This is a genomic window from Aliivibrio sp. S3MY1 (assembly GCF_028765575.1).
Lineage (GTDB): Bacteria > Pseudomonadota > Gammaproteobacteria > Enterobacterales > Vibrionaceae > Aliivibrio.
In genome coordinates, this window is the sequence record NZ_JARACO010000019.1 from 1 (window position 1) to 57,671 (window position 57,671).

Annotated in this window: 55 protein-coding genes (1 of these 55 running past the window's edge); 44 read left to right on the forward strand and 11 right to left on the reverse strand. The window is 37.3% G+C overall.

The genetic code is table 11. The annotated features are described in order from the left end of the window. The coding region (locus PVK62_RS12650; protein ID WP_274444549.1) for an LTA synthase family protein at nucleotides 1-848 on the forward strand (848 nt) is incomplete at its 5' end. Between the two features lie 43 nt (nucleotides 849-891). On the opposite strand, the gene coaD is transcribed toward PVK62_RS12650, so the two are convergent. Genes coaD through PVK62_RS12670 form a run of 4 tightly spaced genes read right to left on the reverse strand, consistent with a single transcriptional unit; the run spans nucleotide 892 to nucleotide 3,999 of the window. Beyond that, nucleotides 892-1,380 carry a pantetheine-phosphate adenylyltransferase gene (gene coaD, locus PVK62_RS12655; RefSeq protein ID WP_274444546.1) on the reverse strand — a complete coding sequence of 163 codons (489 nt, stop codon included), beginning with the start codon at nucleotides 1,378-1,380 and terminating at the stop codon, nucleotides 892-894. After that, on the reverse strand, nucleotides 1,373-2,170 hold the full coding sequence (locus PVK62_RS12660; protein WP_274444544.1) for a glycosyltransferase family 2 protein: 798 nt from the start codon (nucleotides 2,168-2,170) through the stop codon (nucleotides 1,373-1,375). Before PVK62_RS12660 ends, coaD begins: the two co-directional genes overlap by 8 nt. Continuing rightward, complete coding sequence (locus tag PVK62_RS12665) at nucleotides 2,167-2,937, reverse strand: glycosyltransferase family 2 protein (RefSeq protein WP_274444554.1); 771 nt, start codon at nucleotides 2,935-2,937, stop codon at nucleotides 2,167-2,169. The genes PVK62_RS12660 and PVK62_RS12665 overlap by 4 nt, the downstream gene beginning before the upstream one ends. Nucleotides 2,938-2,955: 18 nt before the next feature. Further along, nucleotides 2,956-3,999 (reverse strand): glycosyltransferase family 9 protein, encoded by a 1,044-nt coding sequence (locus PVK62_RS12670; protein WP_274444543.1) that lies wholly within the window; start codon nucleotides 3,997-3,999, stop codon nucleotides 2,956-2,958. Between the two features lie 412 nt (nucleotides 4,000-4,411). On the opposite strand from PVK62_RS12670, the gene PVK62_RS12675 reads away from it, so the two are divergent. Together PVK62_RS12675 and PVK62_RS12680 are read left to right on the forward strand one after the other, a co-directional pair. Next, nucleotides 4,412-5,116, forward strand: a complete 705-nt coding sequence (locus PVK62_RS12675; protein ID WP_274444542.1) for a 3-deoxy-D-manno-octulosonic acid kinase — start codon at nucleotides 4,412-4,414, stop codon at nucleotides 5,114-5,116. Between the two features lie 26 nt (nucleotides 5,117-5,142). Then, nucleotides 5,143-6,996, forward strand: coding sequence for a DUF3413 domain-containing protein (locus PVK62_RS12680; protein WP_274444553.1), 1,854 nt, complete (start codon nucleotides 5,143-5,145; stop codon nucleotides 6,994-6,996). Between the two features lie 87 nt (nucleotides 6,997-7,083). Here the strand turns inward: PVK62_RS12680 and waaA are convergent, their stop codons facing one another. Continuing rightward, nucleotides 7,084-8,340, reverse strand: coding sequence for a lipid IV(A) 3-deoxy-D-manno-octulosonic acid transferase (gene waaA / locus PVK62_RS12685; protein WP_274444541.1), 1,257 nt, complete (start codon nucleotides 8,338-8,340; stop codon nucleotides 7,084-7,086). After that, a complete protein-coding gene (locus PVK62_RS12690; protein WP_274444539.1) occupies nucleotides 8,324-9,661 on the reverse strand; it encodes an O-antigen ligase family protein in 1,338 nt (445 codons plus the stop codon). The genes waaA and PVK62_RS12690 overlap by 17 nt, the downstream gene beginning before the upstream one ends. Nucleotides 9,662-9,805: 144 nt before the next feature. Between PVK62_RS12690 and PVK62_RS12695 the strand changes: the two genes are divergently transcribed. From PVK62_RS12695 to PVK62_RS12710, 4 genes are read left to right on the forward strand one after another with little or no spacing between them, the layout of a single operon-like run. After that, on the forward strand, nucleotides 9,806-10,186 hold the full coding sequence (locus tag PVK62_RS12695) for a capsular biosynthesis protein (protein WP_274444537.1): 381 nt from the start codon (nucleotides 9,806-9,808) through the stop codon (nucleotides 10,184-10,186). Then, complete coding sequence (locus tag PVK62_RS12700) at nucleotides 10,177-11,754, forward strand: capsular biosynthesis protein (protein ID WP_274444535.1); 1,578 nt, start codon at nucleotides 10,177-10,179, stop codon at nucleotides 11,752-11,754. The genes PVK62_RS12695 and PVK62_RS12700 overlap by 10 nt, the downstream gene beginning before the upstream one ends. A gap of 5 nt (nucleotides 11,755-11,759) precedes the next feature. Continuing rightward, the gene (locus PVK62_RS12705; protein WP_274444534.1) at nucleotides 11,760-12,494 is read left to right on the forward strand and encodes a glycosyltransferase family 2 protein; all 735 of its coding nucleotides are present in this window, start codon (nucleotides 11,760-11,762) and stop codon (nucleotides 12,492-12,494) included. Next, entirely contained in the window at nucleotides 12,487-13,425 is a 939-nt protein-coding gene (locus tag PVK62_RS12710) for a WavE lipopolysaccharide synthesis family protein (protein ID WP_274444533.1), read from the forward strand. Before PVK62_RS12705 ends, PVK62_RS12710 begins: the two co-directional genes overlap by 8 nt. Before the next feature lie 28 nt (nucleotides 13,426-13,453). On the opposite strand, the gene waaF is transcribed toward PVK62_RS12710, so the two are convergent. From waaF to rfaD, 3 genes are all read right to left on the reverse strand, one after another. After that, nucleotides 13,454-14,485, reverse strand: coding sequence for a lipopolysaccharide heptosyltransferase II (gene waaF / locus PVK62_RS12715; protein ID WP_274444551.1), 1,032 nt, complete (start codon nucleotides 14,483-14,485; stop codon nucleotides 13,454-13,456). Nucleotides 14,486-14,500: 15 nt separating this feature from the next. After that, on the reverse strand, nucleotides 14,501-15,220 hold the full coding sequence (locus tag PVK62_RS12720) for a glycosyltransferase family 25 protein (protein WP_274444531.1): 720 nt from the start codon (nucleotides 15,218-15,220) through the stop codon (nucleotides 14,501-14,503). Between the two features lie 157 nt (nucleotides 15,221-15,377). Next, nucleotides 15,378-16,319 carry an ADP-glyceromanno-heptose 6-epimerase gene (gene rfaD / locus PVK62_RS12725; RefSeq protein ID WP_274444530.1) on the reverse strand — a complete coding sequence of 314 codons (942 nt, stop codon included), beginning with the start codon at nucleotides 16,317-16,319 and terminating at the stop codon, nucleotides 15,378-15,380. 371 nt (nucleotides 16,320-16,690) lie between these two features. Here rfaD and PVK62_RS12730 point away from each other — a divergent pair, with 371 nt between their 5' ends. From PVK62_RS12730 to PVK62_RS12745, 4 genes are all read left to right on the forward strand, one after another. Continuing rightward, entirely contained in the window at nucleotides 16,691-18,133 is a 1,443-nt protein-coding gene (locus tag PVK62_RS12730; RefSeq protein WP_274444529.1) for an MBL fold metallo-hydrolase RNA specificity domain-containing protein, read from the forward strand. A 150-nt stretch (nucleotides 18,134-18,283) separates the two neighbouring features. Further along, nucleotides 18,284-18,631, forward strand: coding sequence for a four helix bundle protein (locus PVK62_RS12735; protein WP_274444528.1), 348 nt, complete (start codon nucleotides 18,284-18,286; stop codon nucleotides 18,629-18,631). Nucleotides 18,632-18,746: 115 nt separating this feature from the next. Continuing rightward, nucleotides 18,747-19,391: a TetR/AcrR family transcriptional regulator gene (locus tag PVK62_RS12740; RefSeq protein ID WP_274444527.1), complete on the forward strand. Its 645-nt coding sequence runs from the start codon at nucleotides 18,747-18,749 to the stop codon at nucleotides 19,389-19,391. Nucleotides 19,392-19,524: 133 nt separating this feature from the next. After that, the gene (locus tag PVK62_RS12745) at nucleotides 19,525-20,313 is read left to right on the forward strand and encodes a Wzz/FepE/Etk N-terminal domain-containing protein (RefSeq protein WP_274444525.1); all 789 of its coding nucleotides are present in this window, start codon (nucleotides 19,525-19,527) and stop codon (nucleotides 20,311-20,313) included. A gap of 91 nt (nucleotides 20,314-20,404) precedes the next feature. Here the strand turns inward: PVK62_RS12745 and PVK62_RS12750 are convergent, their stop codons facing one another. Together PVK62_RS12750 and PVK62_RS12755 are read right to left on the reverse strand one after the other, a co-directional pair. Continuing rightward, nucleotides 20,405-20,665 carry an N-acetylmuramoyl-L-alanine amidase gene (locus tag PVK62_RS12750; protein WP_274444524.1) on the reverse strand — a complete coding sequence of 87 codons (261 nt, stop codon included), beginning with the start codon at nucleotides 20,663-20,665 and terminating at the stop codon, nucleotides 20,405-20,407. Beyond that, nucleotides 20,655-21,221 carry a hypothetical protein gene (locus PVK62_RS12755; protein WP_274444523.1) on the reverse strand — a complete coding sequence of 189 codons (567 nt, stop codon included), beginning with the start codon at nucleotides 21,219-21,221 and terminating at the stop codon, nucleotides 20,655-20,657. The genes PVK62_RS12750 and PVK62_RS12755 overlap by 11 nt, the downstream gene beginning before the upstream one ends. A gap of 334 nt (nucleotides 21,222-21,555) precedes the next feature. On the opposite strand from PVK62_RS12755, the gene PVK62_RS12760 reads away from it, so the two are divergent. From PVK62_RS12760 to PVK62_RS12920, 33 genes are all read left to right on the forward strand, one after another. Next, nucleotides 21,556-22,356 carry a helix-turn-helix domain-containing protein gene (locus tag PVK62_RS12760; protein WP_274444522.1) on the forward strand — a complete coding sequence of 267 codons (801 nt, stop codon included), beginning with the start codon at nucleotides 21,556-21,558 and terminating at the stop codon, nucleotides 22,354-22,356. Nucleotides 22,357-22,396: 40 nt separating this feature from the next. After that, nucleotides 22,397-22,705: a hypothetical protein gene (locus tag PVK62_RS12765; RefSeq protein WP_274444521.1), complete on the forward strand. Its 309-nt coding sequence runs from the start codon at nucleotides 22,397-22,399 to the stop codon at nucleotides 22,703-22,705. Between the two features lie 297 nt (nucleotides 22,706-23,002). After that, complete coding sequence (locus tag PVK62_RS12770) at nucleotides 23,003-23,494, forward strand: GDP-mannose mannosyl hydrolase (RefSeq protein WP_274444520.1); 492 nt, start codon at nucleotides 23,003-23,005, stop codon at nucleotides 23,492-23,494. A gap of 16 nt (nucleotides 23,495-23,510) precedes the next feature. Further along, a complete protein-coding gene (locus PVK62_RS12775) occupies nucleotides 23,511-24,923 on the forward strand; it encodes a mannose-1-phosphate guanylyltransferase/mannose-6-phosphate isomerase (RefSeq protein ID WP_274444519.1) in 1,413 nt (470 codons plus the stop codon). An 8-nt stretch (nucleotides 24,924-24,931) separates the two neighbouring features. Then, nucleotides 24,932-26,359, forward strand: coding sequence for a phosphomannomutase (locus PVK62_RS12780; RefSeq protein WP_274444518.1), 1,428 nt, complete (start codon nucleotides 24,932-24,934; stop codon nucleotides 26,357-26,359). A 39-nt stretch (nucleotides 26,360-26,398) separates the two neighbouring features. Next, nucleotides 26,399-27,526 carry a GDP-mannose 4,6-dehydratase gene (gene gmd, locus PVK62_RS12785; RefSeq protein ID WP_274444516.1) on the forward strand — a complete coding sequence of 376 codons (1,128 nt, stop codon included), beginning with the start codon at nucleotides 26,399-26,401 and terminating at the stop codon, nucleotides 27,524-27,526. 184 nt (nucleotides 27,527-27,710) lie between these two features. Beyond that, nucleotides 27,711-28,679: a GDP-L-fucose synthase gene (gene fcl, locus PVK62_RS12790; protein ID WP_274444515.1), complete on the forward strand. Its 969-nt coding sequence runs from the start codon at nucleotides 27,711-27,713 to the stop codon at nucleotides 28,677-28,679. A 5-nt stretch (nucleotides 28,680-28,684) separates the two neighbouring features. Next, on the forward strand, nucleotides 28,685-29,980 hold the full coding sequence (locus PVK62_RS12795; RefSeq protein ID WP_274444514.1) for a flippase: 1,296 nt from the start codon (nucleotides 28,685-28,687) through the stop codon (nucleotides 29,978-29,980). Further along, nucleotides 29,973-30,989 (forward strand): polysaccharide biosynthesis protein, encoded by a 1,017-nt coding sequence (locus tag PVK62_RS12800; protein ID WP_274444513.1) that lies wholly within the window; start codon nucleotides 29,973-29,975, stop codon nucleotides 30,987-30,989. Before PVK62_RS12795 ends, PVK62_RS12800 begins: the two co-directional genes overlap by 8 nt. 44 nt (nucleotides 30,990-31,033) lie before the next feature. Beyond that, nucleotides 31,034-32,077 (forward strand): DegT/DnrJ/EryC1/StrS family aminotransferase, encoded by a 1,044-nt coding sequence (locus PVK62_RS12805; protein ID WP_274444512.1) that lies wholly within the window; start codon nucleotides 31,034-31,036, stop codon nucleotides 32,075-32,077. Between the two features lie 4 nt (nucleotides 32,078-32,081). Beyond that, the gene (locus PVK62_RS12810; RefSeq protein WP_274444510.1) at nucleotides 32,082-33,155 is read left to right on the forward strand and encodes a DegT/DnrJ/EryC1/StrS family aminotransferase; all 1,074 of its coding nucleotides are present in this window, start codon (nucleotides 32,082-32,084) and stop codon (nucleotides 33,153-33,155) included. Continuing rightward, complete coding sequence (locus tag PVK62_RS12815; protein ID WP_274444507.1) at nucleotides 33,145-34,050, forward strand: UDP-3-O-(3-hydroxymyristoyl)glucosamine N-acyltransferase; 906 nt, start codon at nucleotides 33,145-33,147, stop codon at nucleotides 34,048-34,050. Before PVK62_RS12810 ends, PVK62_RS12815 begins: the two co-directional genes overlap by 11 nt. Nucleotides 34,051-34,090: 40 nt before the next feature. Continuing rightward, a complete protein-coding gene (locus PVK62_RS12820; RefSeq protein ID WP_274444506.1) occupies nucleotides 34,091-35,272 on the forward strand; it encodes a glycosyltransferase family 2 protein in 1,182 nt (393 codons plus the stop codon). 3 nt (nucleotides 35,273-35,275) lie between these two features. Next, nucleotides 35,276-36,664, forward strand: a complete 1,389-nt coding sequence (locus PVK62_RS12825; protein ID WP_274444504.1) for a hypothetical protein — start codon at nucleotides 35,276-35,278, stop codon at nucleotides 36,662-36,664. Nucleotides 36,665-36,819: 155 nt separating this feature from the next. Beyond that, a complete protein-coding gene (locus PVK62_RS12830) occupies nucleotides 36,820-37,734 on the forward strand; it encodes a glycosyltransferase (protein ID WP_274444502.1) in 915 nt (304 codons plus the stop codon). Further along, nucleotides 37,731-38,972, forward strand: a complete 1,242-nt coding sequence (locus PVK62_RS12835; protein ID WP_274444500.1) for a glycosyltransferase family 4 protein — start codon at nucleotides 37,731-37,733, stop codon at nucleotides 38,970-38,972. Before PVK62_RS12830 ends, PVK62_RS12835 begins: the two co-directional genes overlap by 4 nt. 108 nt (nucleotides 38,973-39,080) lie before the next feature. After that, nucleotides 39,081-40,202 (forward strand): EpsG family protein, encoded by a 1,122-nt coding sequence (locus PVK62_RS12840; RefSeq protein ID WP_274444498.1) that lies wholly within the window; start codon nucleotides 39,081-39,083, stop codon nucleotides 40,200-40,202. Nucleotides 40,203-40,216: 14 nt separating this feature from the next. Continuing rightward, nucleotides 40,217-40,954: a glycosyltransferase family 2 protein gene (locus PVK62_RS12845; protein WP_274444496.1), complete on the forward strand. Its 738-nt coding sequence runs from the start codon at nucleotides 40,217-40,219 to the stop codon at nucleotides 40,952-40,954. Between the two features lie 306 nt (nucleotides 40,955-41,260). Continuing rightward, nucleotides 41,261-41,950: a glycosyltransferase family 2 protein gene (locus PVK62_RS12850; protein WP_274444495.1), complete on the forward strand. Its 690-nt coding sequence runs from the start codon at nucleotides 41,261-41,263 to the stop codon at nucleotides 41,948-41,950. 25 nt (nucleotides 41,951-41,975) lie between these two features. Further along, entirely contained in the window at nucleotides 41,976-43,052 is a 1,077-nt protein-coding gene (gene rfbB, locus PVK62_RS12855) for a dTDP-glucose 4,6-dehydratase (protein WP_274444493.1), read from the forward strand. Between the two features lie 6 nt (nucleotides 43,053-43,058). After that, nucleotides 43,059-43,955 carry a glucose-1-phosphate thymidylyltransferase RfbA gene (gene rfbA / locus PVK62_RS12860; RefSeq protein WP_274444491.1) on the forward strand — a complete coding sequence of 299 codons (897 nt, stop codon included), beginning with the start codon at nucleotides 43,059-43,061 and terminating at the stop codon, nucleotides 43,953-43,955. Beyond that, nucleotides 43,955-44,503, forward strand: a complete 549-nt coding sequence (gene rfbC, locus PVK62_RS12865; RefSeq protein ID WP_274444490.1) for a dTDP-4-dehydrorhamnose 3,5-epimerase — start codon at nucleotides 43,955-43,957, stop codon at nucleotides 44,501-44,503. Before rfbA ends, rfbC begins: the two co-directional genes overlap by 1 nt. Before the next feature lie 15 nt (nucleotides 44,504-44,518). Continuing rightward, nucleotides 44,519-45,394: a dTDP-4-dehydrorhamnose reductase gene (gene rfbD / locus PVK62_RS12870; RefSeq protein ID WP_274444488.1), complete on the forward strand. Its 876-nt coding sequence runs from the start codon at nucleotides 44,519-44,521 to the stop codon at nucleotides 45,392-45,394. Between the two features lie 4 nt (nucleotides 45,395-45,398). Continuing rightward, entirely contained in the window at nucleotides 45,399-46,142 is a 744-nt protein-coding gene (locus PVK62_RS12875; protein WP_274444486.1) for a glycosyltransferase family 2 protein, read from the forward strand. Beyond that, nucleotides 46,139-47,092, forward strand: a complete 954-nt coding sequence (locus PVK62_RS12880; protein ID WP_274444484.1) for a UDP-glucose 4-epimerase family protein — start codon at nucleotides 46,139-46,141, stop codon at nucleotides 47,090-47,092. Before PVK62_RS12875 ends, PVK62_RS12880 begins: the two co-directional genes overlap by 4 nt. Then, entirely contained in the window at nucleotides 47,089-47,637 is a 549-nt protein-coding gene (locus PVK62_RS12885) for a sugar transferase (RefSeq protein ID WP_274444482.1), read from the forward strand. Before PVK62_RS12880 ends, PVK62_RS12885 begins: the two co-directional genes overlap by 4 nt. Before the next feature lie 124 nt (nucleotides 47,638-47,761). Next, the gene (locus PVK62_RS12890) at nucleotides 47,762-49,684 is read left to right on the forward strand and encodes a nucleoside-diphosphate sugar epimerase/dehydratase (protein WP_274444480.1); all 1,923 of its coding nucleotides are present in this window, start codon (nucleotides 47,762-47,764) and stop codon (nucleotides 49,682-49,684) included. Nucleotides 49,685-50,035: 351 nt separating this feature from the next. After that, a complete protein-coding gene (locus PVK62_RS12895) occupies nucleotides 50,036-51,202 on the forward strand; it encodes a nucleotide sugar dehydrogenase (protein ID WP_274444479.1) in 1,167 nt (388 codons plus the stop codon). Nucleotides 51,203-51,543: 341 nt separating this feature from the next. Further along, nucleotides 51,544-51,819 (forward strand): helix-turn-helix domain-containing protein, encoded by a 276-nt coding sequence (locus PVK62_RS12900; RefSeq protein WP_274444477.1) that lies wholly within the window; start codon nucleotides 51,544-51,546, stop codon nucleotides 51,817-51,819. After that, nucleotides 51,812-53,056, forward strand: a complete 1,245-nt coding sequence (locus PVK62_RS12905) for a type II toxin-antitoxin system HipA family toxin (protein ID WP_274444476.1) — start codon at nucleotides 51,812-51,814, stop codon at nucleotides 53,054-53,056. Before PVK62_RS12900 ends, PVK62_RS12905 begins: the two co-directional genes overlap by 8 nt. A gap of 135 nt (nucleotides 53,057-53,191) precedes the next feature. After that, nucleotides 53,192-54,145 (forward strand): DHH family phosphoesterase, encoded by a 954-nt coding sequence (locus PVK62_RS12910; RefSeq protein WP_274444475.1) that lies wholly within the window; start codon nucleotides 53,192-53,194, stop codon nucleotides 54,143-54,145. A gap of 176 nt (nucleotides 54,146-54,321) precedes the next feature. Next, nucleotides 54,322-55,329 carry a UDP-glucose 4-epimerase GalE gene (galE, locus tag PVK62_RS12915; RefSeq protein ID WP_274444474.1) on the forward strand — a complete coding sequence of 336 codons (1,008 nt, stop codon included), beginning with the start codon at nucleotides 54,322-54,324 and terminating at the stop codon, nucleotides 55,327-55,329. Nucleotides 55,330-55,694: 365 nt separating this feature from the next. Then, nucleotides 55,695-57,671: the 5' portion of a DEAD/DEAH box helicase gene (locus PVK62_RS12920; RefSeq protein WP_274444473.1), read on the forward strand. 1,416 nt of this gene lie beyond the right edge of the window; the window shows 1,977 of its 3,393 coding nt (coding positions 1-1,977); it begins with the start codon at nucleotides 55,695-55,697; its stop codon lies beyond the right edge, outside the window.

Consider the following 57,671-nt stretch of genomic DNA (forward strand, 5'->3'; position numbering starts at 1 on the left):
ATGGTATGTGGCGTAATGTGGCGAATTATTTGCCTGCACAAGGGTTTGATGAGATCTTAGATGAAAATGCGATTTTAAAAGCATTCCCAGAAGCTGAAGCGTTTCGTGGTGAATGGGGGCTTTCAGACGAATACGCCTTCAAACTAGCAGAAAAAGAGCTAAAAGAAGCGACTCAGCCTCTTATGATCTATATCTTAACCATTACCAATCACACGCCTTATGAAGTACCAAAAAATTACGAACTAAAACCACTTAAGGTGAGTGAACGGTTATTAAAGCGCATGCAAAAGGGTGAAGAAGAAGCAATGCGACTGCTTGAAACTTATCAATACGCTAATAATGCACTGGGTGAGTTTGTCGCAGATATTAAGCAATCTTCATTAGGTGATTCAACATTGGTAGCAGCGACTGGAGATCACCGTTTAAGAGGATTTACCATGTCTTATCCTAACGATCTTCCTATTATTCATGCGGTGCCATTTTACTTATATATACCAACGAAAATTCAACAGCAAGTATCACATAAATTTGATTCAAAAAGAGTTGGTTCACATAAAGATATTTTCCCAACGTTGTATGCCTTTAGTTTGTCAAAAGCAAACTACTATAGCTTAGGTGGGGGAAATATACTGAATACAACAGAATCAACACGATTTGGTTATAACCCAGAAATGACAGTAGTAGAGCAAGGTATGTATTTAAATAGCCAGCCAGAAAAACTATATAAATGGGTATCAGAATCTACAGTCAATCTAAAGTCGACATCAAATGAAACCCCTAATGTAGGTAATGATTACCACACATTGCAAACCTTATACATTAATAGCCAAGTAAAAGGCGTTCATTAATTGTAATCATAGGCCACTTATTTGAGTGGCCTTTTTATTGCCATTAAACAGGTGACTTTACTTTATGTCTTAATGCTTGATTTACCACAGAAGGAACGAAAGCTTCCACATTCCCCCCGTGCAACGCGACTTCTCTCACAATGGTTGAAGATAGAAAAGCATACTCTTCAGAAGGCGTCAGAAATACACTCTCTAATTCAGGCATTAACTTACGATACATACTGGTTAAGCCGAATTCATACTCAAAATCCATGGTGGTTCTTAAGCCACGAACCAATAGATTCGCTTGTTTCTGTTTAGCAAAATCAACCATCAATCCAGAGAAGCCCTCAACAGAAACGTTTGTGAGTTCCTTAGTCACTTCTTGCGCTAATTGAACGCGCTCTTCCAGAGTAAATAAGGTCTTTTTACTTGGGCTTGCAGCTACTGCTACAATAATATGATTAAACATTGACGAAGAGCGTTTAATTAAATCCAAATGTCCATTGGTGATAGGGTCAAAAGTACCGGGATAGAGGGTTAATTTAGTCATTTTTTGCCCTTAAATACTGATCAATACCTTGCTTACAACGAGTCAGTTTGTTTTGAATAGTTATTTCTAAAATAGCATCATTTTCAGCTAAAGATGCACGGGAGTTTTCGTTATGGAAAAGGTGGTAGCCCACGCCTGAAAATTTTAGATATAGGCGTGATAACCCAGAATTTAATAATCTAAGAACAAATTCACTGTCTTCTCTACCCCAGCCAATAAATTCATTATTAAAACCATTTGTTTTTATTATATCTTCCATCCAAAAAGACATATTACAACTTCGAGTTGACTTGTCACTATTGGATATTTTAGAAAAAATAGAAGATAACAATTTATTATTAATAATATTTTTTCTATTTTTTAAACCAGCACTGAAAAAGGTCGGTAGCTTAGCTGTATTCATAACAAGTTTTGAGCATTCTTGGTTTAGTAAAACCCTACCACCTTGAATAAACTGTCCTTTTTCTGCATGTTGTTTATGATCTAGAACAAAGCTTGGAGGTAAAACGATATCTCCATCTATAATAATAATATATTCAAAATGTGCTTGTGCGATTGCTTTATTTCGGCTTTGTGCAGCTCGGAAACCATCATCTTTTTGCCAACTATGGTATAGAGGAATAGGAAATGAAAGTTGGTATTCTTGTATTAATTGAGCTGTATCCTCTTTCGAGCCATCATCAGCAATAATAACTTCATCTGGCAATTCTAATTGGTGTTTTACGCTATCGAGAACACTACCTAGAGCTTCTTTCCAGTTATAAGTAGTGATGATTAATGTCGTTTTCATTTTTTTTTCACCTCTTCACGAAGGTAAAGATCAATATATTTAATAAAAGTAGTGTGCATCGTTAGCCAAGCCAAAATAAAGCCATGTTTGCCATCTAAGAATCCGCGTTTAAATACATACATTCTTAAAAATGCACCCAGCGCATGAATTAATGCAGTGCTTAGTCCCGCTTTTTTCTTTCCTTCACGTTCATCCGTCCATGCTTTTAAGTAGCCGGTTGTTTTATTAATGTAATGGTGCAAATTATCGTAAGTAAAATGCAGTAAACGACCTTTTAATTTTTCAATACGAACAGAGTCGGAAGTCACCACTTTTTCATGAACCAAAGCATCGTTATATTGAGCTTCATTAGTGCGATATAAACGTACCACCCAATCTGGCGACCAACCAGAATGCTTAATAAACTTACCAAACGCAGAGCTAAGACGGTTTATCTTATAAGCCACATTGGGTTTGTTGGCTTTTATTGCCGTTAAGATCTCTTCTTTTAACTCTGGAGTTACACGCTCATCAGCATCTAACCAAAGGACATACTCGGCAGTGACATACTGTTGTGCCAACTGACGTTGTTTACCAAACCCCGGCCACTCGCTGTTAACAAAAAAACGGTCAGTAAATTGACGAGCAATGATCTCGGTTTCATCAGTACTGCCTGAGTCGAGAATGACGATCTCATCAACCCAGCCTTGTACTGTTTCTAAGCAGGCTTGCAAGTGTTTTGCTTCATTTTTAACGATAAGCGCGACAGCTAACGTTGGCGTAGACAAGTGGCTCATGAATTATCCTTATTGATGGCGTAAGCGTAGAAAGGTTTCAGTAACCATATCAAGCGTAATATCTTGCATTATATGATCCCCTTTAACACGCGTGCTCCATTTTAAATCGTCAATGGGTTTATTTTGTTGTTGGGTAACATGTTGTTCATACATACTCACCACATAAGGTAGGCTATTGTATGGACCCGTACGTTTAGGGTTGCTGTGACCATACAGCCCAATCACAGGGGTTCCTTGTGTCGTAGCTATATGTGCAGGGCCAGAGTCAGGAGCAATTACGACTGCGGATTTTTTTAATACCGCGGTTAACTGTTTTAATGACGTTTTACCAATTAAATTAATAAGTGGAGAGTTGGCAAGTGATTCAATACTGTCACCAAGTTGCTTTTCACGATCACTTGGTGATCCACACAGTACCACTTGGTAACCTTGTGCGGTTAACCAGTCAGATAATTGAGCGTAGCGCTCAGTCAACCAATTACGTTCGTCTTTGCTTGCAGCAGGAGAGATCACCACATACGGCTTTTCTGCTGGAATATGTGAATTTACAAATGAAAAGTCATCATCAGATAATGGGATATTCCATGTCGGTTCACTTTTAGGCACACCAAGATATTCAACAAAAGAGTAGAAGCTATCTAGAACATGCGCTGAGGCCGTATCTTCAATTTTACGATTGGTAAATAGCCATTGGCCTTCTTTCGCACGTTTGCGATTAAAGCCTACTTTGTATTTTGCTTTTATACCAAGCGTTAGAACACTTGCCCGTAATGCCAATTGCATGTGAACAAGAGCATCAAAACGTTGATCTTTTAATTGGTGCCAAATGGCTCTCATTCCAGCAAGGCCTAATTTCTTATCAAATGGGATCACTGTAATAGCGGGCAAATCATGAATCAGTTGCGCCTCCACTTTCCCTACAATCCAAGTAATTTTGGTGCTTGGCCACTTTTTTTGAATCGCTTGAACTGCAGCAATAGCATGGCACACATCACCAATAGCGGATAAGCGCAATATACATAAAGAGTCAGGGGGCGAAGTGAATAAAGCCATAGAGATGTTTACCCAGAAAGAATGAGGTAGAATTATGCTATTAACGCTCATAAATGTAAAATGGCAAAGAGTGAGAAAGAGACTAGAAACTATACGCTGTGCTAACTAGAGGCGATAAGAACTGAGTTCAGATCGCAGCGCTTGCAGAATTCAGGGGGAGCTTGCTTTTAGCTCCTCCCCTTTATCGGCATAGCTACTTGGCTATAAATGTTGATATAAGGGGGAGGCTGGGAGGGGTTGCTAGCTAGAAACTATACGCTGCGCTAACTAGAGATGATAAGATCAGAATTTAGATCGCTGTGCTTGCAGAGTTTAGAGGCATTTAGCTTTTGCTCTTATAGTTTCTAGAAGTGAAGCGGTCTAGTTAGCGCAGCGTACAGTCTCTAATGTTTAATATTGGAGTACCTGTAACATGCAAAAAATCCAAACAACAAAGCAAACCATTTGGTATGACGACTCAACTTTAACTGAACCACCAGAACAATGCTGTGATCCTGATTATTGGCAACAACAAAACAAAGTGATTGGTTCCGCGCAAGGTCGTGGTACAACGTGGTTTGTTACTTTAGATAAAATGGACGCCGCTTTGCGTCATTATCGTCGTGGTGGACTGTTTGGAAAACTAGTTAAAGACCATTATATCTTTACAAGTTGGGAAAAAACACGCAGTTATCAAGAGTTTCAATTGTTAAAAGCATTAAGAGGTGCAGGCGTTAGTGTGCCTAAACCGATAGCAGCTAGAGCGATTAAGCGAACCTTTTGCTATCAAGCCGATTTACTCAGTGAAAAGATCCCAAACGCCCGAGATCTTGTGTCTATCTTGCAAAAAAATCCATTATCAAAAGAAATGTACCAAAAGATTGGTAATGAAATACGTAAAATGCATGCAGTGCAAGTGAATCATACTGATCTAAATATTCACAATATATTGATTGATAATAATGATAAGGTTTGGATCATTGATTTTGATAAATGTTATCAACAAAAAGGTGATGATTGGAAGCAAAGCAACTGGGATAGATTACAGCGCTCATTTAGAAAAGAAGTAAATAAAAGGCAAATACATTGGTCAGAAAATGAGTGGTCTCATTTACTTTCTGATCATCACACCATTTAATATTATATACACTCACCGTTGGATTTATTATTTTGAATACGTTAATACGAAAACAGAAATTGCATAGCCATGGTTGGCTTATTTTAATCAACAGTTTGATAGCAATGGCAATCGCAAGTCGCTACTTTGCATTTTTGCCTGAAATTCCAACGGATGCATTAGGATTAACTTTTCTAATCTCTAGTACATTTAGTCAAATGGTACTATTGGCTGGGGTCATTGGTCTTATTGCCTTACCTGCTATTTTTATACATAACGCCAAACTACGTAATGCTATCCAAGCCTTAATTGCCTCATTAGGTATCGCAATCTTATTTATTGATACCTTGGTGTTTGCTCAATACCGATTCCATATCAATGCAGTGGTTCTTGAGTTGGTGTTTTCAGGGCAAGTTGTCAGTTTCCCGTTAATTACTTGGGTCTCAGTGATTGGTGGGGTACTCGCTTTGGTTATCGGCCAATATTTATTGATTTCTTGGTTAGAAAAACCAGCCGCAATAACTCAGCACAAATTAGGTCGTAAATTTGCCGTAATCACTTTCTTTGCGTTATTGGCAACACACGGCATTCATATTTGGGCGGCTGCTAACGCTTATCAACCGGTAACAACGGTAAAACGCTATTTACCTGCTTTCTATCCTGCAACATCAACCAGCATGATGAAAAAATACGGCTGGGTGAATGAAGAGGCCATTGCGCAGCAACAAGCCATGAAAATGAATCGCAAAAGTGATTTAAATTACCCGTTAGCACCACTACAAAAAGAAGCGGTTGAAAAGCCAATTAACATCATGATTTTAGCGGTCGATTCATGGCGTGCAGATACCTTTAATGCTGAAAACACACCTAATATGTGGAAATACGCACAAGAAGGCATTATTTTTAATAATCATATTGCTACTGGTAACGCGACACGTACCGGTGTTTTTGGGCTTTTTTATGGCATTCCAGGCACTTATTGGCACGGATTCTTAGCCAATCAAAAAACACCATTATTGATTGATCGACTGCAAGAGCTGAATTATGACATGGGGATTTTCACTGCGGCTCAACTAGAGAAGCCGGAGTTTAATCAAACGGTATTCAAAAATATTTCTAATTTACGCATTCAATCAGAAGGTAACTCACCTTCAGAACTAGATAAAGACTTAACGAAAGATTGGTTAGAATGGTACGGCAAGCGTGACACCTCAAAACCAGCGTTCTCGTTTTTATTTTACGATGCACCACATGGGTATGACTTCCCTAAAGACTATGCACATCGTTATGAACCAATGCTCGATAACATCAATTATCTAGATCTTAATAACGACAGTGATCCAACCTTATTTTTCAATCGCTATAAGACCAGTGTTCACTTTGTAGATAGCGTAGCAAAACAGGTACTCGATAAGCTAAAAGAGACGGGTGATTTAGAAAATACCTTAGTGATTATTACTGGGGATCACGGACAAGAAATGAATGATAATCGTCTTAATTTCTGGGGACACAATGGTAACTTTACCAATGCACAAGTGAATGTACCTTTTGCTATTTTTGGGCCGAAGATCAGTAACGAAACAGTAGAATGGGGTTCAGACGAGTTAACCAGTCATCAAGATGTAGTTCCAACATTAATGAAGCATTACCTTGGCGTGACGAATGACATTAAAGATTACTCTGTTGGGGAAGATTTATTGGGTAAATCAGTGAATCGAGAGTGGATCATGTCATCGAACTACAGTGGTTATGCGATTATTGATAATGACTCGATCTTAGAGGTGCATGCAACGGGTCAATACCAACTATTAGATAAAACTAACCGTCCACTAAAAGACGGTGAATTAAATTATCAACACCTTCAAGAGGCCTTAGAGCAGATCAGTCGATTTAATAAATAGCCTAACTAAGACAGAATTTACACTGAGCTACTTATGTTTTTAATGTAAGTGGCTTGTTTATTATTTATGTTTAGCTCTCTGTTGGATTTAAATCATAATAATCATTATTGTTCTATCTATAGCACCTTGTTGCTTGTGTAGGAAACGGGAAGCATTGGAAGTAAGCTCATTAGAGATACTTGGATTATTTAGCAAAGTTGAAATGTGTGTACAGAGCTTGTTGCTAGTCGAAGTAATACAAGCATTGTATACTAGTAGTGTATTAACTATTTCTAAAAAATTAAAATAACTTGGACCTATAATTGTTGGTATACTTAACGCAACAGGCTCTAATATATTATGCCCACCAACCTTATCGCCAATTAGACTCCCCCCCATAAAACAGATATCAGAGGCGCCAATTAGGGTTAGCATCTCTCCCATAGTGTCACCAAGATAAACCTGAATATCTGACGTTACAGATTGTTTTGATGTGCGTTTAGTGGTGTTAAAATCAAATGTTTCACATAAATCAAAAACAGAGTTAAAACGCTCAGGGTGACGTGGAACTAAAATTAATAACGCATCAGGTATCTTATGCAATAAAGAACGATGAGCAGCTAATACTTGTTCATCTTCACCTTTATGCGTGCTGGCTGCAATCCAAATTGGACGCTCAATGCCTAATTGATGGCGAAGTTGTTTTCCTGATTCAATAACCTCATCGGTGATTTCAATATCAAACTTCACTGAGCCAGTTACATGCACCCGCTCTTTATCAATACCAAGTGCAATAAAGCGATCGGCATCATCTTTGTATTGACAACAAACATGAGTCAGATGCTTACCAAGCAGATTAAATATCGGCTGTACTTTTTTATATCCTAAGTAGGATTTTTCAGAAAGACGAGCATTTAACACTGAAATTGGAATACCAAATTTGGCCACAGTATGCAGGGTATTTGGCCACAGTTCGGTTTCCATAATTAGCATTTTTTCAGGTTTAGTTGCTTTTAAAAAACCACGAACCGCAAAGCAAAAATCAATCGGCATGTATCTGTGCTCAACTAAGTCACCTAATTTTTCAATTTGCTCCGCACCAGTACTTGTCGTCGTTGTCACTAATATTGATTGTTCAGGATTCTGTTTTTTTAATGCCTTAATGATAGGTGTAGCAGCAATTGCCTCACCAACAGAAACGGCATGAATCCATATCGGAGCCTGCGTTGTATCGAGCGATGGAGTACAACCAAAATGCTCTCTCCATCGACGACCAAAAGTAGGCTTTCCTTCTTTTTTCTTATAAAGAGAATAGAGAAGCAAAGGAGAGATAAAGGTTAAAAGTAAGCTATATAGCAGTCTCATTCTTATTATTCTTTAGTTGTTCTGTAAGGTAAAAAGTATAAATAGAACCAAACATTATATTGTGAACTAACAAACCTGTTGTAGAAAATAAATACGATTCAAAGTTATTTACTACAAACCAATATACCAGAAAGAGTAAAGCGATTAGTCTGGCTTCGTTAAATGTACCTAAGGGTGCAAGCTTTGCAGTGGAATGTAATAGCCAGTAAAACATGAATAGAATAATGGCTAATCCTAGGATGCCGTAAGATAAGGTGACCTCAACAAAAGAGTTATGAAGATGGTTAATTGTGTTGCGAACGTGCTTAGGTATACGTGTAGAAAGATATATGACATCATCTCTTACATCTTGGTCACTACCTAAAATAGGACGTTCTTTAATCCAACCTAATGCTTCATACCAAATATGAATACGAATGCCTGAACTGTTGTAAGGGACTTTGTTTATATCGCCAGAAAGAACCGCTTCATACGTATTTTCTTCATTCACTGTTCTTTTTTCTAAACTTGGGATATTACTGACAGAGAACAACGCAATAAGAGAAACTAAAATTAATGGCAATATCAATTTCAAAGAAGGTTTATTTTTTTGTATTAAAACATATGAAATAGTCCCAATGATAGAAGCAATGATAAGGCCTAAGAATACTTGTCTTGTTTGAGTAGAAAAAAGGATAAAAACAAAAAATAGGTTTAGAGCGGTTAACCCTGATACGATTAAAAGGTGTTTCTTTTTTTTGTTAGTGGTGAAAGCTAAATAGCTGTGCTTGATAGAAAAGTAGCTAAGCAGAATAAAAGCAATACCAGACCAAAGAGCAGGGTGTTGAGCATTATTTACGTTAAAATCAATGCGTTGACCATGGCTACCATTTAATAAGTCTTGAGTGAAGTTATTAGAGTGAATGTAGAAACTCAGTATGAAGCCAATTATCATCATTACCCACAACAGATAAACAGATTTGCTTTGTCCTTTTAGCCAGTATGCAATAAAAATAAAGAAAAACATATTAGCTAGAGTACCAAAATCAGGTGTTGCTTGTGCTAATTGAGGGATTTGAATTGTTGCATTTATCCAACTAAGGATTTGTAAAATTAGTGCTAAGAAGAGACTAATTAACATTTTATCTTTAAATATATGCTTACGTTCTACATAAAGAGCCAATAAGGTTCCGAAAACGAAGAAGCTTTGAAATACATCGCCATTAACTCGAGATGCGCTTTTAAGTAGAGCGTAGCCAAATAGGCATAGAAGCATAAATGCCGAGAATTTCGTTGAGTTAACAAGATACGATAATTTACTATCTATGGCATTTAAGGTCATGAAACTAAGCCTAGTGGTTCTAAGGAAGAGGGGGAATGGAAATTTTAACATATGGGTTGCAATAAAAGTAGCGTTGTATGTACAGTTCTCAATTCATACATTAGAATTAAATATCAAATTATATTACGCGTGTTTAGGGGTAAAATGAAAAAGCTAGTTGTGGATTTAGACAGTACAATTACATTAGGTGACACCTCTGATTATCGTAATGTATCTCCTAATCTAGAAGTAATTAGACAGCTTGTTGCTTATAAAGAACAAGGCTTTACCATTACTATTTTTACAGCAAGAAACATGCGGACTTATGAAGGCAACGTTGGGTTAATCAATGTACATACTTTGCCCGTGATTACTGAGTGGCTAGCTAAGCATTGCGTACCTTACGATGAAATTATTGTAGGTAAGCCATGGTGTGGCAAAGAAGGTTTCTATATTGACGACCGTGCGGTACGCCCGTCAGAGTTTGCATCAATGTCATTTGAAGAGATTACTGCGTTACTTGATAAGGAAAAATCATGTTTCTAATCATGTCATCTGCGTATGTGGATCAAGCACTGAAATCAGAATTTGGTGCCTTGCCTCCAAGTATGTTGCCACTAGGAAATCGTCGCTTGTTTCAACATCAAGTTACTAGTGCACCAAGTGGGACCGATATATTCTTAACTTTACCGGAAGAGTATGAAGTTACAGAACCTGATAATTACTGGCTTGACCAACATGCAATAACAGTAGTTCGTACGCCAGCTAATATATCACTAGGTGCAGCTGTGGTTGCAGCATTAAATTTGATTGACCAAAAATCCAATAGTGATTTGCACATATTATTTGGTGACACATTAATTACACCATTACCAGAGGGTAACGATATTATTGCGGTTGCAGAAACCAGTGATAATTACGACTGGGCAAGAGTAAGTTCAAACTGTTCGAGTTCTTTAATTGAAGAGTCGCTAGGTGATAGTTCAACTCAACAAATAGTGAGTGGTTATTTTCGTTTTAGTCAACCTAAAGAGTTGGTGCGCTCGTTAACACGAAACCACTGGAGCTTTATTCAAGGACTTAATGATTATCATGAGCGCATAATACTAACACCCATATTAATCAATAATTGGCTAGACTTTGGTCATATTAATACCTATTACCATTCTAAAGTAAACTTCACCACACAGCGCGCATTTAACTCTTTAACGATAACACCTGAGTGGATAGAAAAGAGCAGCCACAAACAAGAAAAAATTAAAGCTGAAGCAAATTGGTTTAAAGCCATTCCTTATTCGATGCGTGGGTATATTCCACAATATTTAGGTGACTTTTTAACCCAAGACCGGCATTTCAGTTACCGCCTAGAATATCTGCATTATACTGCATTAAATGAGTTATTTGTGTTTGGTGAACTGCCAGACAATACATGGTATAAAATTCTAAATAGCTGTTTAAATTTTATTGATTTAGAAAAGGTTGAATTATCAGGACAAGACCAAAATGTATTTGGTGAGTTGTTTGGTGATAAAACCGAGCAAAGAATTCAAGAGTATTGTCAAGCTCAAGGTATTCGAAGCGATGAGGTTTGGATTTATAATCAGCAGTTTAGCGCGTCAATATCTGATTTAATTCAAACCAGTCAGACATATTTACCGTCATGTAAACAAGCAAATACCGTGATGCATGGTGATTTTTGTTTTAGTAATATTTTATATGATTTTAGAACATCTCGAGTAAAAACTATTGATCCTCGTGGAATATCACCATCAGGAGATGTCACAATTTATGGTGATTACCGTTATGATATAGCAAAGCTGAGTCATTCTATTTTAGGTATGTATGATTGGATCATTGCTGGGAATTATCGGGTTGAATTCATTCAACGTGAAATACAATTTGAAGTAGATGGTTTGAAAAAACATTACACTATTCAAGAAACCTTTATTTCACTTATTGCTCAGCGTTATGATATCAGTGCAAAGCAATTGTACGCGATGCAAATTCAACTTTTCTTATCTATGTTACCTCTTCATGCGGATGATGAGATGAGACAAAAAGCTTTATTTGCGAATGCCTTTCGTATCTACCAATTAATGATAAAAGAAGAATAATAATTATGATCGTAATTCCAATGGCAGGACTCAGTTCACGTTTTTTTAAAGCGGGCTATACACAACCAAAATATATGTTAGAAGCTCATGGGAAAACATTATTTGCTCATTCGGTACTGAGTTTTAGCGCTTATTTCAAGTCAGCACCCTTTCTTTTTATTGTTAGGGATGTGTATGGAACGCCAGAGTTTGTAGAGAAAGAGTGTAAAGCGTTAGGTATTAGTGATTATCAAGTTATTACGTTAAATCAAGAAACAAGAGGTCAAGCAGAAACTGTTGCATTAGGTTTATTTAAAGCGGAACAAGAGCAAGACGAAGATTTAACCATTTTTAATATTGATACATTTAGACCTAACTTTATTTTTCCTGAGCTTGATAAATTAGGTGATGGTTATTTAGAGGTGTTTCGTGGAACTGGCGATAATTGGTCATTTGCTAAACCAGAATCAGCAATAAGTACAAAGGTGGCTCTCACGACAGAAAAAGATCCTGTTTCAGATTTATGTAGTACAGGGTTATATTACTTTAAAACGGTTAATGATTTCTTTTTTGCATATAACTCTTATCTTGAAAAACCAGTTACAGCGTGGGCGAAAGGCGAGTTATATATCGCACCACTATATAATGAGTTGATTACAGAAAATAGAGAAATCCATTATCATTTAATCGAAAGAAATGAAGTGATTTTTTGTGGTGTACCAAGTGAGTATGATGATTTCAAAAAGAGCGACAATGAATAGTAAAATTGACAGTAAAGATATTTCGATTATTGTTCAAGGGCAGTTATTTAAATCAGAGAAAAGCTCAACGTTAGATGTATTGCTGTCAATACGAAAGAACTACCCTAATGCAGAAGTGATTTTATCGACATGGAATGGAAGTTGTATTCCAGCTGAATATTTATCTTTATGTGACCAAATTGTATTAAGTGATGATCCTGGCGATGGTACTTATGGAAAAACACCATTAAATATTAACCGTCAAATTATTAGTTCAAGAGCGGGATTAGAAAAAGCAACTCGTTCATATGCCATTAAAACAAGAACTGATCTGATTTTTACGTCGAATACTCTTGCTCAATTTATGGGATTAAACTTAGAGCGATCTCCTGAATTTAGCGTTGGTAATGGACATATCTGTGTCGCTGATTTTTCTACGCGATCTCATGTTTCTGGACTGAAAGTACCATTTTGGGTGTGTGATTTTGTTTATGCGGGTAGAAGAGAAGATGTAACCACAGTTTTTGATGTAAAGTTATATTTGAAACATGACTTTGAATATTATCTAAACAATCCAAAACCAGAGTACATGTATCGTCAGAGCGATGTATTCCAATACACCCCTGAAACATATTTTGCATATTATTACCTGAAGCAAGGGAGAGATATCCCATTTGAAAATAGTTATGACAGTAATTCTGTTGCAATGGGGTTGTATTGCAATCTATTAGTTAATAATTTTATTGTTTTGGGTGAGAAACAGCTTGGTGTTACCTCACTGAAATATCATCTTCCTATTCATCCCCCAAGAAAAATAATGACTTATCCTGTGTGGGCTATGTTGTATTCAAAGCAATATAGAAGTCGATTACCACGACCTAATTATCTTCAAAATTTAGTTGAATATGTAAAATACAAATGCAACAAGAGAAGAAAAAGTCCGTTTAAGTGATTTTCGATGAGTAGAATATTTATTCGTGCTAAGAGTGAGTTATTTTTGTTAATACGGTAGATGGCTCTAACTCTTTTAAGCACTTTAAATGACCTAGAGGGCATTCACGCTTAAAACAAGGACGACACTCAATATCAGTGCTTACAATATCGACTTTCTCTGCCAATGGAGGAGTGTATTTTGGTGATGTTGAGCCATAAACGCCAACCACATGACACCCCACAGCAGCAGCAACGTGCATTAAGCCTGAATCATTACTGACAACCGTTTTACAAGCAGCAAGTAGATCAACCGCTTCAATTAAACTGGTATCACCAGCTAGGTTAAATACCGCTGTTTGGTTATCTGCATCCACTAAAGCTTTGATACTCTCAGTTGTTTCCTTATCTTTGGCAGAGCCAAATAGCCATACTTGATGGCCTTGGTTAATCATTTCATTAGCAACAGCCGCATAGTGTTCAACAGGCCACTGTTTTGCTGGGCCAAATTCAGCCCCTGGGCATAAGCCAAGAACAGATTTTTTGGTCGATAAAGAGAACTTTGTAAGAGTTGCTTGCTGAACAACAGTATCAATCGCAAGTTTAGGGCGTGGCAAGTTTTCCAGACCACCTAACGAACTTGAATCAATCATTTCAGATTTAGGATGAGCTAATGCTACATAGCGCTCAACCATGTATTGGAATGCTTTTTTATTTGGACGTAAGTCGTTTAATAGCCCATAACGCATTTCACCTTTCCAACCAGTACGAACTGGGATCCCTGCAAACCAAGGAATAAGTGCCGATTTTGCAGAATTCGGGCAAATGTAAGCGTGTGTATAGTTATTATTTTTTAACTCTTTACCAAGAGCTCTACGACCTAACAGATTGAAATTACCATGACCAAGAGGCATTTCAATCGCTTGGTTAACCTCAGGCATTCTTTCTAAAATCGGTTTACACCAAGCTGGAGCCATCACATCAATAACGGCTTCAGAGTGTTGTTTTTTTAGCGTGATATACAGTGATTGAGACATCACCATATCGCCAACCCATGATGGGCCAATAATTAGGATTTTCATCATATTACTCGTTTGTTAATAAGGAGCTTTAACCAGTAAATCTTTAAATTGTTCATAAAGGCGAAAGGATTCAATGTAGCATTTATCTAATAAAGTTATGCCTGTTTTATCTTTTCGTTTAGTTCCAATAGTTGATTGAATTTTGGCTCTAAATATTAAATCGGGGTAAGTGCAATAAGTTGTTATCCCGTGTAAATAGGGTTTTTCCATGTAATCATCAACGGGCTCTATAAACTGACTTGCTTTAGATATAAATGCATTTGCAGCTTTTGGAGTTATGATATAGCCCATAATACCGCAGGTCCGTTTTAAATAACGAATGATTTTATAGCTATCATCGATAGGTTCTATATTTTTAAATGTTTTAGGCTTTGTTGCACATAATTTTAAAAAATCGAATTTTGGAGAAATAAATTCAAGCTTTTGAATATAATCTTTCAGTTGCTCTGAGATATTACAATTATCTTCTAGTATTAACACTGCTTCATTTTCTAAAAGACAGCGTTCCCATGCGATATGGTGACTTGAGAAGCATGCAATTTCAGAGTCTAGTAATTTATAACCAAAACGTTTACGTGTTAATGCTTCATTACGACGTTCGCTATAGGTAAAGTTTGGTATTGAAGCATCAACCGCATCAATAAACTCAAATTCAATACTAGCATCATCCAATTGTTTCTTAATACGCTCACGGCGATCAACCGAACGTTTTAAACTGATAACAAATACTTTCATATCACCCATATACCAAAATAATTCTAGAAACTAGAAACTAGAAGTTCAAGAGCGGTAGCGCTCTTGAACTTAATTTTCTTTCTGAAATCTGAAATCTGAAACCTAGCTCTTATAGAAGCAAAGCGGTCTAGTCTCTAGTTAGCAAAGCGTATAGTTTCTACTTATTCACAATCGCCATATACTCAGCAACACCATCAGCCACTGACTTAAACTCAACATCACAGCCTGCAGCACGCAGCTTAGTTAAATCGGCTTGCGTAAATTCTTGGTAAGCGCCTTTTAGATGCTCAGGGAAAGGAATGCTTTGAACTTCGCCTTTACCATGATGTTTAATCACCGCATCAGCAACAGCGCGGAACGGTTCAGCACGGCCAGTACCACAGTTGAAAATTCCAGATACACCGTTTTCTAAGAACCAAAGATTAACCGCAGCAACATCACCAACATAAACGAAATCACGCTTAAACTCATCGCTACGTTCAAATAACTTAGGATCTTCACCCGCATTCATTTGGTTATTTAAATGAAAAGCAACCGAAGCCATCGAGCCTTTATGCTGTTCACGAGGACCATAGACATTGAAGTAACGGAAACCCGTAATTTGAGAAACCGTTTCACCGTGCGCTTCAGCATCAGCCCATAGGCGACGAACGTAGTTATCAAACTGTTGTTTAGAATAACCGTAGACGTTTAATGCGCCTTCATGCTCACGTTCTTCAACAAACGTATCAGTATCGCCATAAGTTGCAGCAGATGATGCATATAAGAATGGGATCTCACGCTCGATACAAAAATGAAGGACTTCTTTAGAGTATTCATAGTTGTTCATCATCATGTATTTGCCATCCCACTCAGTGGTAGCAGAGCACGCACCTTCATGGAAAATAGCATCAATGGTACCAAAGTCATCACCCGCCATAATTTGCGTAATGAAGTCTTCTTTATCCATGTAATCAGTGATATCAAGATCAACTAGATTCTTGAATTTCTTGCCATCTTTTAGGTTATCGACCACTAAGATATCGTTAAAGCCGTTGTCGTTTAAAGACTTAACAATGTTGCTGCCAATCATGCCAGCGCCGCCAGTTACAATGATCATTTTGATACCACGATTTATTTAGATAATTGGTGCGATTGTAGCAAAGAAAGGAGTAAAAGGCAGCGGTAATTTTGCGACAAAGTATTAGTTAGTGGTCGTTACTAGAGACTATACGCATCGCTAACTAGAAACGATAAGATCTTACTGTTGTGAGTGATTCATGAGATATGAACCGAAAAGCAAGTTGTAAGTACAATGAATGAAGCGGATTGATTGAGTATCGAATGCTTAATGAATACAAATTGAGTTATAAAAGTTAAGGAAAGGAATGTACTAGTTAGTAATGTGTTTAATTCATCAGTAATACTGGCTTTTATAGTATCTAGTCACGTAGTTAGCGAAGCGTATAGTTTATTTAAAAAGGACCACCAATGCCAACACAATCACAAAACTCAAACTTGGAAATAAACCTCAAACATTATGGTGGAAAACTCGGCGTCACTGGATCTTGTCACGAGCTCAACATTAATAACAACAGCAACCATTATGGAATACTCATCGACTGCGGCTTATTTCAAGGTAAAGATGCAAAAGATAAACACGGCAATGACAAAAAACTCGATATCGAATTTTCCATCTCCCACCTAAAAGCATTAATTCTCACCCATACCCACATCGATCACATTGGCCGTTTACCTTGGTTATTAGCAAAAGGCTTCAAGCAACCCATATACTGCACACCAGCAACCGCCGAGTTAGTCCCATTAATGCTAGATGATGGTTTAAAACTGCAACTCGGCCTAAACAAAGGCCAAAGAGAAAGAGTATTAGAATTAATAAGAAAACAGATAAAACCTATCCCCTACAACCAATGGCATCAAATTAAGCTCACCTCTAAAGCTAAACCTTCTCGCTCTAAAAGTTCTTGCTCTTCCCTGAAAGCGAAGCGTCCTGAATCCTTAAACCTGCTCTTAAGATTCCAACCCGCCGGCCATATTCTCGGCTCTGCTTACGTTGAAATCAAACTTCCCAACAATGAAATCGTCGTATTCTCAGGCGATTTAGGGCCATCAAATACGCCATTATTGCCCGATCCAATTCCACCAAAACGTGCTGATTTATTAGTAATAGAAAGCACTTATGGCAACAAACTTCACGACAGCGTAGAAACCAGAGCAAAACGCTTACAGCAAATAATAGATCGTTCATTACAAGATGGTGGCGCAATCATTATTCCTGCTTTTTCTGTAGGTAGAACCCAAGAGCTACTGTTTGATATTGAGCACCTAATCCACCATCAAAAAATTGACTCAAAAATTCCTATCATTCTAGATTCCCCATTAGCCAACAAAGTTACCAAGCAATACCGCCGCTTCAAAAAACTCTGGAGCAAAGAAGCCAAAACCAAGCTAAATAACCAACGTCATCCACTTAACTTCGAACAATGCATCACCATCGAAAGTCACACGGAACATATGCAAATCGTCAACCGCCTAAAAAGCACCGCTGAGCCCTGCATAATAGTCGCTGCCAGCGGTATGTGCGCCGGAGGCCGAGTAATGAACTACTTAGAAGCCTTACTCCCAGATAAACGCACCGATATTATTCTTGCAGGTTACCAAGCCCATGGCACCCTAGGCCGAGATCTGCAAAACCAAAAACCAAGAGTATGGATTGATAACCAACCAGTAGAAGTCAATGCACAAATCCACACCATGTCAGGCTATTCAGCCCACGCCGATCAAGCAGATTTAATAAAGTTTGTTGAAGGGATTGAAGAGGGGAGGAAAGAGATTGTTGTGGTACATGGGGAGGACAGCGTGCGCGAGGAGTTTGAGAGGGTTTTGGAGGCTAGAAACTATACGCTGCGCTAGCTAGAGGCTATAAGTGCGGGGGTGTTTATAGCTGGTAGTTTAGCTATGTATTTTACATAGCGAGAGATGTTTAGAGCGGCTAGAGACTATAAGAGAAGGTATGCATAAGATGAGGTTTATTTACTTACATAATATGAAAGGAGTAATTGTGTGTTATTTGAAAAGTTGAAGGTGTGGCAGCGTTCTGCTCGATTGGCTTGTGATGTTATAGAGTTATTTGAAGGGAATAGAAATTTTGCACTAAAAGATCAGATTTTACGTTCATCGTTATCAGTACCTTCAAACATATCTGAGGGTGAAGAACGAGAGACACTTAAGGAGAAAATTCGATTTTACTATTATGCTAAAGGTTCATGTGGAGAGTTACTTACACAGCTATTGATAGCCATTGAAACCTCAAGTGTGCCAAAAGAGCCTGCGCTTATTTTAGTTAAAGAAACAAGAGAAATAGCAAAAGTTATTGCAACAATCATTCAAAAAGATAAGAGAAAAAAGTGAAGCGTGGGCTTTTGATCTTATAGTCTCTAGTTAGCATTGCGTATAGTTTCTAGTTTCACCTTACTTTTTCAGTTACAATTTTAAAATATTTGAATTTAATTGGCGCGGAAAGAGCATGAAAACAAAAGACAGAATAATCCTCGGTGCCTTAACCCTTTTCAACCAAAACGGTGAGCGCAACATCACCACCAACCACATCGCAGCACATCTTGAAATTAGCCCTGGCAATCTTTATTACCATTTTCGTAATAAAGAAGAGATCATTAATAGTATTTTTGATAACTACGCTATCGATCTAAAAACACGCTTTAAACCAATGGCAGAAGAAGATCAATCGAACATGCCTAGCGTGCAAATAATGCTAAGTTACCTTGATTCGATTTTTGAGTTGATGTGGAACTACCGTTTTTTCTACGCTAATTTGCCTGATATCTTAAGCAGAGATGAAAAACTAAAACAAAAATACACTCAAGCTCAGCTTGCGCTGCACGATAACTTAATAGCGATCATGAATAATTTTCGTGATTCTGGTTTAATAGCGCTTGAAGATGATGAGCTACAAGCGCTGACTAAAACTCTGCATTTGGTTGCTTCTTGTTGGATAAATTATCAGACCGCCTTACTTTCTGACAAAGAGATAACAGAAAATATTATCTATCAAGGCATGCTACAAATGTTGAATGTAGTTAGGCCAATGGCGACAGAGCAGGGCAGAATACAGATATTAGAATTAGAAGCGCATTATAAGAGCAGATTATAGAATTTAGAACGATCGCAAGCTTCTTTGCAGAGTTCAGAAGTATTAATTGTACTTTACATACTAAAAGTTAGTACCTCTGAATTCTGCTAGCGAAGCGATCTGAACTCTCACCTCAAATAAACTTGGAATAAAAATGAACAATCAATCACCACAACAGTTTCAGCAATACCCTCAGCCACCCTCATTTCAGAATGATGAGATAGACCTTAAAGAACTATTTATGGCTCTTTGGGCTGGTAAGTTGTGGATTATTGGTTTAACAGTGCTATTTGCCGCAGGCGCAACAGTATTTGCCCTAAGTCAACCAAATGTATATGAGACAAAAGCAGTATTGGTTGTTAATCCTGATCCGTATGGCATCATTGAGGGCTTAGGCGGTGCAGTCGGTAATCACATGGTACCTAAAACAAATTTAGAGCTACCTAAAATTAGTGCTCAGTCGATGAAAGATTCTATTTCTTCGTTAGCTCAGAGCAACAAGTCAACCTTGAATGGTTTATCTATTTCGGCTAAAGGCTCTAGTATATTTGTATCTCAGCAGGGCCATAATTCCGATGACATTTATCAAAATGTGCAATTATTTACTCAGTATGTAAATCAAGCTTATAAGCAAGGCGAGTTAGTTAACATTGATCTAGAATTAGTGGCAACAAAAGAATTATTAGCGCAAAATCAAATAGAAAAAGTACAAGATGTACTTGCAGAAAAATACGCGCAACAGTTGTATAAAATCACCTTACTTAAAAACCCAAACACAGAATTGGTCCAAGTAATTCAACAGCCAGTGAAAGCAGCGAGCCACATTAAGCCAAAACGTGCACTGATTATAGTATTAGGCACTCTGCTTGGTGGAATGTTAGGTGCGGCGGTGGTATTAGTGAGATTCGCATTTAGAAAAGAAGAACTAGAAATTAGAAACTAGAAAGATCAAAATCAAGAGCAGTGCGTACTTCTGCTCTTAATCTTGTTTTTAGCTTTTGCTTTTATAGAAGCGAAGCGGTCTAGCCTCTAGTTTAGTGATTAATCACCATCACCGGACACGCCTTGCCACTATCCCACTCATTATGCCCCCTCACATCCTCATCCTTAATCTCAAACTGGTGTTGCAACTGAGTAATCAAACCAAACAACGCCTTACGCTGCGCAAAGGTAAAATTATCTTGCGCTTGCAATGCCTTATCAGTCCCACCAATTAAACAAACCCCAATATCTACGCTAGCCTGAGTAGCACTGCAATGTACCGTAATGTAACGAAGAGAGGGCTTACGCATCATGTTCCCCCTTAGTGTTATTTATCGTAACTACGGTATTTATCTCATCTAGCTCTAACCCTACCACAAACGCATGATAATCCTGCGCTAACCAGTGGTATTGATTGAGAACCGCCTCTACCAGTACCGCATCAACCTCATCACAAGAATAAGCAGCCCCATAACAGCGTATCGCCTCTGAAATTGAGACTGCACGAGTAACCCCCTCTTGATAATACTCATGGTTTAGCACCGCATCCGTTAATAAAAAATAAAGGGTAGCTAATACCACAGCGTGTTGATGCTGACGGCTTAAAGATAAAGGCAGATAAAGGTGTTGATGCAGCGCCTGGATTAATGCCGAGAAATAACGGGGATTAGTATCAACCCAACGTAAATAAGCGACATAAAAGCCAAGTGGATAAGCACGTTGTACATCAAGTAAATGGTGTAAAAAATCCTCACGGGTAGGGGATAGTCCATCCTCATAGCGAGAGAAAAGCTCACCTCCTTGATGAGTTTCAATACTGGCAGACGTAGCAGAATAAAGAGCAATGAATCTTGGTATCGCTTTGGTCATAACCTCTCCTTTTTGTGTAGCTTTACTGTGATTTTGTACAGTCGAAGAGCCACTGTATTGTGATACTAACGAGTGGGGATAAATAAAAATAAAATTCTAGTCATATGAAAATCAGAGCAGGTACATAAATAAAAACAGAAAAAAGGGATGTGTAAAAAGTGTTGAGCTGTGTATTTTGTGAACGCTTAGGGGGCTTGCTATGTGACGCTGTTAACTCAATAACACGAAATGAGAAGTGCGCGCCAGAACACTCTGAAGTCGATAAAAAAGCAATCCCTAATCGATATATCTCCAGTTAAGTCATGAGTCATGATTTTTATACGAGGAGAAACAGATGAGTCACCATTTAGTCTCAGCGTGCATGGCGCTAAAAACCGGATCACCCATTAGCAAGTTGATACTACTAAAGTTAGCGGACAATGCTGATGTTCATGGTATGTGCTTTCCTTCCTACGATTACCTCGCACAATATTGTGAACTCTCTGTCCGTACCGTAAAAAATCACATCAAACAATTAGAAACGTTAGGTTTTGTAGAGCGAGTAAAACGGTTTGATAAGCGAGGGCGACAGCGAAGTAACTTGTATCAACTGCGTATTCCTAAAGGTAGCCACATTGAGGTGTGCAGTTTAGGCACTGAGGAGGGGGAAATAGGCACACCCACAGAGGGGGTCACAACTGCACACATAAGCAGTCAGAATGAAAAAAAGAAAGACAAAGACAAAGAAAAAGGGGAACAAACGCAACCCGTTATCCGCTTGCCAACCACACAAGGCGAGCAAGCCATTTACGATGAGTTTTATCAGGTGTTAGTACAAAGCTATTCTAATATTAATGTGATGGATGAGCTAAATGCCATACGTGCTTGGTTAGTCGTTCACCCCAATAAACAGCGCCCGCCTGAGCAGTTAGGACATTTTGTTAACAACTGGCTACGACGCAGCGCCAAAGCCCTCTCTTCCTCTAAAGGAAAAAGCCATAAATCCACTGATAAGCCAATAGACAACTCAGCATCAACCATTGGATTACCGATAAGGCACATTGATGTCTTGGTGAACGCTCATAGAAAAAGCGGAACAAAAGAACCCATAGAGCACCGCATTCAAGCCATGTTAGAGAAAACCAACAATAAGTAAATACAAAAATAAGACCGAATAAATAAGCTAGGGACCGCGAATGAAAATATTAAAAAAATCTGAAAAACAACAAATTTTAGCAAGACATATTATATTAGCGAATGGCCGCCCGCGAGAGCTGCTAGAGCTAATGCGGAAAGCCTACCCGACTCCGATAAGCAAAGCATACATTTGCCAGCAGTTATCAATGCACGGCGAATATGCATTTCGTTCTGTTTTGAGAAATGCCAGTATCTTTATTGATATAGAGGTCATTAATGAAACGGATAAACCCACGATGTATCGGTTAGGAAACCAATGCATACAGAGCGCACAAATGCGGATAATGTTTCAAGCAATGGCAAATTAAAGTGTGATTTTAGGTGGCGAAAAGGTGAATTATGTGAAGGAATGGGATAAAATGCAGCGCTAAAATGCAGCGCTAAAATGCAGAAGACTAGATACTAGATACTAGTTCGCTTCGCTACTATAAGAGCAAGAGTCGTTTATTTGGCTCTTTTTTTCTTTTGATTTTATTGTTTTTAGAGCGAAGCGTTTTAGTTAGCGTTGCGTATATTTTCTACCAAAATACACATCTATGAATTTCATGCGCCAGGGATGCGCGATCACCTGCGGGCGGTAGCGTGTCTGGGTTTTTAGGTATCACATGCTCCCTTTAGAAAAATTCAAAACGGTCATCGCATCAACCCCACTTATTTCCATTGATCTTATTGTTCGTAATGATGAAGGGAAAGTTTTGCTTGGAAAACGTTTGAACCGTCCGGCAAAAGGGTATTGGTTTGTACCTGGTGGGCGAATATTAAAGGATGAGTCCTTTACCTCAGCGTTTCATCGCCTCATAAAAGATGAATTAGGTTTGGATTGTGTTGAATCAAAGTTCAATGGCATATATCAGCATTTTTATGATGATAATTTTTCAGAAGATGACTTTACGACGCATTATGTAGTCTTGGCCTATGAAATTAATATAGGTGAAGACCTATCAAATTTACCATTAGAGCAACATTCATCTTATCAATGGTTTTCAGAAGATGAGCTATTAAATAATCAACAAACCCATATTCATACTAAATGGTATTTTCAAGATAATAGGCAAGCCGATTTTGATATGGCTGCTACAAATTCGAAATTAAAATAAGAATTAGGAATTGAACATGATAACCCCTGTAATTATGGCTGGCGGTACAGGCTCACGCTTATGGCCACTTTCTCGTGAACTTTATCCAAAGCAGTTTTTAAGTGTTACTGATGATGCGACGATGTTACAGCAAACAGCATCACGCCTTTCTGGTCTTGAACATCAAGCACCGATTCTTATTTGTAACGAAGAACATCGCTTTATTGCAGCAGAGCAGATGCGTTTAGGTGGATTTGAGCATGGCGGTATTATCTTAGAGCCTGTAGGTCGAAATACTGCGCCAGCAATTTCACTTGCAGCATTACAAGCAATAAATAATGCTAAAGATGATGAAGACCCACTTTTGTTAATACTAGCCGCCGATCATGTGATTGAAAATGAAATCGCATTTATTGAATCAGTGAAAAAAGCACAGCAATCAGCAATAGAAGGTAAACTAGTCACCTTTGGTATCGTGGCTAACGCACCAGAAACCGGTTATGGTTATATCAAAGCGGGTGAGAAGCAAGGAAATGCATTTGCTGTAAGTGAGTTTGTTGAAAAGCCTGATTTAGAAACCGCTGAAAAATACTTAGCAACAAATGAGTATTACTGGAATAGCGGTATGTTTTTATTCAAGGCCAGTCGTTATCTTGAAGAGCTGGCTAAGTATGAACCCAAAATTCTAGATGTGTGTAAACAAGCGATTGCAAAACCTTCACAAGATGCAGAGTTTATTCGTGTAGATGCTGATGTGTTTGAGACTTGTCCTGATAAGTCGGTTGACTACGCGGTTATGGAAAAAACGGATTCAGCGGTAGTCGTTCCAATGGATGCAGGGTGGAGTGATGTAGGGTCATTTTCTGCATTATGGGAAATATCAAAAAAAGACGAAAATAAAAATGTCATTAAAGGTGATGTCATTACCGTTGATTCGACAAATAATTACATCTATGCAGAAAACAAACTAGTTTCAACCGTTGGTGTCGATAATCTAGTTATTATTGAAACTAAAGATGCCATTTTGGTTGCAAATAAAGATAAAGTTCAAGACGTCAAAAGTATTGTAAATAAATTGAAAGAAACAGAGCGCACTGAACAAAAATTGCATAGAGAAGTCTATCGCCCTTGGGGTAAGTATGACTCTATCGATTTTGGTGCAAGAGACCAAGTTAAACGCATTACTGTTAAACCTGGGGAGAAACTTTCAATTCAGAAGCACTTCCACCGTTCAGAGCACTGGATTGTTGTATCAGGGACTGCAAGTGTGTTAAATGGCGATGAAACCATCATTGTGACAGAGAATGAATCGACGTATATTCCTCTTGGAACCATTCATGCACTAGAAAATCCAGGTAAAATCCCACTAGAGATGATTGAAGTTCAGACAGGTAGTTATCTTGGTGAAGATGATATTGTTCGCTTTGAAGATCGTTACGGCAGAAGCTAAGGGAAAATATGTCAACTAAGTTAGTTAGCTCAACAGTAATTAAAGAAAGTGGTGTTGCTTTTGGTACAAGTGGTGCTCGTGGTCTAGTTACTCAGTTTACAGAAAATGTATGCGGAGCATTTAGTGCGGCTTTTGTTGCAGCAATAAAACCAAATTTCGAATTTAAACAAATTGCTATTGCGATTGATAATCGCCCAAGCAGTTATGCAATGGCGCAAGCTTGTGCATCAGTTTTAACACAGTTAGATATTGAAGTTATCTATTATGGTGTAGTACCTACACCTGCATTGGCTTATGTTGCTCAAGAAGATGCAATTCCTGCCATTATGGTTACTGGAAGTCACATTCCATTTGATAGAAATGGTCTTAAATTTTATCGTCCAGATGGTGAAATTAGTAAGCTTGATGAAGAAGTTATTTTAAACGCAGCAGTTGCGTTTGTAGATGTTTCAGAACTACCTGAGTTGACCGTAAATAATAAAGCAGCTGAAGATTATATTGAGCGTTATACGTCTTTGTTTGATACACCTTGGTTAGCAGGCAAACGTATTGGGATTTATGAACATTCAAGTGCAGGGCGTGATCTTTACTACAAAATCTTTGAAGCATTTGGTGCCGAAGTTATTAGTTTAGAGCGCAGTGATCAATTTGTACCGATTGACACCGAAGCGGTTTCAAAAGAAGACACCCAAAAAGCAATTAATTGGTCTAAAGAGCACGATCTCGATTTAGTATTCTCAACCGACGGCGATGGCGATCGTCCACTAGTATCGGATGAAAATGGCAATTGGTTACGAGGTGATATTTTAGGTTTACTAACCTCTGAAGCATTAAAAATCGAAGCATTAGCTGTGCCGGTTAGTTGTAATACGGCAATTGAATTATGTAAGCGTTTCCCTTATATAGAAAGAACCAAAATTGGCTCGCCGTATGTAATAGCTGAATTCGCTAATTTAGCTAAGAAATTTAATTCTGTAGCAGGCTTTGAAGCAAATGGTGGATTCTTGCTAGGCAGTGATGTGCTAGTTAATGGTCAACCGTTAAAAGCACTACCGACGCGAGATGCGGTACTTCCTGCAATAATGCTTTTAGTGGCAGCACAGAACACATTTATTTCAACATTAGTGAAAGAGCTACCACAACGTTTTACTCACAGTGACCGTATTCAAAACTTTGCAACGGAAAAAAGCCAAGCATTAATAGCGCAAGGTGAAGCTGAGCCACAAGATCTACTTAAGCTAATCGGGATAGAAAGTGTCAATGTTGATAATATTGATACAACCGATGGACTTCGATTAACGCTAGTAAATAATCAAATTATACATTTACGACCTTCAGGGAATGCGCCTGAATTACGTTGTTATGCGGAGGCGGATATTTTTGAATCTGCATACCAATGTGTAGTAAATACACTAAATAAAATCCAAGCCCTGTAATGCAGGTTTAATACAAACAAATTAAGAGATAATAAAACAATGGAAAAAAATAAAGTTGCATTAATTACAGGTGTTACGGGCCAAGATGGTTCTTATCTTGCTGAGCTTTTATTAGAAAAAGGTTACGAAGTTCACGGGATAAAACGTCGTGCTTCTTCATTAAATACAGAACGTGTTGATCATATTTATCAAGATAATCATGAAAAAAATCAGAAGTTCTTCTTACATTATGGTGATCTAACTGATTCATCAAACCTAACACGCATAATTAAAGATGTACAACCTGATGAAGTTTACAATTTAGGTGCACAATCTCACGTAGCTGTTTCTTTTGAGTGCCCAGAATACACCGCTGATGTTGATGCGATGGGTACTTTACGTTTATTAGAAGCAATCCGCTTCTTAGGCTTAGAGAAGAAAACAAAATTCTATCAAGCTTCTACTTCAGAGTTGTATGGTGAAGTGCAAGAGATCCCGCAAAAAGAAACAACCCCATTCCACCCGCGCTCACCTTACGCAGTTGCAAAAATGTATGCATATTGGATAGTTGTTAACTACCGTGAATCTTACGGTATGTATGCATGTAACGGTATTTTGTTTAATCATGAGTCACCTCGCCGTGGTGAAACATTTGTAACGCGTAAAATTACTCGTGCAATCGCTAATATCTCACAAGGTTTAGAAAACTGTTTATATCTAGGTAATATGGATGCATTGCGTGATTGGGGTCATGCAAAAGACTACGTTCGTATGCAGTGGATGATGCTACAACAAGATAAAGCGGATGATTTTGTAATCGCAACAGGCAAGCAAATCTCGGTGCGTGAGTTTGTAACACTTTCTGCTAAAGAAGCAGGCATTGAACTTGAGTTCTCGGGCGAAGGTATTAATGAAATTGCAACGGTAAAATCTATCACGGGTGATAATGCGCCAGCACTTAAAGTTGGAGATGTGATTGTTAAGGTTGATCCTCGCTACTTCCGCCCTGCAGAAGTGGAAACGCTACTTGGTGATCCATCAAAAGCCAAAGCACAACTAGGCTGGGTTCCAGAAATTACTGTTGAAGAGATGTGTGCTGAAATGGTAGAAAATGACCTAAATAAAGCCAAACAACACGCAATCTTAAAAAGCCATGGTTATGATCTAGCAGTTACAGTTGAAAGCTAAGTAAATAACAAAGAGAACTGAATGAGATACTACGCTTAAAAGAAATAAAATATTTAACGAATATACTTGTTAAATGTTTTGAGTTTCTCATTCTTTCCTTTTTGTGAAATAGAGTTTTCTGTTTAGGTGTGTTTTGGAGTCTGCTGAATGTGTGTAGTAGATAGATTTTCAATTTAAGGTATTTATGAATAGTAAAAAAAGAGTATTTGTCGCCGGTCATAATGGCATGGTTGGCTCAGCTATAGTTCGTCAGCTATCTAATGATGAAAACATCGAAATAATCACTCGCTCACGTAAAGAGCTTGATTTAACTAATCAACAAGCTGTCCTTGAATTTTTTCAAACTGAAAAAATAAATCAAGTATATTTAGCAGCAGCTAAAGTTGGTGGTATTGTTGCTAATAGTACATACCCTGCTGATTTTATTTACGAAAATCTAATGATTCAGTGCAATATTATCCATAGTGCACATTTGGCTAATATTCAGCAGTTACTATTTTTAGGCTCTTCATGTATCTACCCTAAATTAGCAGAGCAACCTATGTCGGAATCTGCTTTGTTAACAGGAACACTAGAAGAAACCAATGAACCTTACGCTGTTGCCAAAATTGCAGGTATCAAACTTTGTGAAAGCTATAATCGTCAACATGGGCGAGATTACCGCAGTGTCATGCCAACAAATCTGTATGGTGCTTTTGATAACTTTCACCCTGAAAATAGTCATGTCATTCCTGCTTTGTTACGTCGTTTCCATGAAGCAAAATTAAATGGTGATATAGAGGTGATTGCTTGGGGTAGTGGAAAGCCAATGCGTGAATTTTTATATGTTGATGATATGGCCAATGCGTCGATTCATGTAATGAACCTTGATAAAACAACATACGATGAAAATACTGAACCGATGTTAAGTCATATCAATGTTGGTACTGGTGTCGATTGTACAATTCGTGAATTAGTTAAAACAGTTGCGAAAGTGGTTGGCTTTGAAGGAGAAATAAAATTTGATTCTACAAAACCTGATGGAGCACCACGAAAATTAATGAATGTGGATAGGCTCAAGACTTTAGGATGGCAGCATTCAGTCGCTCTAGAGGATGGATTGAAGTTGGCTTATGAGTGGTTTGTAGATAATCAAGATAAGTTTAAAAAGTAGACTTAATGAGTATTATTAAAAAAATAAAAAGGTTTAAAAAGCATTCTGTTATCATGATGTATTTAAATAATACATCATGGTTGCTCGCAGATAATGTGCTAAAACTCATTGTAGCTCTCTTTATCGGTGTTTGGGTCGCTCGTTATTTGGGGCCGGAACAGTTTGGGATATTTTCATATGTTGGGAGCTTTGTTGCTATCTTTGCGAGTATAGCGACACTCGGTCTTGATAGCATTGTTATCCGAGAATTGGTAAAGAAAGAAAATACGAATGAAGAAGTATTAGCTACAGCCTTCGCGTTGAAAGTTATTGGAGCATGCTTCGCTTTATTTCTATTGTGTATAGGAATATTAATTTCTAGCTTAGCTATGGAAATAAAATTAATCGCTTTTATTATGGGTTTTTCCTTTATTTTCCAAACTTTCAATATTATAAATTTATACTTTCAAAGCATTGTAAAAAGTAAATTTGTCGTCATAGCTAATATGGCATCTATCCTACTCAGTGCAATAATTAAAATAACACTCATATTTACTAATGCTCCTTTAATTGATTTTGCAAAAATTGTCTTGTTTGATAGTTTTTCATTATCTGTATTTTTATTATATTTCTTTATAAAAAAGACGAGTTTTAACTTATCTAATTATTCATTTAAGCTAACAATAGCAAAAGGCTTACTTAAAGATAGCTGGCCTCTTATTTTTGCCGCAATAGCCGCCGTGATAAAATTAAAACTCGGACAGGTAATGCTTGGGAATTTAGGAAGTTTTACTGATGTTGGTAATTATTCTGCAGCTTTACGTATATCTGAATTATGGTTTCTTATACCTGTAATGCTAGGATCTTCAATTTACCCTGCATTAATAAAAGCAAAAAGCGAAAGTTTAGATATTTTAAAAGATAGAGTTTTAATTATAACAAAAATAATGTTTGCTTTCTCTGTTTCTTTTGCAATTATTATATCTTTATTTTCAGATTTTCTAATGACACTATTATTTGGAAAGGATTTCATCGAGGCAGGGTCATATTTATCTCTTCAAATCTGGAGTGGATTGCCTTATGTCACTTTATTTGCATATTCTCAAATAACATACATTGTAGGAAAAACAAAAATACATCTATATATAGCAATATTAGCCATCGTTACAACTGTTATCTTCAATCTGTGGTTAATACCCATATTTGGTGGTTTAGGTGCAGTTTACTCAGCCATAATAACTTCTTGTTTAGGGAGCTGTTTAATGGTTTATTTAATTGAAAAAGATGTTCACATATTTACTACAGGTGAAAAGTATGTTTAAAAATAAAATATTAATGATCACTGGTGGTACAGGATCATTTGGTAATGCAGTATTAGATCGTTTTCTAAATTCAGATATTGAAGAAATTCGAATCTTTAGCCGAGATGAGAAAAAACAAGAAGACATGCGAATAAAGTACAAGAGTGATAAACTCAACTTTGTTATCGGTGATATTCGAGATTTTGACAGCATAAATAACGCGATGCGAGGCGTAGATTACCTTTTCCATGCCGCAGCTCTCAAGCAAGTACCTTCGTGTGAATTCTATCCAATGGAAGCAATTAAGACAAACCTACTTGGTGCTGAGAATGTTTTGGAAGCCGCAGCCGTTAATAATGTAAAAAAAGTGGTTGTACTAAGTACTGACAAGGCCGTTTACCCTATTAATAGTATGGGAATGTCGAAGGCGTTGATGGAAAAGTTAGCGGTTTCAAAAGCTCGGGATAAACGAGTGAAAGACAACAATAGCACTATCTGCGCAACACGATACGGCAACGTAATGGCTTCAAGAGGTTCGATAATTCCTCTGTTTATCGAACAAATTAAGAGTGGTCTTCCACTTACAATTACAAATCCAGAGATGACTCGATTTATGATGTCTCTAGTGGATTCTGTGGACTTAGTGTTATTCGCTTTTGAGAATGCTAATCCCGGTGATGTTTTTGTTCAGAAAGCACCGGCTGCTACAGTGGGTGACCTTGCTATTGCTTTAAAAGAGCTGTTTAACGCTGATAACGAAATTAAAATTATTGGCGAGCGTCATGGAGAGAAATTATTTGAATCCCTTTGTGGTCGTGAGGAAATGGCAAAAGCGACTGATATGGGGGACTTTTACCAAGTTCCTGCTGACTTCCGGGATTTGAACTACACGAAATATGTTCAAGAGGAAGCGCAAAAGTTAGAGTTTGATGAGTATAATTCACACAATACGCAAAGATTGACAGTGGAAGAGTTAAAAGCGCTACTTCTTACTTTAGATTACGTTAAACAAGAACTGGGAATTAATTGATGATACCTCTAATTAAAACGTTTATGCCTCCTAAAGATCAACTTATGCCTGAGTTAGAGAAAGTAATTTACTCGGGTTATATAGCTCAAGGTGAGGCAGTCGACGATTTTGAAAGACAATTAGCTCAGTACTTAGGTAACTCCAATTGTTTGACTGTGAATAGTGGCTCTGCGGCTCTTCATATTGCACTCATACTTGCAGGTGTAAAGGAGGGGGATGAGGTTATCTCTACTGCTCTTACTGCCGAACCGACTAACACAGTTATCAAGCAAACAGGTGCAAAAATTGTCTGGGCAGATATCGATCCGAAAACCGGAAATTTGTGCCCGGAAGACGTAGAGAAAAAGATAACAGAGAATACCAAGGCAATAATGGTTGTAGACTATGCCGGTATTCCAATGGATATTAAGAAGTTTCAAAAGATTGAAAATAAATATGGAATCCCTGTTATTGAAGATGGTGCTCATGCTTTTGGTGCCTCTTTTGAAGGCCAAAAAATTGGCAATCATTTCAAGTATACTATTTTTTCATTTCAGGCCATTAAGCACTTTACTACAATTGATGGTGGTGCTTTGTGTATCAAAGACAATGACGAATTTGAAAAAGCTAAGCTTATTCGTTGGTTTGGTATCAGTAAAAAGGTGAGCCGACAAGAAAACGATATCAAAGTCCAAGGCTACAAGTATCACATGAACAATGTGAATGCGACTGTTGGTCTCGTTCAGCTAAAAAGTATCGATAAAGTGGTTGGTCGATATATCGAGAATGGTAAGTTCTTCGATGAAGCCTTGAAGAATATTTCTGGTTTAACTCTTCTTGACTATTACCCAAACTCCCAACCGTCCTATTGGCTTTACACCGTAAAAGTAAAGAATAAACAAGCTTTTATGGCGAGATTAGCTGAACAGGGAATCATGGCTTCTGACCTTCATAAACGAAATGATTCGCATACCATTTTCAACGAGAGCAAAACCACATTACCGAATTTAGATGAGTTTGAAAGGGAGTGGGTTCATATTCCATGTGGATGGTGGGTTACAGATGAAGACCGAGAGCATATTGTCAATGTGATCAAGCAAGGTTGGTGATGTTATGGTCCCTTTGTTTAAAGTATTTATGCCTGACGATACTGCGGATGGTGTTAATGAAATACTGTGCTCTGGCCATCTCAGCTATGGTGTACATACAAAACATTTTGAGGAAAAACTACGTAAATACGTAGGTAATGACAAGATACTGACGACGTCTGGGAACTCGATGTTTTTTGCTCTAAAGCTTATAGGCATTGAAGCGGGAGACGAAGTGATCGTCTCTCCTATGAGCTGTTTGATGACGACTCAGCCAGTAAAATATGCAGGTGCACAGGTCGTTTGGGCTGATATTGACCCTTTGACAGGGTCATTAGATCCTAAAGACGTGGAAAAGAAAATAACAAAGAACACAAAAGCAATTATTCATTATCATTGGGCTGGTTATCCTGGCTATATTGACGAAATTAATCAGATTGCTAAAGACAATAAAATATTCGTTATCGAAGATGCAACGGAGTCTTTTGGCGCCGAGTACAAAGGAAACAAGTTAGGTAATACCAATACAGACATTGTTTGTTTTTCATTTACTCCTGTTAGATTACCTAACGCCATAGATGGCGGAGGCTTAAGCTTCAATCACCAAGCATTGTTCGAGAAAGCTCTTCTAATGAGGGATCTTGGAATCAAGCGCGAGAATTTTAGGGATGAGTTAGGGGAAATTTCAGAAGCTTGCGACATCGCGTCTATGGGAGATTCTTCTGCGATGAACAACATATCAGGTTATGTTGGTGCTTCGCAGATGCCCTTTATTGAATCTCTTTTAACAAAGCAACGTGACAACGCTTTACGTTGGGAAAAATATTTCGAAAATCACCCCGGTATACGTTTAATGAAAAAAAGGAAAGGCATCAATTCTTCATATTGGGCCTTTACTATTTTATGTGAAAATAGAGATGAGCTTCTCATTGATTTACGGGAAAAAGATATTTATGCATCTAAGGTACACCTAAGAAATGATCTTTATTCTGTTTTCGGCAGCCAAATAATGAGATTAGACGGAGTCAATGAGTTTTCAAGAAAACAATTGAATTTACCGTGTGGTTGGTGGATGACTGAGGCTGATTATGACTTTTAGGAATATTTTAATACAGGATGTTTCCAAAATACTTGGTATCGATTTTCTAGGAAAAAACGTAGCAATAAATGCTCTAAATTTAGCTAATCGTGAGTTAAAAGGGAATAATTTAACTTACGTTAGTCATGAAAATTATTTGAGGTATTTAGAACAAGATGAAATTGTATGTGCATTAGTAACAGAGGAACACTTTCTGTTACTAGAACCAGAGTTAAGAAAGAAAATCACTTTTTTTCTTGTCGATAGTCCTGAAAAAGAGTTTTACAGTCTTCATCATTATTTATATGAAAAAACGGACTTTTATTACTCCAATTTAGAAACCAAATTGATAATAGGGGAAAACGTCGTTATACATCCAACAGCGGTGGTTGAAGACGGTGTGATCATTAAAAATAATGTACAGATAGGTCCTAATGCTGTAATTCATACAGGAAGTATTATTGGCAATAATGTTGTAATAAATTCTGGAGTCATAATTGGAGAAGAAGGTTTTCAGGTTTTATATAATGATGACATTCCTTATTTAATAAAACATGTCGGCGGAGTTAAAATCCATGACAATGTGAGTATTGGAGCGAACACATGCATAGCAAAAAGCTTATTTGATGGTTATACCGAAATAGGTGCTTCGACAAAAATAGATAACTTAGTATCAATAGCTCATAATTGTAAAATTGGTAAGAACTGTGTATTAACTTCTGGTGTTATTATGACTGGAAGCTCTTTGCTTGATGACGGTGTTTGGTTAGCACCTAATGCAGTAGTACTAAATAAATTAACGGTTGGTAAAGAGAGTTTAATAGGAGCTCTTTCTTTAGTTACTAAAAATGTTGAAAAATACACAAAGGCTTTTGGATTACCTGCTATAAAAAAAGGTATAACTGTAAGACGTTAGTTAATAAAAATAATAACTAAAAGAAATGTTGAGGTGTTCTATGAAGAATGAAAATGTTAAATATAGTATTATTCTTCCTGTATACAATGGGCTTGAATATTTACCAATTTGTATAAATACAGTCATAAATCAAAACTATACAGATTATGAATTAATTATAGTAGATGACTGCTCGACTGATGGAACTAGAGAATATTTAAATCAACAACAACATCCTAATATTAAAGTTGTATTCCAAAAAAAAAATCTAGGGGCAATTGGTAACTTTGCCGATGCTATCAACTATTCATCGGGTGAGTGGGTAATGTTCTTAGGGGTTGATGATGGTCTGCAAGCTTATTTTTTTGAATTAGCGGATAAATTAACAAAACAATGTAATGAGAATAATTTACGAGTAATTGCCTCCAGTAGGGCTTATTTTTTTTGGGAAGGCGCTGCTGAATTATATGGAGATACTGCAGTTTCATATACTGCTAGGAAAGAATTCTCTATTTTAAACTCCCGTAAAGAAATTTATTTGTCCCTTTTTGGGGGGCAGCCCTATTTTGAGTTACCTCAAATGTATACCAATTCCTTATTCCATATGTCTCTCATTGATGAGGCAAAAGCAAAGCAAGGAGGAGCGCTATTTTCAACAATTCCCCCTGACGCAAATTTAGCTTCAATTGCTTTATCGTTGGAGTCAAAATATTTAAAGTCATTTATTCCACTCGGTTGGGTCGGTACATCTTCGTCAAGGACAGAGTATTCGGGAGCAAATAGTGATGAAAATGGCTTTATTTCAGATGGTATAAAGTATCAAGTGGCAGCAGGGAAACCTTCTATTGGGTCTTTATCTCTATATCTTTGGAATGCGTTATTATCCACGAGTTCTCTTAGAGGGGAACGTGATAATGCGATTTTAAATAATAAGTTGTTTAAAATGCTTGTTTTCTCAAGTGCTTATTCAGAGTTAAGAAAGAAGGGTGTTTTACAAAAGAAAAGGAAGTTATTCATTGAATTACTAAATGACAATAAAATGCCATATTTACCTATAATTGGCCTTTCTAGAATAATTGGAAGTGTAAACTTTATTATATCATTTCAAAGAAGAGTAATTAATAAAATTAAAAACATATTGATGCAATCTTATAAAGTGCAGAAAAAAAGGGATGCTGACGTTTATATGACAAAAGAATCTTTAAAAATTAGTGAGCAAGTAAAATGTTTTTTAAATGACTGATAAATGAAGAATATGCTAAAAAAACAAGTGAAAAAATTATTTTTATATTTCCCCTTTTTATATGGTTTCTATTCTTTCTTTGCTAATAAAGCGATTAGAAAAAGAGTAAGTGATATTGTCACTAAATTAGAAAAAATAGAACTTTATTCTGAAGTAAGGAGGGCTGAACTTCAACGGAGTGAACTATTTAGTTTATTGGAGTACGCCACAGAATATACTGAATATTATAAGAATATTTTTGATGAGAAAAATATTCAACTAAATTCTATCGATAGTTTTAAAAAAATTCCAATTTTGACAAAGAGCATAATTAGAGCAAATGAAAAGGCTTTACTAAGTAGGCAATTTAACTTGAATCACCTTAGTAAAAGAAACACTGGTGGGAGTACCGGTAAACCGCTGGAGTTTTACGTGGATAAATTATCTGGCGCGAATGATAACGCACACCATTGGTATTTGTACTCTAAAATGGGGTACAAAAAAGGAGATATGATTGTTAGTTGTGGTGGCTTTAATTTACCTGAGAAACAACTTGGGAAAAATCTATTCTGGTTGAAAAATTATAAGGATTGTGTTTGGGGCGAGTATGCATTTTCTGCTCTTTACATGACTTCTGAAAATATCCATCTATATGTCGATAAGCTTGTATTATTGCGTCCATCTATTTTACGTGGGTATCCATCATTTTGGGACTCTATTGCAACGTACATTTTAGCTCACAATATACAAATGCCATTTAAAGTTAAAGGCATTAACCTTACAGCTGAAATGTGCTCAGTTTCACAGCGAAAAAATATTGAAAAAGCTTTTAATACTCTAGTTTATTTCGAATATGGGCATACCGAAATGTGCTTGTATTGTTATACATTAGACTCATCTTACATTTACCAGTCTTCTCCAATCTATGGCTATATAGAAATTGTTGATGAACATGGCTATGATGTTGATGTTGGAGAAATTGGCAAAGTAGTAGTTACTGGATTTAATAATATTGGAATGCCCTTTATTCGATATGATACAGGTGATTTAGTTGAACTTTCTTATCGAAATGGAGGTATTGTAAAATTTAAAAAAATAATTGGTAGAAATCAGGATTTTATAGTTTCTAAAAGTGGCCAGAAAGTCTTTTTAACCGGTCTTATTTTCGGCCAACATTTAAAAGCATTTTCAAGAATCAAGCACTGGCAATTAATACAAAATGAAATAGGTATTGTTAATATCTTGATTGTTAAGGAATCAACCTATGATAAGATGGATGAAGATGAGATACTAAAAAACTTTAACAAAGTAACGGATGTTGATTTGTTTTTTTCATATGTAGATGATATTCCTTTAACGAAGCGTGGTAAGCACCTCTTTTTAATTAATAATTTAAATGGTGATTTTAACTGAAAATAACAAACCAAGACTGTCAGTGTAAAATCATAAAAAGCTACAGTCTTTAAAATACGTTATAGGTATTTGTGATGTCTTGTTGTTTTTATTTTTGCTTAATTTACATTCAACATCTATTTGTAATTCTAACTATAAAATAAGAGGCTCTATTGATGTCCTTAGCCCCTATTATACTGTTTGTTTATAATCGACCAGATCATACAAAAAAAACAATACAGGCCTTGCAACAAAATGTACTTGCATCTGAAAGTGAGTTATTTATATATGCTGACGCCGCTAAAAATGAGTCTGCGCAACAGCAAGTCGATGAAGTGTGTAATTTAATCTCTGATGTTTCAGGATTCAAAAAAATAACAGTTATAAAGCAAGAGACAAATGTTGGTTTAGCAAATTCGATAATTAGTGGTGTTACTGAAATAGTTAATAAATATGGAAAAGTGATCGTTCTGGAAGATGATTTAGTAACAAGCCCATATTTTTTGACATTCATGAATGATGCATTAGACCTTTATTCAAATAAAAAAGATATCTGGCATATCAGTGGTTGGAATTATCCGATTGAAACTGATGGGATTGCAGATACATTTTTATGGCGCACTATGAATTGTTGGGGTTGGGCTACCTGGGATGACCGATGGCAGCATTTTGAAAAAAATACTGATAAGCTAATGGAGAGTTTTACTGCCGAAAAAATAAAAGCGTTTAATCTTGATGGTTATGAGAATTTTTGGGGTCAAGTCCTTGCTAATAAAGAGGGTAAGATAAATACATGGGCAATTTACTGGTATGCAAGTATTTTTGAAAAAAATGGTTTATGTCTTAATCCCACGGAAACGTTTGTTGATAATATTGGGCTAGATGGTTCCGGTATTCATTGTGGGGTTAATACTTCCTACATTGCTAATTTAAACATAAATAACAATATCACTTTTGAAACGAACCTTGAAGAAAGTAGCATAGCTCTCGAACGCATACAATTGTTTTATAGGAAAATGGAAAAATCATTTTTAGTAAGAGCGATAAATAAACTCTCAAGAGTTTTAATTAAAAAGAATATTGTTATATGAAAATATTAATTGTAAATGCATCCGATATCAATGGCGGTGCAGCGAGAGCTGCCTATAGACTCCATCAATCACTTCTAATGAAAAACGTTAATAGTAAAATGCTAGTAATGGATAAAGCCAGCGATGATTTTAGCGTATTAGGGCCCATTTCGAAAGGTGAGAAAGTAGCAAGTAAATTAAGACCAATCTTTGACTCGATTCCTATTAAATTTTATAAATGTAAAATACAAGCTCCATTTAGTATTTCCTGGGGAGAGAGTCGGAAAATAATTAAAACAATAAATGAATTGAAGCCAGATGTTGTTCATCTTCATTGGATAAATGGAGGCATGATTAAAATTGAAGATTTACCTAAAATTAATGCGCCCATTGTTTGGAGCTTGCATGATAATTGGGCATTTACTGGTGGCTGTCATATTATGTGGAATTGCGAAAGTTATAAGGTAAATTGTGGAAATTGCCCCATTCTTAAAAGTGATAAGGAAAAAGATTTAAGTCGAAAAGTTTGGAATAGGAAAAGTAGTACTTTTCCAAAACTGCCAAATATGACGATTGTAGGATTAAGTAATTGGTTAAATGAGTGTTCGAAAAGTAGTTCCCTTTTGAAGGGGCTTCCACATATTAATTTACCAAATCCAATTAATACTACAACATTCAAACCTTTCGACAAAAAAAAGGCGAGAGAGCTTTGGTCTTTACCTACGAATAAAAAATTAGTTCTGTTTGGTGCTAGTAACGCCACTGGCGATATGAACAAGGGTTTTAAAGAATTAAGTAAAGCTTTACACAAATTAATGAATGAAAATATCGAACTTGTTGTTTTTGGCAGTAGCGAACCCAAAAAACCTCAATATTTTGGTTCTAAAACACATTACCTAGGGCGCTTGCATGACGATGTCAGCTTAGTTGCTTTGTATAGTGCTGCAGATGTCATGGTAGTACCTTCTCTACAAGAGAATCTATCAAATGCAATAATGGAAAGTCTATCTTGCTCAACCCCTGTTGTAGCTTTTGATATAGGTGGAAATTCAGATTTAATTAAGCATAAGAATAATGGGTATTTGGCTCAACCTTTTGACTGTAGTGATTTAGCAAAAGGAATCGAATGGGTACTTGATAATAATAGGTATAGCGAACTTTGTTTTAATGCAAGGGATAAGGTCACTCGGGAATTTGACAGTAAGCTTGTTGCTGAAAAGTATATTCAATTATATAAAGAGATTCTAAATATTGGATAGAGCGAATTTTTTTAAACTAAGAAATTGGGAGTTTACTCGCTCTAATTATATATATTCTTGTTGCAATGTAGCAGTATGTTATTTTTTAAATCAAAATGGTAAGTTATTGTGTATTTATTTGGTTTAATTTGTGTTTTTTTATATCCTATTTTACTTGCTGTATCACTGGGAAAATACAGAGCTATATACGATGTTTTATTTGGACTGACTATTGTTATTTTTGCGTCCCTTTTATTCTCATCGAGAGTTTACTTCCTTTCAGAGTCAGATGATATGATTAGGTATTATAGCTCTTATTTACAAGCTGGGAGTTATGATTATTTACAATATATGAAAATAGTTAATCGAGAATGGGTTTATATTAGTTCTGATTGGCTAACTTACCAAGTGTTTGGAGTTATTAATCCTCGTATTTATTTGTTTTTAAAATCTTTAACTTTCAATGGTATTTTTGTTTTCGCATTATTTAAAATATTTAAACAGCAGCGATATAGACTTTTTATTATTCTTGCAATAGTCACAGTACCTTCCATTGGAATCCATACTCAATTGGTTAGGCAATTATTAGGTTTTGCAATATTTTTACTTGCTATTGGTTTTCCCGGCAAGAGTAAACATGTTTTATTTCTGATATTATCCATAGGAGTCCACAAAGTATCTATAATTTACTTTATTTTACTTTGGTCATATCCATTCTTTAAGCGGTTTATATTCAATAATACTTTTCTATTTTTAGCTCTAATTCTTTGCTTGTTTTTAGGGCGATTAATAAACATTGATATGATTGTTGAAATTTTGCAATCAATTCCAGAAATAGGAAAAAAAGCAAATTTCATAACTATGGTAGAAATCGACAGAATTAAATTTGGAATAACAAGTTTAATTGTGATTTTGTTGTGTTTTTTTAATGCGGTAAAATTGGACAGAATTCTTTTAGTTATAACCGAAAAAGAAATGCGTCTTTTTTATGTTTTAATGTTGCTTCTTTTGGGAACGTTGATACTTTCCTCTATAAACGTATTGGCAGAGCGATTTATTGGGTTTGTTGTGATTTTTTTCCCTTGGTTTTTTATAATAGCCATTGATGTTTATTTTAAAAAATCGCAACGTAAATTTCTAACTGCAGTTTTCCTTTGTTTTGCAGTTATATTTTTTAATAAATTTGTCACAGGTGAATATTCGGCATCTAGTATATTTAATGGTGAGTTGGTATTGTTAAGTAAAAAATAAAATAGGTGAATTGAGTGAATAAAGAATTAGTTACTGTTGTGACGGTTTGCTACAACGTAAGCAACGATCTTAATAAAACATTACAGTCGGTTATTAATCAAAGTTATGAAAATATTGAGTGTGTTATTATTGATGGAGGTTCATCCGATTGCTCTGTTGATATTATAAAGAAATACGAAAGTATAGCCTTTAAAAATAATATATCATTTAAATGGATCAGTGAACCTGATAATGGGATATACGATGCGATGAATAAAGGCATTTCCCTAGCTAAGGGTAAGTGGATAAATTTTATGAATGCTGGTGATTTGTTTAATGATAAGTGTGCGTTGGAGAGTGCGTTGAAATATTCTTCAGGTGCTGATTTAATCTACTCGGATACTTTATTTTCAAATGGAAGAGTGTTTATTTGTCAGGAGAACAAAAATAGAATAATTCATCAATCTTTAATTTATAAAAAATCATTGCATAATGAATTTGGATTGTATTTAAATTCAAAAGGAATAACGATATCAGATTATTTGTTCTTTCAGTCTTGTAAAGCAAAAAATTGGTATAAAACTGATGTAATAATAGCTAAATGCGATAGCAATGGGGTATCTTCACATTTAGAACACTTTAAGCAAAAAATAGCAATTGACATTATGTTTAAAAACATTGGCAGAATTCAAGCTTCGTTCATATTACTACTGCACCCAATTTATAATAAGGTAAAATCCTTTTTATTGACTAAGGGGGGGAGGGGCGGTTAGGTTTTTTTATGGTTTTTATATATGTTGTTTTAATTTATAGGTTAATATGAGATATAATGACACGTATCTATTTATTAATAAGAAATAAAGTGCTCTAGTATTTAAAATATATACAAGGTCAGCATCCCATTGTGAACTATTAAATTATGAGGATGTTAATTTAATTACTTTTCGTTTCGACGTTATATTGATATTTTGTAATGTCATATCCATTTTCAGGTGTTGGAAATATTTTAATTAAATTGTGTTTATTGTCTATGTTTCAGGTTCGTAATATTAAATAAGGTTTTTATGATCAGTGTATGCATGGCATCATATAATGGGGTTTTATTCATTGAGATGCAGATATCGAGTATAATCAAACAACTATCAGAATCTGATGAATTAATCATTTCAGATGATGGCTCTAATGATGGGACTATAGATGTTATTAAGAAGTTTATAGAAAAAGATAAGCGTATTAAACTACTTAGTGGACCACAAAGTGGTCTGATTGCAAATTTTGGTAATGCATTAAAACAAGCAAAAGGAGATTATATATTTCTTGCTGATCAAGATGATATCTGGGAAGATAATAAAGTTCTAATTTTCATTGATAAGCTTAAATATCATACATTGGTTATTTCTGACTGCACTGTTAATGATATAGATTTAAAATTATTAAATAAAAGTTTTTATGAATTAAATGGTTCTAAGTCTGGTTTTTTTAAAAACTTATATAAAAATTCTTTTTTGGGTTGTTGCATGGCATTTAGACGTGAATTGTTGACTGATATTTTACCTTTCCCAAATAAAATTCCGATGCACGATTGGTGGATTGGGTTGGTTGCTGAGACAAAATATTCTACAACGTTTATATCAGATAAACTATTAAAGTATCGCCGCCATGGAATGAACGCATCACAAACATCCGAAAAATCAAAGTCTTCAATTATTACAAAAATAAATTACAGATTTTCTTTATTATATTACATTTTATTAAAAAGGTTGTTGTAAATTAATTTTATAGGAAAAAATAACAATGAACATATTAGTTACAGGCGGTGCTGGATTTATTGGTAGTGCGGTTGTACGTTATATAGTTGAGAGAACAGAGGATTCAGTGATTAACGTTGATTGCCTCACTTATGCCGGAAATTTAGAATCTTTGTCTTTAATTGATAAAAATGAGCGTTATCATTTTGTTGAAGCTGATATTTGCAACATGGATGCCATGGTTGAAGTTTTTAATAAATATCAACCCGCATCAATAATGCATTTGGCCGCAGAATCTCACGTGGATCGTTCAATTGATGGCCCTACTGATTTCATTCAAACTAATATTATTGGTACATTTACTCTACTAGAAGCTGCGCGAGTATATTGGTCTGCTTTGCCTAAAGATAAAAAAACAGCTTTCCGTTTTCATCATATTAGCACAGATGAAGTGTACGGTGATTTGGACGGAACAGATGGCCTATTTACCGAAGAAACGTCTTACGAACCAAGTTCGCCATATTCTGCTTCTAAAGCATCAAGTGACCACCTAGTTCGTGCTTGGAACCGTACTTATGGTTTACCTGTGATTGTAACAAACTGTTCAAATAACTATGGTCCTTATCACTTTCCTGAGAAACTAATACCACATGTTATTTTAAATGCGTTAGATGCAAAACCGTTACCTATTTATGGTGATGGTAGCCAAATTCGTGATTGGCTATATGTAGAAGACCATGCTCGTGCTTTATATAAAGTCGTAACAGAAGGTGTAGTAGGTGAAACCTACAACATTGGTGGGCACAATGAAAAGAAAAATATCGAAGTGGTAGAAACGCTTTGTACTATTCTTGATGAATTAAGGCCTATCTCTGATAACCCTACTTTTTCTTCATCGAAAATAACTAATTACAAAGAACTCATTACCTTTGTTAAAGACCGTCCAGGTCACGATGTCCGCTATGCAATCGACGCATCAAAAATTGAAAAAGAGCTAGGTTGGGTACCTAAAGAAAGTTTCGAAACTGGTATTAGAAAAACAGTGGAATGGTACTTAAATAATGAAAATTGGTGGAAGCGTGTATTAAACGGTGAATACCAACTTGAACGTATCGGAGATTAAGTAGTTATGACTAACGCTTCAGTTTCAAAGTATAAAGGTATTATTTTAGCTGGTGGTTCAGGCAGTCGTTTGCATCCTATTACGTTAGGCACTTCTAAGCAGTTATTACCTATCTATGACAAACCAATGATTTTTTACCCGCTGTCAGTTTTGATGCTCGCGGGCATTAAAGATATTCTTATTATCTCAACGCCAGACGATTTACCTAATTTTGAGCGTATGTTGGGTGATGGTAGCCAATTCGGTGTTCAAATCAGTTACAAAGAGCAACCGACTCCAGATGGGTTAGCACAAGCATTCATTATAGGTGAAGAGTTTATAGGCGATGATAATGTTGCTTTAGTATTAGGTGATAACATCTTCTATGGTCAACATTTTTCAGACAAACTATTAGCTGCAGCAAAAGTGGAAAAAGGTGCCTCAGTATTTGGTTATCGTGTTTCTGATCCCGAGCGTTTTGGTGTGGTTGAGTTTGATAAAAGTGGCAAGGCGTTAAGCATTGAAGAGAAGCCTGAACGCCCTAAATCTAACTATGCAGTCACTGGTTTATATTTCTATGATAATGATGTGGTTGAAATTGCTAAAAACATTAAACCATCACACCGTGGTGAGTTAGAAATTACCGATGTGAATATTGCTTACTTAGAGCGTGGTGATTTGAATGTTGAGTTATTAGGCCGTGGTTTTGCTTGGCTTGATACAGGTACGCATGACTCATTACTTGAAGCTAGTCAATTTGTACAAACCGTTGAACATCGTCAAGGCTTTAAGGTCGCTTGTTTAGAAGAGATTGCTTATATGCAAGGCTGGTTATCTAAATATGAACTACTTGATCAGGCAGAAAAGCTGAAGAAAACAGGTTACGGTCAGTACTTATTTAATATCGCTAATGGAGTGATTTAATGAAATTTATTGATACTGCTATTTCTGATGTGAAAATTGTTGAAGTCAATGTATTTGGCGATGAACGCGGTTTCTTTATGGAGACTTTTCGTGCAGATGAGTTTATGAAACAAACAGGTGCTAAACCATTTGTTCAAGACAACCACAGTAAGTCAACGAAAGGTACTTTGCGAGGTCTGCATTTCCAGAAAGAACAAACACAGGGGAAGTTAGTACGCGTTACATCGGGTGCTGTTTACGATGTTGCTGTAGATATGCGCCAATCTTCGCCAACGTTTGGTAAAGCAGTAGGCGTGGAGCTTTCGGCTGAAAATAAGCGTCAATTGTGGGTGCCAGAAGGCTTTGCTCACGGTTTCTATGTAATAACTGATACTGCTGAATTTGTTTATAAGTGCACTGATTATTATCACCCTGAATCTGAAGTGTCTGTTTGTTGGGATGATTCTGAACTTGCTATTGAATGGCCGTTAGTTGATGGCGAATTGCCTAAGTTGTCTGCAAAAGACGCAGATGGTTTTTCTTTTCAAGATGCTCCAAAATTTGATTAATAGGTAAAAGTCAGTATGAAAGTTGTTATTACAGGGAAAGGCGGTCAGCTTGCTTGGGAGTTAGAGCAGCTTGCACCACAAGGTATTGAGGTTATTAGTGTCGGTATTAATGAGCTTGATATTACCAATGAGATATTGGTTACTGAGTTTATAACCAACACTAAACCTGATTTAGTAATTAATGCAGCGGCTTATACTGCGGTGGATAAGGCTGAAGAAGATACAGAGATTGCTTATGCCGTGAATGAGCTTGGTACTAAATATTTAGCTAATATCTGTAAGCAAATTAATGCGCGTATTTTACACATATCTACTGATTTTGTATTTGATGGTTCTAGTACAACACCTTATCAAGCTGATTCAAAACCTAATCCTATCAATGTTTATGGTGCTTCAAAGCTTGCTGGAGAGGTCGCTTTACAAACTATATTGCCTGACGCGAGTGTGATAGTCCGCACTGCTTGGGTATATTCAGTCAACGGCAATAACTTCGTAAAAAGCATGCTGCGTTTGATGCAAGAAAAACCACAGCTTGGCATTATCTATGACCAAGTGGGTACGCCTACTTGGGCTAAAGGTCTAGCACAATGGTTATGGGCAGTAGCAGCTAAACCTGAAGTTACGGGGACTTATCATTGGACTGATGCTGGTATTGCATCTTGGTATGATTTTGCTATTGCGATTCAAGAGTTAGGTATTGAGAAGGGGCTATTAAAAGAGGTTATTCCTGTTTTACCAATTCCAACATCTGCATACCCTACTCTAGCTAAACGGCCTGCATTTTCTGTTATTGATAAATCAAGTGCTGAATCAGTTTCTGGTATTAATTCGATACATTGGCGAAAACAATTGTCTAATATGATGAGTAATCTAGTTAAAGAGTGGAAATAGCTATATGAAAGTATCAATAATAACAGTTTGTTATAATTCTGAAAAAACAATTGAAGATACGTTAAAATCTGTTCAATCTCAATGTTACTCTGGCATCGAGTATATTGTAATTGATGGTGGTTCTAAAGATAGCACGAACGAAATCATTTCAAAATATAAAGATATAGTTTCGGTTCATATCAGTGAGCAGGATAATGGCCTTTATGATGCGATGAATAAAGGTATTGCATTGGCAACAGGTGATATTGTTGGAGTATTGAACTCTGATGATATATTTGTAGATGAAAGCGTAGTTCAAAACTTAGTTAATTCGATTGGTGATAATAGCGGCATTTATGCTGATGTGGGTTTTTATTCTGAGCACGACTTTTCAGATAAAAAGAGGCATTATTCTTCTAAGGGGTTTGTTAAAAGTAAATTTTCTCGGGGTATGATGCCTGCCCACCCATCTTTTTATGTAAGAAAAGAGTGTTATGAAAAAGCTGGTTTATATCGAACTGATTTTAAAATAGCTTCTGACTTTGACATGGTATTAAGAATATTCTCTCTACCAAATACTTCATTTGCATATTTAGAAAAAGAGATTGTGAAAATGCGCCTTGGTGGAGTAAGTACCTCCGGTTTTATGTCAAACTACGTTTTAAATAAAGAAATATTAGATTCTTGTCAAAGTAACGGGATTAAAGCAAGTTGGTTTTCTATTTTATCTAAATATCCTAGTAAAATGTTGGGGTATATTTTTAAATGATATTGCTAACTGGGGGGACTGGTTTTGTCGGTGAAGCCTTACTTAAGGCTTTATCCGACAGAAGTATAAAGTGTTTAGGTAGAAATAAACCTCTTTCAATCATTAATTCTTTATTTCATTTAAGTGATATAAATGCTAGTGTAGATTTTACTAAGGCATTGAAAAATGTTAATTTTATTATTCACTGTGCAGCACGTGTTCATGTGATGGATGATGAATCACATAATCCTCTTAATTCTTACCGTGAAGTTAATACAGCAGGTACTTTAAATCTTGCAAGACAGGCAGTGGAAGCTGGCGTTAAGCGTTTTATCTTTGTTAGCTCGATTAAAGTAAATGGTGAATCTACTAAGTTAAATGCATCATTTAAATCAACAGATATTCGCCAGCCAGAAGATTTTTATGGACAATCTAAATCAGAAGCGGAAGAGCAATTGCTAGAGTTAGCAGAAGAAACTGGTTTAGAGGTTGTTATAATTCGTCCAACCTTGGTTTATGGTCCTGGCGTTAAAGCGAACTTTGCTTCGTTAATGAACTTGGTATCTAAAGGATTACCGCTACCATTTGGGTCTATTACTGACAATAAGCGTAGTTTAGTATCGGTTCACAATTTAGTTGATCTTATTATTACATGCATTGATCACCCTAAAGCTGCTAATCAAGTATTTTTAGTGTCTGATGACCATGATGTATCAACATCAAAAATGGTTCGTGAAATGGCTAAATCGCTCAATAAGCCTCAATGGCAGCTTCCTATACCTAAATGGTGTTTCAGATTGGCGGGTAGTGTTTTTGGGAAACAAGATGTAGTCGATAGATTACTAGGTTCACTGCAGGTTGATATCACTCACACAAAAGAAACACTTGGCTGGAAGCCACCTCAAACATTACAAGAAGGTTTTAAAGAAACTGCTGAAGCTTTCTTGTTAAATAAAGAGAACAAAAAATGATCCGTATTATCGATTTCCTCGCCGCTTTTTTCGGTTTGTTATTGCTTTGGCCAATTTTAGTTATTGTTACCATTATTGGTCTATTCGATACTGGCTCTCCAATCTTCATTCAAGAACGAGTTGGGCGTAATAAAAAACCATTCAAACTGATTAAGTTCCGCACTATGTCAGTTGAAACCAAATCAGTGGCTAGCCATTTAGCCAATAATGCTTCAATTACGAAACTTGGTAATTTTCTTCGTAAAACTAAAATTGATGAATTACCGCAACTAATTAATGTCGTTAAAGGTGAAATGAGCTTGGTTGGTCCTCGTCCAAATTTATTTAATCAAGAAGAGTTAATTAAAGAGCGTGATGCATTAGGTGTTTATGATGTTTTACCTGGTGTGACTGGTTTAGCTCAAGTTCAAAATATCGATATGTCTACACCACAATTGTTAGCTAAAACTGACAAGCAGATGATTGATACGTTAACCATTAAAGATTATTTTAAATACATCATCATGACAGTGACAGGCAGTGGCTCGGGTGATGCCGTAAAATAATTGCGAGAAACAAATCTAAAATCCCAGAAAAGTGATTTATTCACTATAACTTCTGGGATTTTTTATATCTAATCCGTATCATTCATTTTGCTGGTTTTTCTTATAAAAATATAAATGGTTTATTATGTTTAATTTAAACGTCATTTGGTCACTTCCTCGCTATAAAAAACGCTTAATCAGCTTATTGATTGATTTCTTCTTTATCTGTATTTCATTTTATGGTGCTTACTGGGTCCGCATTGGAAAGTTTCAAGCATTACCTTCAGTTGAGGGATTATATGTATTAGTTAGTGCTGTTATTTTAACGTTACTTATTTTTACTAAGCTTGGTCTATATCGAGCTGTATTAAGGTACCTAGGTTTACATGTACTGGCTTTAGTCGGTGTGGGTACGGCTATATCAGCAGTTGCAATGGCTGGATTGGCTTTTTGGTTTGATGCGGCAATACCCCGCTCTGTCCCAATTATTTATGGGGCTTTTTTAGCTATTAGTGTTGGTGGTAGTCGACTCATTGTTCGTAGCTTGGTTGCGCAATCCTCAAATAAAACAGGTAATCCGGTATTAATTTATGGTGCAGGTAGTGCTGGTCGTCAACTGGCATTAGCGCTTCGTCAATCTGATAGCCATAAAGTAGTTGGTTTTGTTGATGAAGATGTCACATTACAAAATACTATGATGATGGGCTTGTATGTCTACACCGCAGCGTGTGCAGAGAAAGTCATAATAAAGCATGGTGTTAAGCAAATATTATTGGCGATACCGAGTGCGTCTCGTCGCCGTCGTAAAGAGGTGATTGATACTATCTCTTTATTACCTGTTGAGATACTCACTGTTCCTGATATGTCAGATATCGTTGCAGGTAACGCAAGTATTGATGAGTTAAAAGATGTATCTATTGATGATCTCTTAGGTCGTGATCCCGTTGCTCCACAGCAATCCTTAATGGAAGCGAACATTAAAGATAAAGTGGTTATGGTAACAGGGGCGGGGGGCTCTATTGGCTCTGAGCTGTGCCGCCAAATAGTTCGAAATAAACCTAAAGCGTTAGTCTTATTTGAGTTGTCTGAGTTCGCCTTGTATCAGATTGATAGAGAGCTATCTTTACTTGTTGAGGCAGAAGGCTTAGGTATTCAAATCATTCCTCTGCTTGGTTCGGTTCAACGTATTAACCGTTTGTCAAAAGTAATGGGCAGTTTTAAAGTTCAAACGGTATATCACGCCGCAGCGTACAAGCACGTACCATTGGTTGAATATAATGTAGTGGAAGGGGTGCGTAATAACGTTTTTGGTACTAACTATACCGCGCGAGCTGCGATTGAAGCGAATGTTGAGTCGTTTGTTTTGATCTCTACCGATAAGGCGGTTCGTCCTACTAATATTATGGGTACGACCAAGCGTATGGCGGAGTTAGGTCTGCAAGCGTTGGCAGAGCAGCAAAATAAGATCCGTGCAAAAGACGCAAGTGCAGGTACGCGTTTTTGTATGGTGCGTTTTGGTAATGTATTAGGCTCATCTGGCTCTGTCGTGCCGGTATTTAAACGTCAAATTGAAAATCGGGAACCCATTACGGTAACCCATGAAGAGATCACGCGTTTCTTTATGACCATTCCTGAAGCAGCTCAATTGGTTATTCAAGCAGGGGCTATGGGTAAAGGCGGTGATGTATTTGTACTTGATATGGGCGAATCAGTAAAAATAGTTGATTTGGCAAAAAATTTAATTCGACTTTCTGGTTTAGAAGTGAAAAGTAAATTAAATCCATACGGTGATATTGAGATTAAATACACAGGCCTGCGCCCTGGTGAAAAACTGTATGAAGAGTTATTGATAGGTGACAATGTTGGTTCAACGGCGCATGAGCGGATCATGACGGCACAAGAAGATTTCTTACCATTAGATGAATACAATATTTTGTTAAATAAGTTAGATACTGCTTGTCATGATTTTGACCATGAAGCGATACGTCAGTTACTTCTTGATGCACCGACTGGTTTTGTGCCAGTTGACGGGATAGGGGATTTGGTGTGGAAGGCGGATAAAGAATAGGACGCTTCGCTGCGAGGAAGAGAAAAAGCGAGGATTCAGGTCTCAGGCTTCAGGAAGATCAAAAGCGAATACCCTGAAACCTCTGCGCGTAGCGTCCTGAATCCTAGTTTTTTATCACCAACCCCTCCCAGCCTCCCCTTATATTGATATTTTTAGCCAAGTGACTATATCGATAAAGGAGAGGAGCTAAAAGCGGCTGCGGCGCTTATCTTTGATCTTATAGAAGCGAAGCGGCCTAGTTTCTAGTTAGCGAAGCGTATAGTTTCCAGTACCTCGTATTTCGATTCTCGCACCTCCCCCCTTTCTCCCTTATAATCCCCTAAGATAAATTTCCCTACAGGATAAATAATAATGAAAATTGCCATTGCAGGTACAGGTTACGTTGGCTTATCAAATGCAGTGTTGTTAGCACAACATAATGAAGTGATTGCCGTTGATATCATGGCTGAAAAAGTTGAGCTAATTAATAATAAGCAATCACCAATTTCAGATGTAGAGATTGAAGATTTCTTAGCGAATAAAGATCTTAATCTTACCGCTACGTTAGATAAAGCGTTGGCTTACAAATATGCTGAGTATGTGGTGGTTGCTACACCAACAGATTATGACCCAGCAACAAATTACTTTAATACTGGCTCGGTTGAGGCGGTGATTAAAGAGGTAATGGCAATTAACCCAAATGCAGTGATGGTGATCAAATCTACTGTTCCTGTTGGGTATACCGAGCGTATTAAACAAGAACTAGGTTGCGATAATATTATCTTTTCGCCTGAGTTTTTACGTGAAGGTCGCGCGCTGTTTGATAATCTTCATCCATCTCGCATTATTGTGGGTGAGCAATCTGACCGTGCTCAAGTGTTTGCAGATTTATTAGTTCAAGGCGCGATTAAAGAAAACATTGAAGTATTACTGACTCGTTCTACCGAAGCTGAGGCTGTTAAGTTGTTTTCTAATACTTACCTTGCGATGCGTGTTGCTTATTTCAATGAGTTAGACTCTTATGCTGAAGCCCATGGTTTAGATGCACGCCAAATCATTGAAGGGGTAGGGTTAGATCCTCGTATTGGTAATCACTACAATAATCCATCATTTGGTTATGGCGGTTACTGTCTACCAAAAGACACTAAGCAGTTATTAGCGAATTACCAAGAAGTGCCAAATAACATTATTGGCGCGATTGTGGATGCTAACCGTACTCGTAAGGATTTTGTTGCTGAATCCATTATGAAACGAAATCCTAAAGTGGTTGGCATTTATCGTTTAATCATGAAAGCGGGTTCTGATAACTTCCGTGCTTCTTCGATTCAAGGGATCATGAAACGCTTGAAAGCTAAAGGTATTGAAGTAGTGGTGTATGAGCCAGTATTAAAAGAATCTGATTTCTTTAACTCTCGTGTGATTGAAGATTTGAATGAGTTTAAGCAAGTGTCAGATGTGATTGTCTCGAACCGTATGATGGAAGAGCTGGCAGATGTTGAGGGTAAGGTTTATACCCGCGATTTGTTTGGTAGTGACTAAGGGGTAGAGCAGGGTTCAGGTCTCAGGTTTCAGGAAGATCAAAAGCGAATACCCCTGAAACCTCTGCGCGTAGCGTCCTGAATCCTAGTTTTTTATCACCAACCCCTCCCAGCCTCCCCTTATATTGATATTTTCAGCCAAGTGACTAATGGTGATAAAGGGGAGGAGCGAAGATCCAAAAGCGGGTACGGCACTTGCTTTTGATTTTATAGAAGCGAAGTGGTCTAGTCTCTAGTTAGCGCAGCGTATAGCTTCTAATACCTACCTTAAGTTGCTACAGTGATGTCAATTTAATAAAAAAGTTCTATAATATTGTTACTATAGTAACAGTTGGGTTTAATATGCTATCTCTTCATACCGCTTTTGATGTTCAACTTGAATTAAAAGATTTTATTAAACAACGTCGTAAACAACAAAAACTTAGTGTGGAAGCATTAGCTAAGTGCTCTGGCGTGCCTTATAGCACCATTCGAAAATTTGAAAATACTGGGAATATCTCTTTAAGGCAGTTTCTAATGTTACTTGAAAGCGTTGATAGCCTTAACGATATACACAATTTAACAAAGACATCTAATCAAGAACCGACGAGTATTGAGGAGGTATTAAGAAATGCTTAACACACCTTTAATCGTAAAAAGAACGTTTGCAGATGGGCATCAAGAAAAGCTAGGTCAGCTTGCTGAAAATAAAACAGGTATCTATTTTCAGTATGATGAGTCGTACCTAAGTCAACATAAGCATTCAATCGCGCCTTTTAATATCAGAGCAGATCTTAGTTTACAAAAAGCGCCTAGACAGCCACATTATGGACTTCACGGCGTATTTGGTGACAGTCTACCTGATGGGTGGGGGCTGTACTTAATGGATCGAATGTTCAGGAATAATGGCTTCAATCCTCAAATGGTTACCGCGTTAGAAAGACTTGCTTATGTTGGAGACCAATGCTTAGGTGCGCTTTCTTATGAGCCTGAAATGGCATTAGCTGATTCAAGTTCAAGAGATATAGAATTAATCACATTAGGTAAAGAAGCGGTTAAAGAGTTCGAAGGCACAGAATCCCATCTTATTGCACATCTAATGAATGCTGGTGGCTCGGGTGGTGCACGACCAAAACTAAATGTAACTAAATGCAGTGACGGTCAATACTCAACATTACCAAATGCAAAAGGTGAAAAACTTCTCATTAAATTAACGTCTGATAAATTTGACTTAAAACATTCAGAAAGCTTAGTTGAATATGCCTATATGAAAATGGCAAGAAACGTAGGCATTGAAGTTCCTAATTTTGAATTAGTTGACGCGAGTAATGGTCAATTTTGGTTGCAACAAACACGCTTCGATTGCACGCCAAATGGTGGCCGTCAGCATATGATATCTGCATGTGGTTTGTTGGACGCGCCTTTTAGAGAGCCATCTTTAGATTATGTCGATTTAATCAAAGCAACACGCCAACTTTGTGGTATTCAAGAAGCACAAAAATTAGTAAAAAGAGCATTGTTTAATTACATCACAGTTAATCAGGATGATCACAGCAAGAACTTTGCTTTTCTCGCTGACGATAATGATAATTGGAGATTGTCGCCATTTTACGACATCGTTTACAGTCCTTCCCCTTATAAAGAACACATGACTTCGTTTAATGGTAATGGTCGACTACCAACAACTAAAGCGTTAGAATTAATGGCAGGGCATGCAGGTTATGCAAATGTCACACCTTTGATAAATATGATTGAAGAGATTTATCATGAGACTCGGGATTTTAAACAAGAGGCATTAAATCTCGGTATATCAAACGCGTTAATTTCGACGATTGATTCACATATATCTCAGCAATACCGCCAATTCAATAATTGAGGCAAGGAAGATCTCTTGCTTTTGATTTTCCTGAAACCTGAAACCTTTGCGCGCAGCGTCCTCAACCTAACCTTGACTCTCAATCAGGACCATAGGACCATAGGATAGCTCTTCCCGTTCTTCAAAAGGATTTTCATGAACTTCGACATCTTCAACGGTGACGCTGATGGCATTATCGCTCTTCTTCAACTTCGTTTGGCTAACCCTCAAAAATCAACTTTAATCACTGGCGTTAAGCGTGACATTAACTTAATGACTAAAGTGGATGCCAAAGCGGGTGATAACCTCACTGTACTAGACATCTCAATGGAAAAGAACATGGCAGCTCTAGATCTTGCTCTAAGTTCAGGTGCTGAAGTATTTTATGCCGATCACCATCGTGCGGGTGATATCCCTGAGCACGAGAATCTATCTGCTCATATCGATTTAGATGCCAATACCTGTACTGCCTTAATTATTGATAACCTACTAAATGGTCAGTTTCATGAGTGGGCAATTACGGCGGCGTATGGGGATAACTTAATTGCAAAAGCGAATGAGCTGGCGGATGTTATCGGCTTATCTTGTGAGCAAAAATCTCAGTTAAAAGAGCTTGGGACATTAATCAACTATAATGGGTATGGGGCGAAGGTGGATGATCTGCATTTTGATCCTGCTGCTTTATACCAAGCGTTATTACAATACTCATCGCCTTTTGATGTGATTGCGGATAAAGCATCGCCTTTTTATCAGCTGCAAGCGGCGTATCAATCGGATATGGATAATGCATTATCTATAGAGGCTCTGCACAAAAGTGAGAAATTAGGGTTATTTGAGTTACCAAATGAAGCGTGGGCACGTCGTATTAGCGGTGTTTATGGTAATCTTTTAGCAAATCAAAATCCCGATTCAGCTCATGCGGTATTAACGCAAAATGCGGATGGCACTTATATGGTATCACTTCGTGCGCCGTTAAATAATAAGCAAGGTGCGGGTGAGATCTGTAGCTTGTTTGAAACTGGTGGTGGTCGTGAGGCGGCGGCGGGAATTAATGTATTGCCGAAAGAGAAAATTGCTGAGTTTATTAGAGTGGTTGAGAATAAATATTAGAGTGAAACTAGAAACTATACGCTGCGCTAACTAGAGACTATAAGTGCAGGTATAGCTAGTGTAATAATTAAGCCTATCAACATGGATGCTTTTGCTTTTATAGTTTCTAGAGCGAAGCGTTCTAGTTAGCGCAGCGTATAGGCTCTTATGACATAAATTTAAAATCGAGAAATATCATGAATATATTAGTCACTGGTGGAATGGGTTACATTGGTAGCCACACATGTGTACAAATGATTGAAGCGGGCTTAACGCCAATCATTTTAGACAACTTATACAACAGTAAAGAAGTGGTGCTTGATCGCATTGCAGCGTTAGTTGGTGTTAAACCTAAGTTTTACCAAGGTGATATTCGCGATCCTCTAATTCTAGAAACCATCTTTGCTGAAAACCAAATCGATAGCGTGATCCACTTTGCTGGTTTAAAAGCGGTGGGTGAGTCGGTTGAAAAGCCAATCATGTATTACGATAACAATGTATCGGGTACATTAGTTTTGGTTGAAGCGATGCGTAAAGCGGGCGTGAACAGTATTGTATTTAGTTCATCTGCAACCGTTTATGGCGATCCTGCTTCTGTGCCGATTAATGAAAATTTCCCAACATCAGCAACTAATCCTTATGGTCGTAGTAAGCTGATTGTTGAAGAGTGTCTAACCGATATTCAAAAAGCACATCCAGAAATGAGCGTAACTCTACTTCGTTACTTTAACCCGGTTGGCTCTCATAAATCAGGCACCATGGGTGAAGACCCACAAGGTATTCCAAACAACCTAATGCCGTTTATTTCTCAAGTGGCTGTTGGTCGTCGTGAGTTTTTATCAGTATTTGGTGATGATTACCCAACGGTTGATGGTACTGGTGTTCGTGATTATATCCATGTGGTGGATTTGGCTGATGGTCATTTAGCGGCACTTAAATACAAGGGTAAAGAAGCGGGTCTTCATATCTATAACTTGGGTACGGGTAAAGGCTACAGTGTTTTACAGATGGCAGAAGCGTTCTCTAAAACGGCTGGCGTTCCTGTTCCTCATAAAATCGCACCTCGTCGCCCAGGCGATATTGCCGAATGTTGGGCAGATCCTGCTAAAGCGCGTGAAGAGTTGAAGTGGGAAGCGAAGTTGTCTCTTGATGATATGACTGAAGATACGTGGCGCTGGCAGTCGAATAATCCGAAAGGGTATTAAAAGCAGGGTTCAGATCGGTCGCAGGCTCCCTTAAAGGGTTCAGAGGTGATCGTTGTGATTGCAGCGAATTATATACTGTTCCCTCCCCTTAATAAGGGGAGGGTTAGGGAGGGGTTATTGCGATACAGGTAGAATTGAATACAAATCTAACTTGATTATACGCTGTTAGCTCTTGACCCCCTCCCAGCCTCCCCCTTAATAAGGGGGAGGAGCTAAGAGCAACAACGCACACCCCTGAATTCTGCAAGCGTAGCGATCTGAACCCTAAGCCCTTGCTCTCCACTATTCCCCTTAATCAAATTGCATTCCCCTTACACTTCTTTTACTCTCACAGAGTCATAAACCCTTTATCTGTGAGTTTACCAATGCTTTCTCATTCACCTTCTGATTATCTTGAACTCTATGCAACTTTGCTTTGCGGACCGAATATGCAGAGCGGAAGCGATCATCATGCTGAATTTACCGCGGCGTTAACAGAGAGTGAGAAGTGGAATGCCAATTACCTTAAGGTTAACGTGGTATTTGATGAATGGTGTTTCTCACAAGAGATAGATAAAGAACACTTCTTGGCAGCGCCGCAGTTTGATAGTGGTTATCTTCGTCATCGAGAAAGTGTTTATGAACTCGATATTCAAAAGGTCTCCTTCACTCAATTGTGCGATCTCGCCTTATTGAGTGTGCTAGACCCATCTTTATTAAACAAAACAAAAGAGAATCTAAACTTAGCTCTTGAACAAACAGGTCAAGACTTGCCTCAATATTGGCAACGCTCGGTAGATTTTATTACGGCGAGTGATGCGGTGTTAGCTCGGTATTTTGACAATCCTGATCGTTGGCTGGCTTCTCTTGTTCAGAAGAGCGGTAAAGTGGCATGGGGCCGAATGTTGATTGAATCAATTGTCGCTTATCGTGTACGTGATAATGCTGATGTGTGGGTTGGATTAATGACATTGGCGAATAACCCTGTGGTAACTAGCTTACTTGAATTTTCTGATGATTTTGCTCTGGCGACAATAGCAAAACACGCCTTGTCTCGCTTGGTAGATCAAAGCAATCCGTTACTGCTTGTCTCTTCTCCTTGGCAGCAGTGGCTAACCCGTATTGATGGGGTGCTAAATACTGAAGTCGCCAACAAAGAGCGTTTAATTTGGCAGTTAGAGCCGCTGGCCATGAAGGTGAATGCCAAAATACAGGCGAAGAATAAACGCGGTTGGACTCAGGGACGCAAGGTGGCTCTGGATAAGTTTAACCATAAGCACAAAGAGATACTTAGCCCAAGTGATACCGCGATCCTTTCTGCCGCGGCTTATGATGGTATGGACTGGGGTGATAGCAGCTCAAGAGTCACTCGAGCCGTCGCTCATGCGTTATGTGATGCCGATAACGTATATGATCATCATGGCGACCAAGTGTCGTTTTATCGAGAGACGCCGTTGTTAGTCTGGCGCTCGGTAGGAGATGAATTGGCGTTTGAGGTTTATCCTTATTATCACCAACAGACTTGCGCTCAACCTTGGTTGTATCACTCTGGCGGTGGTATCTACTCTTTCATTGATGCGCCTGAACAGCTGACCGATTTTTTAGAAGAGTTAAGAGTTCGTGATCCGCATTTTCCCGTAACCCAAACCGCAGAGTTAGTGGCGGTACTTGGCGATCAAGTGCATTGGTTTGATATAGATAAACAGAAAGGGACAGTGACTCGGGGTAATAGTGTGGCTGAGCCTCAGTTATGGCTTGCTTGGAATGGCGCGTCTTTGGATGTGGCGATTGAGTTTGGCTCTAGCGATAACAATGTGAGTTGGACGCCAGGAAAAGGCAGCGAGTGGGAAAGTGGTTTTGATGGCGTGTGGTATCAACGTGATCTTGTTAATGAAAAACGTCAAGCTAACGCATTGGTTGATGAATTAGGGCTCGTTAAGAATAAGAATTTTATTTGGCAGATTGAAGGTGAAGCGGCGCTAACGTTTATTACTCAAATTGATGGTGAGTTGGGTGCAAACCTGCATTGGAAAGCGGACAGCCAGCAAGTGAAAGTGATTGGGGTTGATGACTTTTCAATGTCGATTAACCAAAAGCAGAATTGGTTTGAAGTCGATGGGCGCGTTCATATTGATAGCAGTTTAGAGATGGATTTACGTCAGTTGTTGGCGCATCACCGTACCGGTTTTGTCAGTGCTGATAATTCTTCATTGACGCTATTAATCTCAGAGCAACTGCGTCGCCAATTAAGCTTGATTGACAGTCTGGTCGATGATGAACAATTGGTTGATCAGCGCATGGCGTATCCACTGCAAAAACTGGTGGAGTCAATGTCGGCCAACAGTGATGATGCGTGGGATAAG

Coding starts and splice junctions, on each gene's coding strand:
- coaD (WP_274444546.1), bottom strand. CDS start 1,380: ATGACTAAATTAACCCTCTATCCCGGTACTTTTGACCCTATCACCAAT.
- PVK62_RS12660 (WP_274444544.1), bottom strand. CDS start 2,170: ATGAAAACGACATTAATCATCACTACTTATAACTGGAAAGAAGCTCTA.
- PVK62_RS12670 (WP_274444543.1), bottom strand. CDS start 3,999: ATGGCTTTATTCACTTCGCCCCCTGACTCTTTATGTATATTGCGCTTA.
- PVK62_RS12675 (WP_274444542.1), top strand. CDS start 4,412: ATGCAAAAAATCCAAACAACAAAGCAAACCATTTGGTATGACGACTCA.
- waaA (WP_274444541.1), bottom strand. CDS start 8,340: ATGAGACTGCTATATAGCTTACTTTTAACCTTTATCTCTCCTTTGCTT.
- PVK62_RS12690 (WP_274444539.1), bottom strand. CDS start 9,661: ATGACCTTAAATGCCATAGATAGTAAATTATCGTATCTTGTTAACTCA.
- PVK62_RS12695 (WP_274444537.1), top strand. CDS start 9,806: ATGAAAAAGCTAGTTGTGGATTTAGACAGTACAATTACATTAGGTGAC.
- PVK62_RS12700 (WP_274444535.1), top strand. CDS start 10,177: ATGTTTCTAATCATGTCATCTGCGTATGTGGATCAAGCACTGAAATCA.
- PVK62_RS12705 (WP_274444534.1), top strand. CDS start 11,760: ATGATCGTAATTCCAATGGCAGGACTCAGTTCACGTTTTTTTAAAGCG.
- PVK62_RS12710 (WP_274444533.1), top strand. CDS start 12,487: ATGAATAGTAAAATTGACAGTAAAGATATTTCGATTATTGTTCAAGGG.
- waaF (WP_274444551.1), bottom strand. CDS start 14,485: ATGAAAATCCTAATTATTGGCCCATCATGGGTTGGCGATATGGTGATG.
- PVK62_RS12720 (WP_274444531.1), bottom strand. CDS start 15,220: ATGAAAGTATTTGTTATCAGTTTAAAACGTTCGGTTGATCGCCGTGAG.
- rfaD (WP_274444530.1), bottom strand. CDS start 16,319: ATGATCATTGTAACTGGCGGCGCTGGCATGATTGGCAGCAACATTGTT.
- PVK62_RS12730 (WP_274444529.1), top strand. CDS start 16,691: ATGCCAACACAATCACAAAACTCAAACTTGGAAATAAACCTCAAACAT.
- PVK62_RS12740 (WP_274444527.1), top strand. CDS start 18,747: ATGAAAACAAAAGACAGAATAATCCTCGGTGCCTTAACCCTTTTCAAC.
- PVK62_RS12745 (WP_274444525.1), top strand. CDS start 19,525: ATGAACAATCAATCACCACAACAGTTTCAGCAATACCCTCAGCCACCC.
- PVK62_RS12750 (WP_274444524.1), bottom strand. CDS start 20,665: ATGATGCGTAAGCCCTCTCTTCGTTACATTACGGTACATTGCAGTGCT.
- PVK62_RS12755 (WP_274444523.1), bottom strand. CDS start 21,221: ATGACCAAAGCGATACCAAGATTCATTGCTCTTTATTCTGCTACGTCT.
- PVK62_RS12760 (WP_274444522.1), top strand. CDS start 21,556: ATGAGTCACCATTTAGTCTCAGCGTGCATGGCGCTAAAAACCGGATCA.
- PVK62_RS12765 (WP_274444521.1), top strand. CDS start 22,397: ATGAAAATATTAAAAAAATCTGAAAAACAACAAATTTTAGCAAGACAT.
- PVK62_RS12770 (WP_274444520.1), top strand. CDS start 23,003: ATGCTCCCTTTAGAAAAATTCAAAACGGTCATCGCATCAACCCCACTT.
- PVK62_RS12775 (WP_274444519.1), top strand. CDS start 23,511: ATGATAACCCCTGTAATTATGGCTGGCGGTACAGGCTCACGCTTATGG.
- PVK62_RS12780 (WP_274444518.1), top strand. CDS start 24,932: ATGTCAACTAAGTTAGTTAGCTCAACAGTAATTAAAGAAAGTGGTGTT.
- gmd (WP_274444516.1), top strand. CDS start 26,399: ATGGAAAAAAATAAAGTTGCATTAATTACAGGTGTTACGGGCCAAGAT.
- fcl (WP_274444515.1), top strand. CDS start 27,711: ATGAATAGTAAAAAAAGAGTATTTGTCGCCGGTCATAATGGCATGGTT.
- PVK62_RS12795 (WP_274444514.1), top strand. CDS start 28,685: ATGAGTATTATTAAAAAAATAAAAAGGTTTAAAAAGCATTCTGTTATC.
- PVK62_RS12800 (WP_274444513.1), top strand. CDS start 29,973: ATGTTTAAAAATAAAATATTAATGATCACTGGTGGTACAGGATCATTT.
- PVK62_RS12805 (WP_274444512.1), top strand. CDS start 31,034: ATGCCTGAGTTAGAGAAAGTAATTTACTCGGGTTATATAGCTCAAGGT.
- PVK62_RS12810 (WP_274444510.1), top strand. CDS start 32,082: ATGGTCCCTTTGTTTAAAGTATTTATGCCTGACGATACTGCGGATGGT.
- PVK62_RS12815 (WP_274444507.1), top strand. CDS start 33,145: ATGACTTTTAGGAATATTTTAATACAGGATGTTTCCAAAATACTTGGT.
- PVK62_RS12820 (WP_274444506.1), top strand. CDS start 34,091: ATGAAGAATGAAAATGTTAAATATAGTATTATTCTTCCTGTATACAAT.
- PVK62_RS12825 (WP_274444504.1), top strand. CDS start 35,276: ATGAAGAATATGCTAAAAAAACAAGTGAAAAAATTATTTTTATATTTC.
- PVK62_RS12830 (WP_274444502.1), top strand. CDS start 36,820: ATGTCCTTAGCCCCTATTATACTGTTTGTTTATAATCGACCAGATCAT.
- PVK62_RS12835 (WP_274444500.1), top strand. CDS start 37,731: ATGAAAATATTAATTGTAAATGCATCCGATATCAATGGCGGTGCAGCG.
- PVK62_RS12850 (WP_274444495.1), top strand. CDS start 41,261: ATGGCATCATATAATGGGGTTTTATTCATTGAGATGCAGATATCGAGT.
- rfbB (WP_274444493.1), top strand. CDS start 41,976: ATGAACATATTAGTTACAGGCGGTGCTGGATTTATTGGTAGTGCGGTT.
- rfbA (WP_274444491.1), top strand. CDS start 43,059: ATGACTAACGCTTCAGTTTCAAAGTATAAAGGTATTATTTTAGCTGGT.
- rfbC (WP_274444490.1), top strand. CDS start 43,955: ATGAAATTTATTGATACTGCTATTTCTGATGTGAAAATTGTTGAAGTC.
- rfbD (WP_274444488.1), top strand. CDS start 44,519: ATGAAAGTTGTTATTACAGGGAAAGGCGGTCAGCTTGCTTGGGAGTTA.
- PVK62_RS12875 (WP_274444486.1), top strand. CDS start 45,399: ATGAAAGTATCAATAATAACAGTTTGTTATAATTCTGAAAAAACAATT.
- PVK62_RS12880 (WP_274444484.1), top strand. CDS start 46,139: ATGATATTGCTAACTGGGGGGACTGGTTTTGTCGGTGAAGCCTTACTT.
- PVK62_RS12885 (WP_274444482.1), top strand. CDS start 47,089: ATGATCCGTATTATCGATTTCCTCGCCGCTTTTTTCGGTTTGTTATTG.
- PVK62_RS12890 (WP_274444480.1), top strand. CDS start 47,762: ATGTTTAATTTAAACGTCATTTGGTCACTTCCTCGCTATAAAAAACGC.
- PVK62_RS12895 (WP_274444479.1), top strand. CDS start 50,036: ATGAAAATTGCCATTGCAGGTACAGGTTACGTTGGCTTATCAAATGCA.
- PVK62_RS12900 (WP_274444477.1), top strand. CDS start 51,544: ATGCTATCTCTTCATACCGCTTTTGATGTTCAACTTGAATTAAAAGAT.
- PVK62_RS12905 (WP_274444476.1), top strand. CDS start 51,812: ATGCTTAACACACCTTTAATCGTAAAAAGAACGTTTGCAGATGGGCAT.
- PVK62_RS12910 (WP_274444475.1), top strand. CDS start 53,192: ATGAACTTCGACATCTTCAACGGTGACGCTGATGGCATTATCGCTCTT.
- galE (WP_274444474.1), top strand. CDS start 54,322: ATGAATATATTAGTCACTGGTGGAATGGGTTACATTGGTAGCCACACA.